The organism is Nocardioides hankookensis (assembly GCF_042658885.1).
Lineage (GTDB): Bacteria > Actinomycetota > Actinomycetes > Propionibacteriales > Nocardioidaceae > Nocardioides > Nocardioides hankookensis.
This window is the reverse complement of the sequence record NZ_JBHSRJ010000001.1, coordinates 114,825-169,754: the sequence shown is the minus strand read 5'-3', so window position 1 is coordinate 169,754 and position 54,930 is coordinate 114,825. Positions and strand designations below refer to the sequence as shown.

Annotated in this window: 58 protein-coding genes (2 of these 58 running past the window's edge); 33 read left to right on the top strand and 25 right to left on the bottom strand. The window is 72.5% G+C overall.

Translation table 11 applies throughout. The features are described 5' to 3' along the window. Positions 1-217: the 5' portion of a GNAT family N-acetyltransferase gene (locus ACFPYL_RS00765; RefSeq protein WP_379149370.1), read on the bottom strand. Its footprint begins 368 nt before the window's first position; only the first 217 of its 585 coding nucleotides appear in the window; the start codon lies at positions 215-217; its stop codon lies off the left edge, out of view. A 54-nt stretch (positions 218-271) separates the two neighbouring features. On the opposite strand from ACFPYL_RS00765, the gene ACFPYL_RS00760 reads away from it, so the two are divergent. Further along, on the top strand, positions 272-1,615 hold the full coding sequence (locus ACFPYL_RS00760) for a hypothetical protein (protein ID WP_379149368.1): 1,344 nt from the start codon (positions 272-274) through the stop codon (positions 1,613-1,615). Here ACFPYL_RS00760 and ACFPYL_RS00755 read toward each other — a convergent pair. From ACFPYL_RS00755 to ACFPYL_RS00720, 8 genes are all read right to left on the bottom strand, one after another. After that, the gene (locus ACFPYL_RS00755) at positions 1,578-1,871 is read right to left on the bottom strand and encodes a cupin domain-containing protein (protein ID WP_379149366.1); all 294 of its coding nucleotides are present in this window, start codon (positions 1,869-1,871) and stop codon (positions 1,578-1,580) included. The two genes, ACFPYL_RS00760 and ACFPYL_RS00755, sit on opposite strands and share 38 nt — an antisense overlap. After that, complete coding sequence (locus ACFPYL_RS00750; RefSeq protein ID WP_379149364.1) at positions 1,868-3,271, bottom strand: NAD(P)/FAD-dependent oxidoreductase; 1,404 nt, start codon at positions 3,269-3,271, stop codon at positions 1,868-1,870. Before ACFPYL_RS00750 ends, ACFPYL_RS00755 begins: the two co-directional genes overlap by 4 nt. Then, complete coding sequence (locus ACFPYL_RS00745; protein WP_379149363.1) at positions 3,261-4,565, bottom strand: aspartate aminotransferase family protein; 1,305 nt, start codon at positions 4,563-4,565, stop codon at positions 3,261-3,263. The genes ACFPYL_RS00750 and ACFPYL_RS00745 overlap by 11 nt, the downstream gene beginning before the upstream one ends. 11 nt (positions 4,566-4,576) lie before the next feature. After that, positions 4,577-6,070, bottom strand: a complete 1,494-nt coding sequence (locus tag ACFPYL_RS00740) for a CoA-acylating methylmalonate-semialdehyde dehydrogenase (RefSeq protein ID WP_379149361.1) — start codon at positions 6,068-6,070, stop codon at positions 4,577-4,579. 85 nt (positions 6,071-6,155) lie between these two features. Then, on the bottom strand, positions 6,156-7,676 hold the full coding sequence (locus tag ACFPYL_RS00735) for a class I adenylate-forming enzyme family protein (RefSeq protein ID WP_379149359.1): 1,521 nt from the start codon (positions 7,674-7,676) through the stop codon (positions 6,156-6,158). Further along, positions 7,673-8,656 carry an acyl-CoA dehydrogenase family protein gene (locus ACFPYL_RS00730; RefSeq protein WP_379149357.1) on the bottom strand — a complete coding sequence of 328 codons (984 nt, stop codon included), beginning with the start codon at positions 8,654-8,656 and terminating at the stop codon, positions 7,673-7,675. Before ACFPYL_RS00730 ends, ACFPYL_RS00735 begins: the two co-directional genes overlap by 4 nt. Beyond that, complete coding sequence (locus tag ACFPYL_RS00725) at positions 8,653-9,861, bottom strand: acyl-CoA dehydrogenase family protein (protein ID WP_379149355.1); 1,209 nt, start codon at positions 9,859-9,861, stop codon at positions 8,653-8,655. Before ACFPYL_RS00725 ends, ACFPYL_RS00730 begins: the two co-directional genes overlap by 4 nt. Positions 9,862-9,875: 14 nt before the next feature. After that, the gene (locus ACFPYL_RS00720; protein WP_379149353.1) at positions 9,876-11,210 is read right to left on the bottom strand and encodes a cytochrome P450; all 1,335 of its coding nucleotides are present in this window, start codon (positions 11,208-11,210) and stop codon (positions 9,876-9,878) included. A 57-nt stretch (positions 11,211-11,267) separates the two neighbouring features. Here ACFPYL_RS00720 and ACFPYL_RS00715 point away from each other — a divergent pair, with 57 nt between their 5' ends. Both ACFPYL_RS00715 and ACFPYL_RS00710 read left to right on the top strand, forming a co-directional pair. Continuing rightward, a complete protein-coding gene (locus ACFPYL_RS00715) occupies positions 11,268-11,876 on the top strand; it encodes a TetR/AcrR family transcriptional regulator (RefSeq protein ID WP_379149351.1) in 609 nt (202 codons plus the stop codon). A 58-nt stretch (positions 11,877-11,934) separates the two neighbouring features. Beyond that, positions 11,935-13,467: a PucR family transcriptional regulator gene (locus ACFPYL_RS00710; RefSeq protein WP_379149349.1), complete on the top strand. Its 1,533-nt coding sequence runs from the start codon at positions 11,935-11,937 to the stop codon at positions 13,465-13,467. A 2-nt stretch (positions 13,468-13,469) separates the two neighbouring features. On the opposite strand, the gene ACFPYL_RS00705 is transcribed toward ACFPYL_RS00710, so the two are convergent. Both ACFPYL_RS00705 and ACFPYL_RS00700 read right to left on the bottom strand, forming a co-directional pair. Then, positions 13,470-13,847 (bottom strand): response regulator transcription factor, encoded by a 378-nt coding sequence (locus ACFPYL_RS00705; RefSeq protein ID WP_379149347.1) that lies wholly within the window; start codon positions 13,845-13,847, stop codon positions 13,470-13,472. After that, positions 13,844-14,740, bottom strand: a complete 897-nt coding sequence (locus ACFPYL_RS00700; RefSeq protein ID WP_379149345.1) for a response regulator — start codon at positions 14,738-14,740, stop codon at positions 13,844-13,846. The genes ACFPYL_RS00705 and ACFPYL_RS00700 overlap by 4 nt, the downstream gene beginning before the upstream one ends. A 133-nt stretch (positions 14,741-14,873) precedes the next feature. On the opposite strand from ACFPYL_RS00700, the gene ACFPYL_RS00695 reads away from it, so the two are divergent. Beyond that, complete coding sequence (locus tag ACFPYL_RS00695; protein ID WP_379149343.1) at positions 14,874-15,344, top strand: hypothetical protein; 471 nt, start codon at positions 14,874-14,876, stop codon at positions 15,342-15,344. A 1-nt stretch (position 15,345) separates the two neighbouring features. On the opposite strand, the gene ACFPYL_RS00690 is transcribed toward ACFPYL_RS00695, so the two are convergent. Further along, positions 15,346-15,990, bottom strand: a complete 645-nt coding sequence (locus ACFPYL_RS00690; RefSeq protein WP_379149341.1) for a LysE family translocator — start codon at positions 15,988-15,990, stop codon at positions 15,346-15,348. 46 nt (positions 15,991-16,036) lie between these two features. Here ACFPYL_RS00690 and ACFPYL_RS00685 point away from each other — a divergent pair, with 46 nt between their 5' ends. From ACFPYL_RS00685 to ACFPYL_RS00660, 6 genes are all read left to right on the top strand, one after another. Beyond that, positions 16,037-16,861, top strand: coding sequence for a GNAT family N-acetyltransferase (locus ACFPYL_RS00685; protein ID WP_379149339.1), 825 nt, complete (start codon positions 16,037-16,039; stop codon positions 16,859-16,861). Positions 16,862-16,914: 53 nt separating this feature from the next. After that, positions 16,915-18,135 (top strand): YibE/F family protein, encoded by a 1,221-nt coding sequence (locus ACFPYL_RS00680; RefSeq protein WP_379149338.1) that lies wholly within the window; start codon positions 16,915-16,917, stop codon positions 18,133-18,135. Between the two features lie 58 nt (positions 18,136-18,193). After that, complete coding sequence (locus tag ACFPYL_RS00675) at positions 18,194-19,291, top strand: carbohydrate kinase (RefSeq protein ID WP_379149336.1); 1,098 nt, start codon at positions 18,194-18,196, stop codon at positions 19,289-19,291. Next, positions 19,288-20,208: a pseudouridine-5'-phosphate glycosidase gene (locus tag ACFPYL_RS00670; RefSeq protein WP_379149334.1), complete on the top strand. Its 921-nt coding sequence runs from the start codon at positions 19,288-19,290 to the stop codon at positions 20,206-20,208. The genes ACFPYL_RS00675 and ACFPYL_RS00670 overlap by 4 nt, the downstream gene beginning before the upstream one ends. A 75-nt stretch (positions 20,209-20,283) precedes the next feature. After that, positions 20,284-21,396 (top strand): glycosyltransferase family 4 protein, encoded by a 1,113-nt coding sequence (locus tag ACFPYL_RS00665; RefSeq protein ID WP_379149332.1) that lies wholly within the window; start codon positions 20,284-20,286, stop codon positions 21,394-21,396. 7 nt (positions 21,397-21,403) lie between these two features. After that, on the top strand, positions 21,404-22,525 hold the full coding sequence (locus ACFPYL_RS00660; protein WP_379149330.1) for a glycosyltransferase: 1,122 nt from the start codon (positions 21,404-21,406) through the stop codon (positions 22,523-22,525). Here the strand turns inward: ACFPYL_RS00660 and mptB are convergent. Beyond that, positions 22,480-23,928 carry a polyprenol phosphomannose-dependent alpha 1,6 mannosyltransferase MptB gene (gene mptB / locus ACFPYL_RS00655; protein WP_379149328.1) on the bottom strand — a complete coding sequence of 483 codons (1,449 nt, stop codon included), beginning with the start codon at positions 23,926-23,928 and terminating at the stop codon, positions 22,480-22,482. The two genes, ACFPYL_RS00660 and mptB, sit on opposite strands and share 46 nt — an antisense overlap. A gap of 158 nt (positions 23,929-24,086) precedes the next feature. Between mptB and ACFPYL_RS00650 the strand changes: the two genes are divergently transcribed. The 6 genes from ACFPYL_RS00650 (at position 24,087) to ACFPYL_RS00625 (ending at position 29,215) form a co-directional block, all read left to right on the top strand. Further along, positions 24,087-24,968, top strand: coding sequence for an SGNH/GDSL hydrolase family protein (locus ACFPYL_RS00650; protein ID WP_379149326.1), 882 nt, complete (start codon positions 24,087-24,089; stop codon positions 24,966-24,968). Positions 24,969-25,129: 161 nt separating this feature from the next. Then, positions 25,130-25,288, top strand: coding sequence for a hypothetical protein (locus tag ACFPYL_RS00645; protein WP_379149324.1), 159 nt, complete (start codon positions 25,130-25,132; stop codon positions 25,286-25,288). Between the two features lie 40 nt (positions 25,289-25,328). After that, on the top strand, positions 25,329-26,522 hold the full coding sequence (locus ACFPYL_RS00640) for a cytochrome P450 (protein WP_379149322.1): 1,194 nt from the start codon (positions 25,329-25,331) through the stop codon (positions 26,520-26,522). Positions 26,523-26,529: 7 nt separating this feature from the next. Then, positions 26,530-27,045 carry a TetR/AcrR family transcriptional regulator gene (locus tag ACFPYL_RS00635; protein ID WP_379149320.1) on the top strand — a complete coding sequence of 172 codons (516 nt, stop codon included), beginning with the start codon at positions 26,530-26,532 and terminating at the stop codon, positions 27,043-27,045. A gap of 17 nt (positions 27,046-27,062) precedes the next feature. Further along, a complete protein-coding gene (locus ACFPYL_RS00630) occupies positions 27,063-28,712 on the top strand; it encodes a DUF429 domain-containing protein (RefSeq protein WP_379149319.1) in 1,650 nt (549 codons plus the stop codon). After that, positions 28,709-29,215 carry a hypothetical protein gene (locus ACFPYL_RS00625; RefSeq protein WP_379149317.1) on the top strand — a complete coding sequence of 169 codons (507 nt, stop codon included), beginning with the start codon at positions 28,709-28,711 and terminating at the stop codon, positions 29,213-29,215. Before ACFPYL_RS00630 ends, ACFPYL_RS00625 begins: the two co-directional genes overlap by 4 nt. Positions 29,216-29,224: 9 nt before the next feature. On the opposite strand, the gene ACFPYL_RS00620 is transcribed toward ACFPYL_RS00625, so the two are convergent. Next, positions 29,225-29,689: a group II truncated hemoglobin gene (locus ACFPYL_RS00620; RefSeq protein WP_379149315.1), complete on the bottom strand. Its 465-nt coding sequence runs from the start codon at positions 29,687-29,689 to the stop codon at positions 29,225-29,227. 24 nt (positions 29,690-29,713) lie between these two features. Here ACFPYL_RS00620 and ACFPYL_RS00615 point away from each other — a divergent pair, with 24 nt between their 5' ends. Both ACFPYL_RS00615 and ACFPYL_RS00610 read left to right on the top strand, forming a co-directional pair. Then, complete coding sequence (locus ACFPYL_RS00615) at positions 29,714-30,217, top strand: mycothiol transferase (RefSeq protein ID WP_379149313.1); 504 nt, start codon at positions 29,714-29,716, stop codon at positions 30,215-30,217. A gap of 231 nt (positions 30,218-30,448) precedes the next feature. Beyond that, a complete protein-coding gene (locus tag ACFPYL_RS00610; protein WP_379149311.1) occupies positions 30,449-31,693 on the top strand; it encodes an HNH endonuclease signature motif containing protein in 1,245 nt (414 codons plus the stop codon). Between the two features lie 216 nt (positions 31,694-31,909). Here ACFPYL_RS00610 and ACFPYL_RS00605 read toward each other — a convergent pair whose 3' ends face one another. From ACFPYL_RS00605 to ACFPYL_RS00585, 5 genes are all read right to left on the bottom strand, one after another. After that, positions 31,910-32,143: a hypothetical protein gene (locus ACFPYL_RS00605; RefSeq protein ID WP_379149309.1), complete on the bottom strand. Its 234-nt coding sequence runs from the start codon at positions 32,141-32,143 to the stop codon at positions 31,910-31,912. Between the two features lie 73 nt (positions 32,144-32,216). Beyond that, complete coding sequence (locus tag ACFPYL_RS00600) at positions 32,217-32,372, bottom strand: hypothetical protein (RefSeq protein WP_379149307.1); 156 nt, start codon at positions 32,370-32,372, stop codon at positions 32,217-32,219. A 25-nt stretch (positions 32,373-32,397) separates the two neighbouring features. Further along, positions 32,398-33,048 (bottom strand): NADPH-dependent F420 reductase, encoded by a 651-nt coding sequence (locus tag ACFPYL_RS00595; RefSeq protein WP_379149305.1) that lies wholly within the window; start codon positions 33,046-33,048, stop codon positions 32,398-32,400. 37 nt (positions 33,049-33,085) lie between these two features. Beyond that, positions 33,086-34,549: an SDR family NAD(P)-dependent oxidoreductase gene (locus ACFPYL_RS00590; RefSeq protein WP_379149303.1), complete on the bottom strand. Its 1,464-nt coding sequence runs from the start codon at positions 34,547-34,549 to the stop codon at positions 33,086-33,088. Then, the gene (locus ACFPYL_RS00585; protein ID WP_379149301.1) at positions 34,546-35,832 is read right to left on the bottom strand and encodes an MFS transporter; all 1,287 of its coding nucleotides are present in this window, start codon (positions 35,830-35,832) and stop codon (positions 34,546-34,548) included. The genes ACFPYL_RS00590 and ACFPYL_RS00585 overlap by 4 nt, the downstream gene beginning before the upstream one ends. A gap of 34 nt (positions 35,833-35,866) precedes the next feature. On the opposite strand from ACFPYL_RS00585, the gene ACFPYL_RS00580 reads away from it, so the two are divergent. From ACFPYL_RS00580 to ACFPYL_RS00570, 3 genes are read left to right on the top strand one after another with little or no spacing between them, the layout of a single operon-like run. Further along, positions 35,867-36,331: a DUF427 domain-containing protein gene (locus ACFPYL_RS00580; protein WP_379149299.1), complete on the top strand. Its 465-nt coding sequence runs from the start codon at positions 35,867-35,869 to the stop codon at positions 36,329-36,331. 37 nt (positions 36,332-36,368) lie between these two features. Further along, positions 36,369-36,593, top strand: a complete 225-nt coding sequence (locus ACFPYL_RS00575) for a DUF4287 domain-containing protein (RefSeq protein ID WP_379149298.1) — start codon at positions 36,369-36,371, stop codon at positions 36,591-36,593. Continuing rightward, positions 36,590-37,003 (top strand): YdeI/OmpD-associated family protein, encoded by a 414-nt coding sequence (locus ACFPYL_RS00570; RefSeq protein WP_379149296.1) that lies wholly within the window; start codon positions 36,590-36,592, stop codon positions 37,001-37,003. Before ACFPYL_RS00575 ends, ACFPYL_RS00570 begins: the two co-directional genes overlap by 4 nt. Here the strand turns inward: ACFPYL_RS00570 and ACFPYL_RS00565 are convergent. The 3 genes from ACFPYL_RS00565 to ACFPYL_RS00555 are packed head-to-tail and all read right to left on the bottom strand — an operon-like array spanning position 36,996 to position 38,951. Continuing rightward, positions 36,996-37,352 carry a hypothetical protein gene (locus tag ACFPYL_RS00565; RefSeq protein ID WP_379149294.1) on the bottom strand — a complete coding sequence of 119 codons (357 nt, stop codon included), beginning with the start codon at positions 37,350-37,352 and terminating at the stop codon, positions 36,996-36,998. The two genes, ACFPYL_RS00570 and ACFPYL_RS00565, sit on opposite strands and share 8 nt — an antisense overlap. A gap of 10 nt (positions 37,353-37,362) precedes the next feature. Further along, a complete protein-coding gene (locus tag ACFPYL_RS00560) occupies positions 37,363-38,328 on the bottom strand; it encodes a glycoside hydrolase family 6 protein (protein ID WP_379149292.1) in 966 nt (321 codons plus the stop codon). Between the two features lie 17 nt (positions 38,329-38,345). After that, entirely contained in the window at positions 38,346-38,951 is a 606-nt protein-coding gene (locus ACFPYL_RS00555) for a maleylpyruvate isomerase family mycothiol-dependent enzyme (protein WP_379149290.1), read from the bottom strand. A 114-nt stretch (positions 38,952-39,065) separates the two neighbouring features. On the opposite strand from ACFPYL_RS00555, the gene ACFPYL_RS00550 reads away from it, so the two are divergent. The 8 genes from ACFPYL_RS00550 (at position 39,066) to mctP (ending at position 47,061) form a co-directional block, all read left to right on the top strand. Then, positions 39,066-39,434, top strand: coding sequence for a YciI family protein (locus tag ACFPYL_RS00550; RefSeq protein ID WP_379149288.1), 369 nt, complete (start codon positions 39,066-39,068; stop codon positions 39,432-39,434). Next, positions 39,431-40,678, top strand: coding sequence for an RNA polymerase sigma factor (locus ACFPYL_RS00545; protein WP_379149286.1), 1,248 nt, complete (start codon positions 39,431-39,433; stop codon positions 40,676-40,678). The genes ACFPYL_RS00550 and ACFPYL_RS00545 overlap by 4 nt, the downstream gene beginning before the upstream one ends. Next, a complete protein-coding gene (locus ACFPYL_RS00540) occupies positions 40,675-42,588 on the top strand; it encodes a M3 family metallopeptidase (RefSeq protein ID WP_379149284.1) in 1,914 nt (637 codons plus the stop codon). The genes ACFPYL_RS00545 and ACFPYL_RS00540 overlap by 4 nt, the downstream gene beginning before the upstream one ends. Before the next feature lie 97 nt (positions 42,589-42,685). Further along, on the top strand, positions 42,686-43,384 hold the full coding sequence (locus tag ACFPYL_RS00535) for a helix-turn-helix transcriptional regulator (protein WP_379149282.1): 699 nt from the start codon (positions 42,686-42,688) through the stop codon (positions 43,382-43,384). Further along, the gene (locus tag ACFPYL_RS00530) at positions 43,377-43,763 is read left to right on the top strand and encodes a DUF1707 SHOCT-like domain-containing protein (protein ID WP_379149280.1); all 387 of its coding nucleotides are present in this window, start codon (positions 43,377-43,379) and stop codon (positions 43,761-43,763) included. Before ACFPYL_RS00535 ends, ACFPYL_RS00530 begins: the two co-directional genes overlap by 8 nt. A gap of 160 nt (positions 43,764-43,923) precedes the next feature. Further along, positions 43,924-45,015, top strand: a complete 1,092-nt coding sequence (locus ACFPYL_RS00525; RefSeq protein ID WP_379149278.1) for a hypothetical protein — start codon at positions 43,924-43,926, stop codon at positions 45,013-45,015. Between the two features lie 103 nt (positions 45,016-45,118). After that, positions 45,119-45,424, top strand: coding sequence for a DUF3311 domain-containing protein (locus ACFPYL_RS00520; protein WP_379149277.1), 306 nt, complete (start codon positions 45,119-45,121; stop codon positions 45,422-45,424). Continuing rightward, complete coding sequence (gene mctP / locus ACFPYL_RS00515; protein ID WP_379149276.1) at positions 45,421-47,061, top strand: monocarboxylate uptake permease MctP; 1,641 nt, start codon at positions 45,421-45,423, stop codon at positions 47,059-47,061. The genes ACFPYL_RS00520 and mctP overlap by 4 nt, the downstream gene beginning before the upstream one ends. Positions 47,062-47,064: 3 nt before the next feature. On the opposite strand, the gene ACFPYL_RS00510 is transcribed toward mctP, so the two are convergent. After that, the gene (locus ACFPYL_RS00510; RefSeq protein ID WP_379149274.1) at positions 47,065-48,762 is read right to left on the bottom strand and encodes a cholesterol oxidase substrate-binding domain-containing protein; all 1,698 of its coding nucleotides are present in this window, start codon (positions 48,760-48,762) and stop codon (positions 47,065-47,067) included. Positions 48,763-48,892: 130 nt separating this feature from the next. Between ACFPYL_RS00510 and ACFPYL_RS00505 the strand changes: the two genes are divergently transcribed. Then, positions 48,893-50,107, top strand: a complete 1,215-nt coding sequence (locus ACFPYL_RS00505) for an acyl-CoA dehydrogenase family protein (protein ID WP_379149272.1) — start codon at positions 48,893-48,895, stop codon at positions 50,105-50,107. Further along, positions 50,104-50,685, top strand: coding sequence for a hypothetical protein (locus ACFPYL_RS00500; RefSeq protein ID WP_379149271.1), 582 nt, complete (start codon positions 50,104-50,106; stop codon positions 50,683-50,685). The genes ACFPYL_RS00505 and ACFPYL_RS00500 overlap by 4 nt, the downstream gene beginning before the upstream one ends. 5 nt (positions 50,686-50,690) lie before the next feature. On the opposite strand, the gene ACFPYL_RS00495 is transcribed toward ACFPYL_RS00500, so the two are convergent. Both ACFPYL_RS00495 and ACFPYL_RS00490 read right to left on the bottom strand, forming a co-directional pair. Then, positions 50,691-50,981, bottom strand: a complete 291-nt coding sequence (locus ACFPYL_RS00495) for a DUF1330 domain-containing protein (RefSeq protein ID WP_379149269.1) — start codon at positions 50,979-50,981, stop codon at positions 50,691-50,693. A gap of 20 nt (positions 50,982-51,001) precedes the next feature. After that, on the bottom strand, positions 51,002-51,967 hold the full coding sequence (locus ACFPYL_RS00490) for an LLM class flavin-dependent oxidoreductase (protein ID WP_379149267.1): 966 nt from the start codon (positions 51,965-51,967) through the stop codon (positions 51,002-51,004). A 134-nt stretch (positions 51,968-52,101) separates the two neighbouring features. Here ACFPYL_RS00490 and ACFPYL_RS00485 point away from each other — a divergent pair, with 134 nt between their 5' ends. Together ACFPYL_RS00485 and ACFPYL_RS00480 are read left to right on the top strand one after the other, a co-directional pair. Next, the gene (locus ACFPYL_RS00485) at positions 52,102-53,814 is read left to right on the top strand and encodes a DUF1800 domain-containing protein (RefSeq protein WP_379149265.1); all 1,713 of its coding nucleotides are present in this window, start codon (positions 52,102-52,104) and stop codon (positions 53,812-53,814) included. Positions 53,815-53,831: 17 nt separating this feature from the next. Beyond that, positions 53,832-54,930, top strand: partial view of a DUF1501 domain-containing protein gene (locus ACFPYL_RS00480; protein ID WP_379149263.1) — the 5' portion only. It continues 173 nt past the right edge of the window; the window shows 1,099 of its 1,272 coding nt (coding positions 1-1,099); it begins with the start codon at positions 53,832-53,834; the stop codon falls past the right edge of the window.

Sequence of the window (54,930 nt, the reverse complement as noted above, 5' to 3'; positions counted from 1 at the left end):
CCATGACGAGCGTCGTCGACAGGCGCAGCGGCTCGGCCATCAGCTCGGCGAAGCGGTCCCGGTCGCTGAAGTCGTGCCCGAGCCACTCGAAGACCGACGGGATCCGCCGGACCCGCCACAGCGGGTCGACGTCGTCGAGCGTCGCCGGCCTGATCGAGAGCCGCTCGGTGCGCACCGGCCAGCTGACCGCGCTGAGGTCCTGGGGATCCTGCGTCATGGGCCCAGTCTCGCGCCTCGCGGGTCGCGGGCGGGACTCGTTTACGGTGGACGGGTGCCGATCCCACGTCCTCGCCCGGCCGTCCTCGCCGGCTGCGTGCTGGTCGTGGCGCTCGCGCTCGCGGCCGGTGTCGCGTGGTGGGCGGCGAGCGGTGGCAGTGATGGCTACGACCACGCCCTCCAGCGGTACGGCGAGGAGCGCGGCGAGGCCAACCGCTACGTCAACCTCCCCGACGGGGACGCCCAGCTGGCCTACGGCTCGCCGGACGGTCACCGGCTCGTGGTCCAGTGGCGCGACCCCGACGGCCACGGCTGGACCGCGCCGGAGACTCTCTACGAGAGCCGTCGCCTGACTGCGATCGACAGCGTCATCCGCTACGCGGGTGGCACGGTCGCGATCGTCGAGACGTACACGCCCGACACCTCGAACGACCAGGACGACGGTGACATCGACGTCGTCATGGTCTGCCGCGACCGCACCTGCACCCCCGGTCGGACCGAGCCCGGCTACGCGTCCGACGAACCGCAGCTGAGCGCCGACGGCGGGGTCGTCTACCTCGGCCAGACCCGCCGGGCCGCCCTGGTGTGGACCGACGACGACGGGTTCGACGCGTGGCCCTGGTCGGGCCTGCCGGACGAGGACCGCTCCGCGACGTCCGAGACGCTGCTCGCGCCGGACGGCTCGATCCGGATGGTGACGGGGACGCCGTCGCCCGGCGCCTGCACGTACGCCCTGCGCGCGAGCACCCCGGGCGACGCGGCTCTGGTGGAGGTCGCACGGACGACCGAGCGAGCGCCGGTCGACGACTGCGGCACCTACCTGGACACCTTCAGCCCCGACTGGGTGAGCACCCACCCGGACGACCCGCGCGGCACGGCCTTCTGGTTCGTGCGCGACGGCGACGACTGGTCCACGACGCGCGAGGATCCCAGCGGCCTGGTGGCGCTGCACGTGCCGCGCGGTGGCTGCTGCGAGCTGGGGATCGCGGGCTTCATCCACTGGAACGACGTCGCCTTCGGCTCGCCCGACGGTCACCGGATCAGTGTGCAGACGCACTTCCAGGGCGAGGAGTCGTGGGAGTCGCAACAGCTCCTCGACGGGGCGCCCGCGGGCTACCGGTGCACCTGGATCGACGGCCACGAGGTCGACGAGGGCTTCGCGCTGCTGCTCACCTGTCACTCCGGCCCGGTCACCAGCAAGAACCAGTTCCGCGGTGACGCCTACGCGCTCGCGGTCACGACCGACCTGCGGCACTGGGAGACGAGGTTCGTGTCCGACGTACGCCGCGACCCGGTGCTCGACGACGAGGGTGTGACGATCGTCGGTACGCCGCGCACGCACTGGTCGCCCGGGACCGGGTTCAGCGAGAGACGTACACCTTCCGCAGCGTCTCGGTGACCGTCCAGGTCGTGCGCTCGCCGGCCCGGAGCCGGACCGCGACGCCCGGGGCGAGGTCGATCTCCTCACCGTCCTCGAACCGGACGGTGCCGCGGCCCGACAGCATCACGCACACCTCGTCGACCTCGGTGTCCTCGGCGACCCCGGGCACCATCTCCCACAGCCCCACCTCGAGACCGCCGAGGTCCGCGATCGGCAGCGTGCGCTGGGGTCCCAGGTCGGCGGTCAACGCGTCGGACGTCAGCACACGACTCATGAGTCGAACCCTAGGCCCGCGGCGTCGAGGGTGCGCAGGAACAGGTTGCGACGTCCCTCACGGTGGTCGGCGCGGTCCAGCGACCAGCGCGTGGCGTTGATCCCGACCGCCGCGAACGGCTCGGGCGGGAAGGGCAGCGGCTTGCGGCGCACCATCTCCAGCCGGGTGCGCTCGGTCGACAGCCCGGACAGCCGGTCCAGCATCACCTCGGCGGCGAACCGCGTCGCGCCGACGCCCAACCCGGTGAACCCGGCGGCGTACGCCACCCGCCCGCGCGACGCCAGCCCGTGGAAGGCGACGAACTGCGTGGACGTGTCGATCGCGCCGGCCCAGCGGTGCGTGAAGGTCAGCCCCTCCAGCTGCGGGAAGGCCGCGAGGAAGTGCGAGGCGAGCGCGCTGAACGTCGCCGGGCGCTCCTCGTACGACGCACGCACCCGGCGCCCGGCGTGGTAGACCGCGTCGTACCCGCCCCACAGGATCCGGTTGTCGGCGGTGAGCCGCGAGTAGTGGAACTGGTTGGCCAGGTCCCCGAGCCCCTGGCGGTGGCCCCAGCCGACCGACGCGAGCTGTGCGGCCGACAGCGGCTCGGTCATCAGGACGTAGTCGTAGACCGGCACGGTGAGCATCCGGGTGCGCCGCAGCAGCGACGGGAAGACGTTGGTGGCGAGCGCCACCCGGTCGGCGGTGACCGAGCCGCTGGTCGTGCGCACGACGACCGGCCCGCGGGTCGGGGCGTCGAACCCGGTGACCCGGGTCTGCTCGTGCACCTCGACGCCGAGGTCGGTGGCGACCCGGGCGAGCTCGCGGGCCAGGCGGGCGGGGTGGACCAGTGCGCAGGTGTCGCGCTCCCACTCCCCGGCGAGGAAGAGCGGGCTGTCGATCTCGGCGCGCACCGCGGCGCGGTCGAGCGCGTGCGGCCCGAGCCACGCGACCTGGTGCTCCTCGACGGCGACCGCGAGCTGGCCGGTGCGCTCGTACTGGCAGTCGATGCCGAGCTCGCGCACGTCCGCCTCGAAGGCGTCCAGGTTGGCGAGGCCGAGCCGCTCGAGCTCGTCGTACTCGTCGGGCCAGCGGGACCGGCCGTTCTCCTCACCGTGGGTGAGGCTGGCCTCGCAGAAGCCGCCGTTGCGCCCGGACGCCGCCCAGCCGATCGTGCTCGCCTCGAGCAGCACCACCCGGGCGCCGGGGTTGCGGCGCTTCGCGAGCACCGCCGTCCACAGCCCGCAGTAGCCGCCGCCGACGACCACGAGGTCGGCCTCGGTCGCGCCGGAGAGGGCGTCGTACGTCGTGCCCGGCGCGTCCTCGAGCCAGAAGACGGAGTGCCGCGACGGCGCCAGCGCGGCCTCGACCGCGGCCGGCGCCGGCGCGTTGCGCTCGTACGCCGTCTGCCTAGCCGGCATGCACGTCGCCGGCCTTGAGCGCCTCGTCGAGGATCGCCAGACCTTCCCGCGCCTCGTCGTCGCTCATCGTGCACGGCGGCACGACGTGGATCCGGTTGGTGTTGGAGAAGGGCAGCAGGCCCGCGGACTTGCAGGCCGCGACCACGTCGTTGACGCCGGCCGGCGACAGCATCGCCCGCGAGTCCGGGTCGGTCACCAGGTCGAGCGCCCAGAAGGCACCCACGCCACGCACCTCGCCGACGCACGCGTGCCGCTCGGCGATCTCGGCCAGGCCCGGCCCGAAGATCTCGCGGCCGAGCCGGTCGGCGTTCTCGACGATGCCCTCGTCGCGCATCGTGTGGATCGTGGCAACCGCGGCCGCGCAGGCCAGCGGGTGGCCCGAGTAGGTCAGCCCGCCGGGGTACGGCGTGTGGTCGAAGGTCGCCGCGATCTCGTCGCTGATGATCACGCCTCCGAGCGGCACGTAGCCCGAGTTCACGCCCTTGGCGAAGGTGATCAGGTCGGGGCGGACGTCGTACCGGTCCAGCGCGAGCCAGGTGCCGGCGCGGCCGAAGCCGGCCATCACCTCGTCGAGGATGAGCTTGATGCCGTGCTCGTCGCAGAGCGCGCGGACGCCGGCGAGGTAGCCCGGCGGCGGAGCGAAGATGCCGGCCGTGCCCGGGATCGTCTCGAGCAGGATCGCCGCGATCGTCGACGGTCCCTCGGCCTCGATGGTGCGGCGCAGGTGGGCGAGCGCGCGCTCGCACTCCTCCTCCTCGGTCGTCGCGTGGAACTCCGAGCGGTAGAGGAACGGCCCGAAGAAGTGCACGGCTCCGGCGGTCGCGGTGTCGTTGGCGAAGCGGCGCGGGTCGCCGGTCAGGTTGATCGCGGTCTGGGTGCCGCCGTGGTAGCTGCGGTAGGCCGTCAGCACCTTGAAGCGGCCGGTCTGCAGCCGCGCCATCCGGACGGCGTGCTCGTTGGCGTCGGCGCCGCCGTTGGTGAAGAAGACCTTCGTGAAGCCGTCGGGCGCGATCTCGCTGATCAGCTCCGCGGCCTGGGCACGCTGCTCGTTGGCGAACGCCGGCGCGATCGTGCAGAGCCGGTCGGCCTGCTCCTTGATCGCGGCGACCACGCGCGGGTGCTGGTGGCCGATGTTGGTGAAGACCAGCTGGCTGGAGAAGTCGAGGTAGCGGCGGTCCTCGTCGTCCCAGACGTAGGACCCGCGGGCCGCCGTGATGACCATCGGGGTGATCTCGGCCTGCGCGGACCAGGAGTGGAAGACGTGCTTGCGGTCCAGCTCGTACGTGGCGCTCATCGTCGTGCTCCTCAGCTGTTCTTCGGGAAGGCGAGCTCGAGGCCGCCGGCGGTCGCGGGGTCGGGCCACCGCGTCGTGACCACCTTGCCCCGGGTGAAGAAGTGCACACCCTCGGTGCCGTGGGCGTGGGTGTCGCCGAAGAGCGAGGCCTTCCAGCCGCCGAAGGAGTAGTAGGCCATCGGCACCGGGATCGGCACGTTGACGCCGATCATGCCGACCTGCACGTCCTGCTCGAAGGCGCGCGCGGCGCCGCCGTTGCTGGTGAAGATCGCGGTGCCGTTGCCGTACTTGTTGGCGTTCACCAGGTCGAGCGCCTCCTGGTAGGTGTCCGCGCGGACGACGCTGAGCACCGGGCCGAAGATCTCGTCGGTGTAGACGCTCATCGTCGGCGTGACGTGGTCGAAGAGCGTCGGCCCGAGCCAGAAGCCGTCGGCCGCGCCCGCGGCGTCGACCTCACGGCCGTCGACGACGAGGGTCGCGCCCTCGGCCTCGCCGGCGTCGACGTACGACGCCACCTTGTCGCGGTGCACCTTGGTGACCAGGGGCCCCATGTCGGTGTCGTGCGCACCGTCGCCGATCTGGAGCGTGTCGGTGCGCTCGACGATCTTCTGCACGAGGGTGTCGCCGGTGTCGCCGACGGCGACCACGACGCTGATCGCCATGCAGCGCTCGCCGGCCGAGCCGTAGCCGGCGCTCACGGCCGCGTCGGCGGCCAGGTCGAGGTCGGCGTCGGGCAGCACGACCATGTGGTTCTTGGCGCCGCCGAGGGCCTGCACCCGCTTGCCGGCGCGGCTCGCGCGCTCGTAGACGTACTCGGCGATCGGGGTGGAGCCGACGAAGCTGATCGACGCGACGTCCGGGTGGTCGAGCAGCCCGTCGACGGCGACCTTGTCGCCCTGGAGGACGGTGAAGACGCCGTCGGGCAGGCCGGCTTCGCGCCACAGCTCGGCCATCCAGATCGCGGCGGACGGGTCCTTCTCGCTGGGCTTGAGGACGACTGCGTTGCCGGCGGCGATCGCGATGGGGAAGAACCACATCGGGACCATGGCGGGGAAGTTGAAGGGGCTGATGATGCCGACGACGCCGAGTGGCTGGCGGATGCTCTTCACGTCGACGCCGGTCGAGACCTGCGGCGAGTTGCCGCCCTTGAGCAGGTGCGGGATGCCGCACGCGAACTCGACGACCTCCTGGCCTCGGGCCACCTCACCCAGGGCGTCCGAGTGCACCTTGCCGTGCTCGGCGGTGATGATCGCGGCCAGCTCCTCCTTGCGGGAGTTGAGCAGCTCGCGGAAGCGGAAGACCACCTGGGTGCGGGCGCTCACCGAGGTCTGGGCCCAGTCGGTCGACGCCTTCTTGGCGCCGGCGACCGCGGCCTCGATCTCCTCGGGGCCGGCGAACGCGACCTGCGCGGTCACCTTCCCGGTGGCCGGGTTGGTCACGTCGCCGACCCGGCCGCTCGTGCCGGGGTGGGCCTTGCCGTCGATCCAGTGCGCGATGGTGGTCATGGTGTCATCGTCGCGTCCGCACCCCGGGAGAGCGAGGGACAGAGCGTCGCCCCTCCGGAAGGTGGAGCGACAGACCGTCAGTCGATCATTCGCGGACGAGCGTGCGCACCGCCTTGCGGTCGGTCTTGCCGACGCTCGTCAGGGGCACCGCGTCGACCACCAGGACCTCCCGCGGGTACTTGTACTTCGCGAGGTGCGACCGGGCGAACTCGATCAGCTCCTCGGGCGTCGCCTCTGCGCCGGGCGCCAGCGACACGACCGCGATCACCTCCTCGCCGCTCTTGGCGTCGGGCCGGCCGACGACAGCCGCCGCGGAGACCGCGGGGTGGCCGACCAGCACGTCCTCGACGTCGCGCGGGAAGACGTTGAAGCCACCGCGGATGATCAGGTCCTTGACCCGGTCGACGACGTAGAGGAAGCCGTCCTCGTCGAGGTGGCCGACGTCGCCGGTGTGCAGCCAGTCGTCGACGATCGCCGCCGCGGTCTGCTCGGGCTCCTGCCAGTAGCCCATCATCACGCCGGGCCCGGCGATGCAGATCTCGCCGTCCTCGCCGGTGGCGACCGGGGCTCCGAGCGGGTCGAGGATCGCCAGCCGGACGTGCGGCGCCGGCTTGCCGACGCTGCCGGGACGGTTGTCGTCGACCGTCGAGGCCGTGGCGATCGCCGTGCTCTCCGTGAGGCCGTAGCCCTCGAGGATGGTGACCCCGAAGGCGGTCTCCACCTTCTCGCGCAGGTGCGGCAGCAGTGGCGCGCCACCGGAGCCGAAGGAGACCAGCGAGCCCAGGTCGTAGTCGGCGTACGGCTGGTCGAGCAACATCTGCATCATCGACGGCACGACCGGGCTGGTCTCCAGCCGGTGCTCCTGCACCAGCTCCAGCCAGCCCTGCGGGTCGAACCAGCGTTGCATCACCGACACGTGCTGCCGGTCTGAGTGCAGCCCCGCGACCAGGACGTTGAGGCCGAAGGCGTGCGACAGCGGCAGGGGGAGCAGCGACCGGGTGGTCCCCGTGGTCCGGGCGACGTCGTTCATGCCGCGGCCCGCGTGCCACAGCCCGTGGTGGCTGAGCATGACGCCCTTGGCGCGACCCGTGGTGCCGCCGGTGTAGAGCAGGGCCGCGAGGTCGTCGTCGGCCCGGGGCACGATCTCGCCCGGCTCGTGCTCCTCGAGCGAGGAGAACGTCACCGCGTCCACGCCCTCGGGTACGTCGCCCGCGACGATCAGCTGCAGGTCGAGCCCCTCCGCCGAGCCGACGACCATCGGCACCAGCTCCGGGCTGACGATGGCGGCCTTCGCCCCGGAGTTCTCGAGGATGTGGCGCAGCTCGGTCGGCGTCTGCAGGAAGATCACCGGTGTCACGACCGCACCCGCGCGCCAGATCGCGTGGTAGCCGACGAACACCTCGGGGGTGTTCATGGTCAGCACGATGACCCGGTCGCCCGGTCCGATGCCCAGCGACGCGAGCCCCGACGCCGTCCGCCGGGCGCGGGTGAGGATCTCGCCGGAGGTGTGCCAGGTGCCCTCGAAGAGCAGCTGGTCGTAGTTGCCGAGACGCTCGAGGGACTGCTCCGCGAGCAGTGCCAGGTGGTGCTCGCCGAGCCCGCTCATGCCGACACCTGCGCCATCGCGAGCCGGGCGACCTCGTCGTACGCGTCGACGTCGTCACCGAGCAGGAACCGGTCCACCTTCGCCCGTCGCCAGAAGAGGTGGGCGTCGTGCTCCCAGGTGAAGCCGATCCCGCCGTGCACCTGGACCACCGTCTCAGCGGCCTGCTCCAGCGTGGTCGCCGACGCCGCCTTCGCCGCGGCCGCGGCGAGCGGCAGCTCGTCCGGCGCCTGGTCGGCCGCCCAGGCGGCCCACCACACCAGCGACCTGAGCTGCTCGACCTGCACGTAGACGTCGACCAGCGAGTGCTTCACGGCCTGGTAGGAGCCGATCGCGCGACCGAAGGCCATGCGCTGCTGGGCGTACTCGACCCCGATCTCGAGCGCGCGGCTCGCGGCGCCGAGGCCCTCTGCGGCCAGCACCACGCGGCCCACGCGCTCGGCGTGCTCCCAACGCAGCCGGGCATCGGTGGCCACGACCGCGAGGTCGTCGCCGAGCTCCACGTCGCCCAGCCCGCGCGTCGGGTCGATCGCGTCCCGGACCGTGGCCCGGCCACCGGCGAGCACCACCTCGTCGCCCCTCAGCGCCAGGAACTGCTCGGCACCAGCCGCGTCGAGGGTCGGGGCGGACCCGTCCACGACGGCGACCGCCAGCGAGCCGTCGGCGAGGGCCGCGAGACGCTCCTGGTCACCGGCGAGCAGCACGGCGGCGCGGGCGTAGGTGACCAAGGACGGCCCGGCGAGCACCCGGCCGGCCTGCTCCGCCACGACCGCGAGGTCGAGCACCGACCCGCCACCGCCGCCGGCGTCCTCGGGCACCGTGATGGTCGCGAAGCCGCTCTCCACGAGCGCGGCCCGCCCCGGCGCGACGTCGGCGCCGTCGTCGAGCGCGGCCCGCGAGTCGCTCGGCGACGCGGCCTTCACCAGGAAGTCTCGGGCCGCCGCAGCGAGGTCGCGCTGCTCGTCGTCCAGGTCGAAGTTCATGCGAGGCTCTCCTTGAACGTGATGCCCTTGTCGGCGCGCGGCTCGGCGGGCAGGCCCAGCACCCGCTCGCCGATGATGTTGCGGAGCACCTCGTTGGTGCCGCCCGCGATGGCCATGCCCGGCAGCACGGCCTGGAGGTCCTGCCACCCGCGCGAGCCGTCGGCGGTGGCGGCGTACGCCGCGTCGTGGCCGAGCACGCGGACCGCGAGGTCGGCGAGGTCGCGGGCGACCTGGGTGCCGGAGAGCTTGCCGGCCGACGCCTCCGGACCCGGCAGCTCGCCCTTGCTGATCTTGGACAGCAGCCGGTAGCCCGTGTAGCGGTTGGCGAGCGCGGCGACGTACGACCGCCCGAGCTGCTGGCGGGCCAGGGCCTGCCGTCCCTCGGGCAGGGCGTCGAGGTGCGCGGCGACGTGCTCGACGACGGTCACGGCGCTGGCGCCGATCTCGGTGCCGCCGCCGCCGAGGGAGAGGCGCTCGCTCATCAGGGTGGTCAGGGCGACCCGCCAGCCGTCCCCGACGTCGCCGAGGCGCTCGCTGTCCGGCACGACCACGTCGTCGAAGAAGACCTCGTTGAAGTCCGCGCCACCACTCATCTGGCGCAGCGGTCGCACGGTCACGCCGGGCGCCTTCATGTCCACGACGAACATGGTCAGGCCGCGGTGCTTGGCGACGTCGGGGTCCGTGCGGGTGAGCAGGATGCCGTAGTCGGCGACGTGCGCCAGGGTCGTCCACACCTTCTGCCCGCTGATCCGCCAGCTGCCGTCCTCGGTGCGCACCGCCTTGGTCCGCAGCGCTGCGAGGTCGCTGCCGGAGGCCGGCTCGCTGAAGAGCTGGCACCAGACGTCGTCGGCACGCAGCAGCCGCCGGAGGTAGCGCGACCGCTGGTCGTCGCTGCCGTGGTGGATGACGGTGGGCCCACACATCCCGATGCCGATCAGGTTGATCAGACCGGGTACGTCGGCGCGCGCCATCTCCTGGTCGATGATGGCCTGCTGCATCGGCGTGCCGCCCTGGCCGCCGGCCTCGGTCGGCCAGGTGACGCCGACCAGCCCGCCGTCGTACAGCAGGGCCTGGCGCTGGCGCGCGGTCACGTCGTCGAGCTCGCGCCGCCCGGTCCGTTCGCCGAGCTCGCTGCGGTGCTCCTCGAGGAACGCGCGCACCTGGCTGCGCCAGGCGGCCTCGTCCGGGGTGTCGTCGAAGTCCATGGTGGCCTCTCGGGCTAGTCGCGGACGAGGTCGATCGGCTGCCCGTCCTTGGGGAAGGGGAGCGAGTGGTTGTCGAGCGGGGCGACGTACGACGGGTCGACGCTCCAGTGGTAGCCGCGCAGGAGCCGGTGCATGATCGCCTTGACCTCGGCGCCGGCGAAGTAGAGGCCGATGCACTTGTGCACGCCGCCACCGAAGGGCGACCACGCGAACCGGTGCGACTTGTCCTCGCGGCGCTCGGGGGAGAAGCGGTCCGGGTCCCACTCGGTGGGGTTCGTCCAGTAGTCCTCGAGCAGGTGCGAGAGCTGGATGCCGACCACGACGTCCTTGTCGGCCGGGATCCGCACGCCCTGGACGACGGTCTCCTTCACCGTCTTGCGCACGACGACCGGCACGGGCGCACGCAGCCGCAGCGCCTCCTTCATCACCAGGTCGATCGACGGGAGCGCCTCGAGCTCGGCCAGCGTCGGCTCGGGACCGAGCGCCAGCGACTCCTGACGGCAGCGCTCCTGCCACTCCGGGTGCTGGCCGAGGTACTGCAGGATCGTCGACGTCGTGATGGTCGAGGTGTCGTGCGCGGCCATCATCAGGAAGATCATGTGGTTGACGACGTCGTCGTCGGTGAACCGCTCGCCGTCCTCGGTCTCGATGTGGCAGAGCACCGAGAAGATGTCGTCGGTGCGGGTCGCCCGGCGCGCCGGCAGGTAGCCGCGCAGGAACTCCTCGAGCACCCGGCGGCCGCGGTAGGCGCGGCCCCAGCGCGTGTACGGCACGTCGGCGCGGATGATGCCGGCCGCGGCCTGGACGCAGGCGATGAAGGCGCGGTTGACCTCCTCCATCTCCTCGCGGCTCGTGGACTCCGCGCCGCCCATGAAGATGTCGGCGGCGATGTCGAGCGTCAGCTGCTTCAGCTTCCAGTACGCCTGGAAGCCCGCGTCGGTGTCCCACTCCGCCATGCCCGCCTCGATCGCGGGGTGCATGCGGGCGGCGTACGCCTCGAGCCGGTCGCGCGTGAACGCCTCCTGCATGATCCGCCGGTGCACGTGGTGCTCGTCGAAGTCGATGAGCATCAGGCCGCCGCCGAAGAAGGGCCCGACCAGGCGGGTCCAGGCCGGCTGGTTGGCGAACGCCTTGTCCTTGTTGACCAGCGCGGCCTCGACGGCGTCGGGTCCGAGCAGCATGACGGCCTCGTTGTTGAGCGCCTTGAACGGCGCGACCGGGCCGTAGGTGTCGTACTGGTGGCGCATCATCGCGACCGGGTCGCGTGCGTACTCGAAGATCCGGCCGAGGAGGGGCAGACCCCGGTCCTCGCGGTGCTGTCGAGGGATCTCCAGCAGCGGAGTGGTCATGGTCACACCCTGAATCAGGAAGGATGCCCTGTCAACCTTCTGTGAGACGCTGCTGCCATGGCCGTCCAGTCAGGCGTCTACCGCGGCGTGAGCGCGGAGGAGCGCGCCGCCGAGCGCCGGGCCCGGCTGCTGAAGGCGACGCTCGCCGTGTGGGCCGACCCCGCGGTGAGCACGACGATGACCAACGTCTGCGGACGGGCCGGCCTGTCCGAGCGCTACTTCTACGAGAGCTTCGCCAACCTGGACGCCGCGCTGACCGCCGTGCTCGACGAGGTCGCCACCGAGATCGAGACGACCACCCACCAGGCCGCCGAGGACGCCGGGACCGAGCCGGCCGCCCGTGCCGTCGCCTCGGTCAGCGCCTTCGTGCAGCTGCTGGTCGACGACCCGCGCAAGGGCCGGGTCGCGATCGTCGAGGCGGCCGCGATGCCGGCGCTGCGACCGCGTCGGACCGAGCTGATGCGGCACTTCGCCCACCGGACGGCCGAGGCGGCGGGCGAGCTGGACCTCGCGCCGCGCAGCGGCGCCGAGGACGAGCTGGCCGGGCTGCTCTTCATCGGCGGGGTCGCCGAGCTGGTGACCGCGTGGCTCGACGGCGCGGTCGACGCGACGCCCGACGAGCTGGTCGCGATCGCCGCCCGGAGCTTCCTCGGTCTCTACCGCTGACGCGACGCTTCGTCGGCGTACGGCGTCAGCGGGCGACGCACCGTCGTAGGCTCGGCGCATGGCCGTCACCGTCCGCGAGGCGCTCGCGCTGCCCGTGCTCGCCGCGGGCGACCCGGCGGTGCTGGGCGGCGAGGCCGGGCTCGACACCGTGCTGCGGTGGGTGCACGTCTCGGAGGTCCGCGACGTCGGCGCGGTGCTCTCCGGGCACGAGCTGGTGCTGACCACCGGGCTGGGCATGGCCGCCTCCGCCGACGCGGCGGCCGACTTCGTCGGGCAGCTCGTCGAGGTCGGGGCCGCCGGGCTGGTGGTCGAGCTCAGCGCGGCGTACCCCTCGGTGCCGGAGTCGGCGCTGCGGCGGGCCCGAGCGGCCGGGCTGCCGGTGGTGGTGCTCAACCGCAAGGTCCGCTTCGTCGAGGTCACCGAGCAGGTGCACCGGGCGATCGTGGCCGAGCAGTTCGAGGAGGTCCGGTTCGCCGGCCAGGTGCACGAGACGTTCACCGGGCTCGGGCTGGCGCGGGCGCCGATGGAGCGCCTGGTCGAGGCCGCCGCCGACCTCGCCGGTGGCTCGGTCGTGCTCGAGGACCTCTCCCGCCGGGTGCTCGTCGCGGCGCCGCGGGACGAGCCGGTCGACCGCCTGCTCGTCGACTGGGAGCGGCGCTCGCGGCTCACCCCCTTCCCGCACGGCACCGAGGTCGGTGGCCCCGAGGGCTGGCTGACCACCCCGGTCGGGATCCAGGGCGGTGCCTGGGGGCGGCTGGTCCTGACGGTCCCGCACGACCGGGCGCGTGCCCGGCTGGTGACCGAGCGCGCCGCGCAGGCGCTCGAGCTCGGCCGGATGATCGAGCGCGACGAGACCTCGATCCAGCTGCGCGTGCACGGCGGCTTCCTGCTCGACCTCCTCGACGGCCGGCTCGGCACCGAGGCCGCCGCGGCCGCGCGGCTGCGCGCGCTCGGCGTGCCCGAGTCGCCGGCGTACGTCGGCGTGGTCGCCCGGCTGCGCTCCGAGGCACCGGTCGAGCGGCTGGTCGCCGCCCTGACCGAGGTGCCCGGCCTCGTCGGCGTGCTCGACGCGGTCCACGTGGGGCTGCTGGTCCCGGCCGACGTGGACCTGGACGCCGCGGCCCGCGCGCTGGCCGCCGTCGAGCCGGACGCCGTGCTCGCCGCCGGTCCGCCGGTCGACGGCGTGCTCGTGTCCGCGACGTCGCTGCGCTCGGCCCGGGTCGTCTCCGACGTCGCGAGCACGCTGCCGGCGTACGACGGATGCGTGCGGCAGAGCGACATCCGGCTGCCGGGGCTGCTGATGTCGCTGCGCGAGGACGCGCGGGTCCAGGAGTTCGCCGAGGCCGAGCTCGGCCGGCTGCTCGAGCACGAGGCGCGGCACGGGTCGGGGCTGGTCGACCTGCTCCGGCAGTTCCTCGCGGTCGGCGGCAACAAGGCCGAGCTGGCCCGGGCGGCGCACCGCAACCGCACCTCGCTCTACCCCGCCCTGCGCCGGCTCGAGGACCTGGTCGGGCACCCCCTCGACGACCCGGCGTCCCGGCTCTCCCTCGGGGTCGCGCTGCTGGCCTACGACCAGGGCCGCGAGCTGTAGCCCTAGGACCCGGTGGCCTCCAGCAGCGCCGTCACCCGGTCGGACACCTCGCGAGCCGTGAACGGCTTAACCAGGTAGTCGCTGGCCCCCGCCTCGAACCCCACGGCGACGTCCGCCTCGGTGCGCCGCGCGGTGAGCAGCAGCACCGGCACCCGCGTGGTCGCCGGGTCGGCCCGCAGCCGCCGGGTGACCTCGAGGCCGTCGAGCTCGCCCGGCATGCCGACGTCGAGCATCACGAGGTCCGGCACCCGCTCGGCGCAGGCAGCCAGTGCCGCGGCGCCGGACCGCACGACGACGACGTCGTGGCCGAGCCGGTGCAGCACCAGCTCGAGCAGGTCGCCCAGGCCGGGCTCGTCGTCAGCGACCACGACGTGGCTCATGGCGCCTCCCGAGCGCGCTCGAGGTCGCCGACCAGGCGGACCGCCTGGTCGACGAAGGTCGACATCTGGTCGAGGTACGGCGGCGGGTCGGCCTCCATCTGGGCGAGGTCGACGGCGAGCCGCAGCCCCGTCAACGCGTTGCTGAGGTCGTGGACCGTGTCGGCGGCGGCGGCCGCGCCCGGCGCGCCCGTCCCGGGTGCGCCGGATCCCTCCGTCGCCACCCAGCGGTAGCCGACGCCGCTCTCGGTGCGGATGTAGAGCGGGTCCGCGGCCGGGTCGCCGATCTTGGCGCGCAGCGAGCGGATGTGGGTGCGCAGCGCCTGGCGGGTCTCGTCGCCGTAGCTCGTGGACCAGCCCTCGGCCAGCAGCCGGTGGTGGGTGAGCAGGGCTCCCGGGTTGGCGAGGAAGGCGACGAGCAGCCGCCACTCGGTCGGCGTCAGGAGCACCTCCTGCCCGGCGACGCGCACCGTCCGACCGGCGAGATCGACCACCAGGTCGCCGTACCGGCGCTGCGTCGTGTCGTCCGCGCCGCCCGCCGAGCGACGCTGGAGCGCACGGAGCCGGGCCCGCAGCTCGGCGAGCCCGAACGGCTTGCCCAGGAAGTCGTCGGCGCCGGCGTCCAGGGCGGCGACCCTGCTGTCCTCGTCGCTGGCACCGGAGAGCACCAGGATCGGGTGCGCGAACCACGGCCGCACCCGGCGCACCACCTCGGTGCCGTCGATGTCGGGGAGGTGCAGGTCGAGGATCAACAGGTCGGGCCGGCTGGTCGCGACGAGGTCGACGCCGGCGACCCCGCTGCCGGCGAGGAGCACCTCGTCGCCGTCGCGCTCCAGCGCGGTGCGGATGGCGTGACCGATCTGCGGTTCGTCGTCGACCACCAGGACCCGGGTCACGCGGCCCACCCTAGGCCGCCGACCGGCCGATCTTCACAACTTCTGCACGACTCTCACCACCGCCTTCACGCGCGCCTCATCAGCGACTCCGCAGACTCCTCGGTAACACTTCGGCGGCTACCCAAGGAGCACGGTGGATCTCGGAACGACGCAACGCCCGCGAGGACTCGCTGACGACGACCTGACCGTGCGCGGGCTCGTCGACCAGCTGATGCACCGGGTGCCGTCGTCCATCGACCGGGCCCACCTGGAGCGGGTCGGCCGGCGTGCCGCGCTCGACTACCGGAGTGCGACCGACGCGGACGGCGCGTACGCCGAGGCGGTGCTGACCGTCGTCGTACGGAGCGCGCTCGCCGACGAGCTCACGCGTCTCCACGGCACCGACGTGGACGTGCCCGCCCCCGCCCTGCCACCCCGGTTCGCGAGGGTGACGGCGCTGGTCGTGGGGCTGCCCGACCTGGAGCGCAGCGTGGTCGAGGGCTTCTTCATCGAGAACCGCTCGGTCGTCGACCTCGCCGACGACCTGCACCTCACGCCCGCGGAGCTCGCCGAGGTCCGCGACACGGCCCTCCAGCTGCTGCTCCGCGCCTCCGCGGCCGCCTGACCTACTCGGACGCGACCGCCATGGTGGCGCCGAGGCCGATCATCATCACGCCGCCGGCGACCCCGAGCTTGTCGAGGCGCTGCGGGCGGCGGGCGAACCAGTCGCGCGCCCGGCTCGCCGCCAGGGCCCAGACCGAGTCGGACGCCACGCACATCGAGCCGAAGACCAGGCCGAGCAGGGCGAGCTGGGCGCCGGTGTGGCCGGCGGGCTCGTTGACGAACTGCGGCAGGAAGGCCACGAAGAAGACGATCGTCTTCGGGTTGGTGAGGCCGACGGTGAAGCCGATCCGCAGCGACCGCAGCGAGGAGACCCGCGCGACCGTGAGGTGGTCGACGGCGCCGAGCGCGGCGCGGGCGTCGGCGCGGTGCCGGATCGCCTGGATGCCCAGCCACACGACGTACGCCGCGCCGGCGATCTTCAGCACCGTGTAGGCCTCGGTGCTGGCCGCCACGACGGCGCCGAGCCCGATGGCAACCAGGAAGACCTGGGTGGTGACGCCGAGCGCGTTGCCCAGCACCGAGAGCAGCGCGTCGCGGCGGCCGACGGTGAGGGCGCGGCCGATCGTGAAGAGCAGGCTCGGGCCAGGCACCTGGATGAAGAGGGCGCTGGCCACCACGAAGGCGAGCCACTGGTTGGTCGTCGGCACGGCGCCATTGTGCGGCCCGCGGCGACCCGCATGCACACTGTTTCGCGTGACGAGCGACCTCGACGAGCTGCGGGTCCTGGCGCGGGCCTGCCTCGACGCCGACGGCGGCCTGCCGCTGCTGACCGACGACGGCATGCTCCGGGCGCGGCTGGCGTCCGGGAAGACCCTCGACATCCGCGACGGCGACGGAGTCCTGGTGGCGAGCGCGAACGTGGTCGTCGGCACCGACGCCGCGGCGACCAGCGGCCTCGTGCACCCCGGCCACCGGGGCCGCGGACACGGGCGCAACCTGGTCGCGTGGGCACGGGCCGAGGCCGGCGACCGCCCGCTCGTCGTCACCTGCGAGAACGTCTCGCCGGCCGCCGAGCGGCTCTACGCCCGGGCCGGCCTCGAGCGGGTCTTCGCCGAGGACGTGCTGCGCCACGACCTCGCGACGGTGCCCCACGTCCCGCTCCCCGACGGTGTCACCGTCGTTCCCGTCACGGACGCGTCGCGCGACGACCTCTTCGCGGCGTACGTCGGCTCCTTCGCCGACCGCCCCGGCTTCCCCGACCCGAGCCGCGACGAGTGGCTCGAGGAGCTCGAGGAGGACGACGAGTGGCGCCGCGACGTGTCCGCCGTGGTGCTGGACGCCGACGGCGGGCCGGTCGCGTTCCTCAACGTGCTCGGCAGCTGGGTCGACCAGGTCGGGGTCGTGCCCGCCTGGCGCGGCCGGCGGCTCGGGGCGCACCTGGTCACCCGCGCCCTCGGTGCGCTGGCCGCCGAGGACGCCGGTCCCGCGTGGCTGACCGTCAACCTCGACAACCCGGCCGGTGCGCTCTACCGGAGCCTCGGGTTCGTGCGCCACGGGACCCGCGGACGGTGGGCCTGAGCAGACCCTGGGGTCGGTGACTGAACCGACGCGACCCGGGGGAGGATGGCGCCATGGGCGCCGGACACTCGCACGGGTCGCACCGTGCGGGCCGGGACGCCGAGCTCGAGGTGCCGCGCGGGCCGCGCCTGCTGCTCCTCGGCGCGCTGGCGCTGGCCGGCATCGCGGCGGTCGTCGGGCTCCTCGTGCTCTGGCCCGACTCGGCACGGGTCGACGAGCTCGCCGAGGACGCCTCGTTCGCGGCGCCCGGGGTCACGTTCCCGACCGCCACCGTGGACACCGTCGGCGCCCCGTGCACGGCCGAGCAGATCGGCTCCGACAGCGACTGCGGCCGCATCGAGGTCACCATCGACGACGGAGCCGGGCGGGGAGACCGGGCGACCGTCCAGGTCTCGCCGCAGGTCGTCGACTCGGGCCTCACGCCGGGCGACCAGGTGCGGCTCCAGCGCATCCCGGGCGGCCAGGGCGCGGACGCGACGTACTCCTACTTCGGCACCGAGCGCACCCGCCCGCTGCTCATCCTGCTGGCGGTCTTCGTCGGGCTGGTGCTGCTGGTCGCCCGCTGGCGGGGGTTCTTCGCGCTCGTCGGGCTGGCGTTCACCGGTGTCGTCATCTGGCGCTTCGTGCTGCCGGCGCTGCTCACCGGCGCCTCCGGCGTCGCCGTCGGGCTGACGGCCGCGGCACTGATCATGTTCGTCGTCCTCTACACGACCCACGGCTTCTCGCTGCGCACCAGCGCGGCCCTGGCCGGCACGCTCGCCGGCGTCCTGGTCATCGCCGGCATCGGTGTGGTGGCGACGGGCGCCACCCGCCTGACCGGCATCGCCGACGAGCAGGCCGGCATCCTGTCCGCGCTCGTCGGCGACCTCAGCTTCCACGAGCTCTTCGCGTGCGCTGCGCTCATCGCCGGGCTCGGCGTCCTCAACGACGTCACGATCACCCAGTCGTCGGCGGTGTGGGAGCTCCGCGCCGCGTCGCCCGCCATGAGCCGCGCGCGGCTCTTCGCCAGCGGCATGCGGATCGGTCGCGACCACATCGCCTCGACGATCTACACGATCGTCTTCGCGTACGCCGGCACAGCGCTCGCCGTGCTGCTCATCCTCCGGCTCTACGGCCTGCCGTGGGACGTCCTGCTCACCACCGAGGACATCACGGAGGAGGTCGTGCGGACCCTCGCCGGCAGCATCGGCCTGGTGCTCGCGGTCCCGCTGACGACGGCGATCGCGACGCTCGTGGTCGCCACGGCCCGACCCGCGCCTTCGGTGGTCGAGTAGCGAGCGCAGCGAGCGTATCGAGACCTTGTCGGAGTAAGCATAGCTTATGCTGACAAGCATGAGTCTGACCGAGCGCGAGCAGGAGATCGTCGCGCTGCTGCGCCGTGACCCGCTGATCGGCTCGGCCGCGCTGGCTCGCGAGCTCGGGACGACCCGGGCGGCCGTCAACGTGCACCTCTCCAACCTCGGCAAGAAGGGCGTCATCCTCGGTCGGGGCTACGTGCTCAGCGAGCAGCGGTACGTGGTCGTCGTCGGTGGCGCCAACATGGACGTGAAGGCGCGCAGCCGCCGGAGCGTCGTGGCGGCGACCAGCAACCCCGGGACGGCCGCGATGTCGGCCGGCGGCGTCGGGCGCAACATCGCCGAGAACCTCGCGCGCCTCGGCACCCGCACCCACCTGGTCGCCGCGATCGGCGCCGACGGCCTGGGCGACCAGGTGCTGGCCGCCACCTCCGGGGCGGGCGTCCACGTCGAGCAGGTACGCCGCTCCGCCCGCGCGACCGGCACCTACACGGCCGTGCTCGACGCCGACGGCGAGCTCGTCGTCGCCGTCGCCGACATGGCCGCGACCGACGAGCTGTCGACCGAGCACGTCCATGCCGCCCGCGACCTGATCGCCGCGGCCGCCCTGGTCGTGCTCGACGGCAACCTCGCCACCGAGACCCTGGCCTTCGCGCTCGACCTGGCCGGTGCCGCCGGCGTGCGCGTCGTGCTGGAGCCGGTCAGCGTCCCGAAGGCCGCGGCCCTCGCGCACCTGGTCGCCGCCGACCGGCCGATCCACGCGATCACCCCCAACCGCGACGAGCTCGCCGCCCTCACCGACCTCCCGACCCGCACGGCGCGACAGGTCGAGAAGGCCGCCCGCGCGCTGCACGACCGCGGTGTCGAGCTGGTCTGGGTGCGGCTCGGCGCGGGCGGCTCGCTGCTCAGCTCGGCGTCCGGCACCCAGGTCCTGGACGCCGTACCGGCCGACGTCGTCGACGTCACCGGCGCCGGCGACGCGATGCTCGCCGCCTTCTGCCACGCCCTGCTCGACGGGGCCGAGCCGCCCGACGCCGCGGCGTACGGCCACGCCGCGGCCGCGCTCACCATCGCCAGCCCCCATACCGTCCGTCCCGACCTCACCGACCGACTCGTCAGGAGCACCACCGCATGAGCACCCCCCACCCGGCACTCCAGATCGCTCCCGAGGTCGCCGATGCGCTCGCCGCCGGCCGCCCGGTCGTGGCGCTGGAGAGCACGATCATCAGCCACGGCATGCCCTACCCGCAGAACGTCGCGATGGCGACCGAGGTCGAGGGCATCGTGCGCGAGCACGGCGCCGTGCCGGCCACCATCGCGATCCTCGACGGCCGCCTGTGCATCGGCCTCTCGCCCGACCAGCTCGAGCTGCTGGCTAGCGACGGCAACGTCACCAAGGTCAGCGTCCGCGACCTGCCGTACGTCGTCGCGCGCGGCCGGCACGGCGCGACGACCGTCGCCGCGACCATGCGCCTCGCGGCGATGGCCGGCATCCGGGTCTTCGTGACCGGCGGCCTCGGCGGCGTGCACCGCGGCGCCCAGCAGACCTTCGACGTCAGCGCCGACCTCACCGAGCTCGGCCAGACCTCGGTCGCCGTCGTCTCCGCCGGCGTGAAGTCGATCCTCGACATCGGCCTCACCCTCGAGACCCTCGAGACGCTGGGCGTGCCGGTGCTCGGCTTCGGCAGCGACGAGTTCCCGTCCTTCTACTCGCGCTCGAGCGGTCACGCGGCCCCGATGCGCGTCGACACCGCCGCCGAGGTCGCCGCGGTGATGCGCGCCAAGTGGGACCTCGGGCTCGACGGCGGCATCGTGATCGCCAACCCGATCCCGGTCGAGGACGAGATCCCGGCCGAGGAGATCGGCGCGATCATCGAGCAGGCGCTCGCCGACATGGACGCCCTCGGCATCCACGGCAAGGACGCGACGCCGTACCTCCTGGGCCGCATCGTCGAGATCACCGGCGGCACCTCGCTGACCGCCAACATCGCGCTGGTGCGGCACAACGCCCGCCTCGGCGCGGCGATCGCGGGAGCGTATGCCGGCCAGTAGCCCGCCGTCGGGACTTCGCACGACCCTTCCGGGGAGGTCACCGACCGTTCACCCGCCGCGGCCAGCGTGAAGGACATGCGAGTCGCGATCGTGACCGAGTCCTTCCTGCCTCAGGTGAACGGCGTCTCCAACACGGTGCGGCACGTCGTCGACGAGCTCGTCGACTCCCACCACGAGGTGCTGGTCGTCGCGCCCGGACCCGGGCCGGCCCAGTACGAGGGGGTGCCGGTCGTGCGGGTCCGCTCGGTCGGCATGCCCGGCTACCGGTCCTTCCCGATCGGGCTGCCCGACGCCGCCGTGGGGCACAGCCTCGACCGTTTCGGTCCCGACCTGGTGCACCTCGCGTCCCCGATCGCGCTCGGCGTGGTCGGGCTGCGCGCCGCGCGCCGGCTCGGGATCCCGACGGTCGCGGTCTACCAGACCGACATCGCCGGCTTCGCCCGGCAGTACGGCCTGCGCGCCGACCTGGTGGTCGACCGCTGGGTCGGTCGGTTGCACCGCCGCGTGGACCGCACCCTGGTGCCGTCGACCGCCTCGAAGGACCAGCTCGCGGCCATGGGTGTCCGCGACCTGCACCTGTGGCGCCGTGGCATCAACCTGGACCTCTTCGACCCGAGCCGGCGCAGCCGGTTCCTTCACCAGCGCTGGACCGACGGCTCGCGCCTCGCGGTCGGGTACGTCGGCCGCCTGGCCCACGAGAAGCAGATCCACCGGCTGGCGGTGGTCGCCAACCTGCCCGGCGTCCAGCTCGTGGTGATCGGCGACGGTCCCGCCCGTGAGGAGCTCCAGCGCCAGCTGCCGGGTGCCGTCTTCACCGGCATGCTGCGCGGCGACGACCTCGCGGCGGCGTACGCCTCGCTCGACGTCTTCGTGCACACCGGCGACCACGAGACCTTCTGCCAGACGGTCCAGGAGGCCCAGGCCAGCGGCGTCCCGGTGGTCGCCCCTGCCGCCGGGGGCCCGCTCGACCTCGTCGACCACGGGCGCACCGGCCTGCTCTTCGACCCGACCGACCTCGGCTCGCTGCGCGGCAGCATCGCGACGCTGCTCGCCTCGCCGGGGCTGCGGCACGACCTGGCGGCCGAGGCGCGCGCGGCGGTGTCGGGCCGGACCTGGTCCGGCGTCGTCGGCGAGCTCGTCGACGAGCACTACCGCGCGGTGCTGGCCGGCACCGCGGCCGCGGCCTGAGCGACCGATGCGGATCGCGCAGCTCGCGAACTTCGTCGGACCCACCTCCGGAGGCATGAAGCACGCCGTCGACGCTCTGGGCGCCGGGTACGTCGCCTCCGGTGCCGAGCGGCTCCTCGTCATCCCGGGCTCCCGCGACGCGCGGGTCAGCACCGCGCACGGTGACGTGGTCCAGCTCCGGGCCCCGCGCGTGGGCGGGGGCTACCGCCTGCTCGTCGAGCCGTGGCGGGTGATCGAGGCGCTCGAGGAGTTCGGGCCCACCTCGGTCGAGGTCTCCGACAAGACGACCCTACTGCCGGTGGCCGGCTGGGCCCGGCGCAACGGCGTGCGCTCGGTCCTCTTCTCCCACGAGCGCCTCGACGCGATGCTCGCGCTGCGCACCCGGCGCACGACGACCTCGGTCGTCTCGATCGGTGCGCTCAACCGGATCCTGGTCCGGCGCTTCGACGCCATCGTCGTGACGTCGCGCTACGCCCTGGGTGAGTTCGCCACCCCGGCGACCCGGGTCGGCACGCCGATCCACCGGGTGCCGCTCGGGGTGGACACCGACACGTTCCACCCGGCCGGCCCGGCGCACGACGCCGACGTGCTGCGTCTCGTGCACCTCGGCCGGCTCTCCCGCGAGAAGAGCCCGCACCTGGCGGTCGCGACCGCGGTCGAGCTGCACCGCCGCGGCGTACCCCTGCGCATGGACGTGTACGGCGACGGGCCGCACCGCGGCGAGCTCGAGCAGCTCGCCGGGACCGCGCCCGTCTTCTTCCACGGCCACGTCGCGAGCCGTGAGCACCTGGCGGCGCGCGTCGCCCGGGCCGACGTCGCCCTCTCGGTCTGCCCGGCCGAGACGTTCGGCCTCGCCGTGCTCGAGGCGCTGGCCTCGGGCACCCCTGTCGTCACGGCCGACGTCGGCGGCGCCCGTGAGCTCGTCGACGGCTCCAGCGGCGACTGGGCCGCACCGAACGCGTCCGCCCTGGCCGACGCCGTGCTGCGGGTCGCGGACCGGCCGCGAGCGCTCACCCGCGCCGGCGCGCGACGCCGGGCCGAGCTGTTCCCGTGGTCACGGACGGTCGACGCGATGCTCGCCGTTCACGCGGCCAGCGACGACCTCGACCGCCGGGCGTGCCCCGCCTGAGCGATCCGCAGCCGGATCGCGGTCATCACGACCAGGATCGCGACCACCAGGATCTCGGTGGGTGCACCGCGCAGGCTGGAGTCGAGCGGCGCGACGATTCCGAGCAGCAGCGCGGCGTCCCGCAGCGCCTCGTCGCCGGGCCTGCCCCAGCGGTAGGACGCGAGGAACGGCAGCGACCACAGCAGGTACCACCCGTGCACGGCCGGGCTGAGCAGCACCACCGCGAGGGTCAGCAGGCCCATCGAGCGCACGACGTCGGACTGGTCGCCGGTGCGGCCGCGCAGCGCCATCCAGACGGCGATCCCGATGGCGACCAGGAGACCCAGCGTCCGGACGACGCTCAGTGCATGGTCCTCCACGGGGCCGATGCCGGCGATCCGCCCGAACCTGCCGAGCTGGGCGCCGACCTGGGTGCTGATCGACAGCGGCGTGCGCACGATCCCGGGGGTGTCGAGGGCGTGGATCCAACCGATCCCGACGCCGATGACGACGCCGGTCCCGACGAGCACGCCGACCGCGACGGCGCCGACCGAGGTCAGCCGGCGCAGCCGCGGCGCGAGCGCAGCCATCGTCGGCAGCGACACCAGGGCAACGCCGATGGCGACCACGCCGCCGGGCAGCTTCACCGCGGCCGCGGCGCCGGCGAGGGCGGCACCGAGGACCCAGGGCCGGTCGAACGCGATGGCGACCGCCGCCGCCATCAGGCCGGCCATCACCAGGTCGTTGTGGACGCCGCCGATCCCGTGCACGACCGTGAGCGGGCAGGCCAGCACCAGCGCTGACGCGCGGGCCACGTCCTGCCCGGTCCGGGCGGCGAGCCTGGGCACCGCCCACGCGAGCAGCAGCAGCCCGACGACCCCGAGCAGCCGGTAGCCGATCACCATCAGCCACGGGTTGTCGGAGATGCCGGCGACCATCGAGCCCCAGGCCAGCGGCACCGGCCCGTACGGCGTCGGCGTGTTCATCCAGAGCGGGTCGACGCCCTCGCGGATCTGGCCGTCGAAGATGCTCGGCGTCCAGATGTACGGCGAGAGGCCGATGTGGGTCAGGGCGCCCTGGGCGGCATAGCTCCAGCCGTCCCGGCTGAACATCGGCGGCGCGAGGAGGAGCGGCAGGCTCCACGCCGCGGTGGCCTTGTGCACGAGACGCAGGCGCAGCGCCGTCGCGCCTCCCTGGAGGGATCCGTGGTCGGGGTTGATCTCCGCCAGCAGTCGCAGCCACGCCGAGCCGAGCATCGCCAGTCCGCCGACCACGACCACGAGCCCGGTCATCCGGCCGGCCTGCGACTCGCGCAGGGTCTCGAGCACCGGGGCGGTGGCGACCGGGCTCGTCCACGGGAGCACCTGGGTGACCAGCCCGCCGACCAGGACCAGTGTCGAGCCGATGGCTCCCCGAAGGATCACGGAGCACACCGTAGGAAGGGCGTCGGCCCGGGACCCGACGTCCGGTTGAACGACGCGCCAAGACTGCGTGTCGACCTGCCCCGGGCGTACACCCGCTGCTCACCCGACGTCCCACCGCGCGTGACCGTCCGGTCCGATCGCGCTGTTGCCGTAGGGGCATGGACCTCCGCTGGCGCCGTGTCCTCGGCTCGTTCGCGGCCGGAGCCGTCCTCACGTTGGTCGCGCTGGTCGCGGCCGTGACGACGCTCAAGGCCCAGGCCCGGATCGCCCGCCGGGTGATCGGCAAGCCGCTCGGCGAGGAGGCGCTCGCCGCCGACCGCGTCTACAAGAAGAAGTACGGCGACCCGATCGACCTCGTGCTGCTCGGCGACTCGATCGCCGCAGGCCTCGGGGCGGACGACCCGAAGAACACCCTGGGCGGCGAGCTCGCCCGCCGGCTCACCAAGGCGACCCGGCGGGCCGTGCGGCTGCACACCGCGGCCGTCGTCGGCGCCGAGAGCTCGGACCTCGCCGCCCAGCTCGCCTCCCTGCCCCCGGCGTACGTGCCGCACGTGGCGGTGATCGTGGTCGGCGGCAACGACATCACCCACCGGGTCCGGCTCGCGGAGTCGCGCCGCCACCTCGCCGACGCGGTCCGGGCCCTGCGGGACGGGGGCACCGGCGTGGTCGTCGGCACCTGCCCCGACCTGGGCGCGCTCCAGCCGCTGCCGCAGCCGCTCCGCTCCCTGGGCGCTCGGGCCTCGCGCCAGCTGGCCGCCGTGCAGCGCGACGCGACGACCGAGCTCGGCGGCCACGCGGTCTCGCTCGCGGACGTGGTCGGGCCGTTCTTCATCACCCAGCCCGACGAGATGTTCGCGCTGGACCGCTTCCACCCCTCCGGCGCGGGCTACCGCCGCACCGCCAAGGCGATGCTGCCGAGCGTGCTCGCGGCGCTGGGCTACTCGCGGGGGTACGCCGACAGCGTGCCGTTCGGGCACCACCCGCCGATCCCCGAAAAAAGTTCGCAACCTGATGCAACCGGCCACCCGGCCCGGGCGTAGACCCCTCGCAACCGGATCCGTCGTACGACGACTGAGGCACCTCAGAATTCGTTGAGCGCGGCGTATCTGACCGCGATATCGGGACTCCTCCCGATGTCTGGGCGGCGCCTCATCGGGGAGCGTGAGCTGCCCAGGCCCCCCGCACCGACCAGAAGGCAGTCATGAACCCCCTCAGCGTGAACCCCGCGATCGCCCTCGACCACGCCCTGCGCACCGGTCCCGACGCGACAGCGCCGCGCCGTCGTCGCGCCCGTCGCGCCGGTCGGGCCGTGCACGCCGCGCGCACCGCCCGGGTGGCGCTGGAGCGCGCCGGCCTCTGATCTGCTGGACAAATTCTCGAATCTGTCTCACGATGCGCGGGTGTACCGCCCCAGCTCCGCCGCGACCTGGGCCAGCCCGTGGCAGATGTACGCCGACCTGCGCGACCACGACCCGGTCCACCACGTCGAGCGGTCCGGCGGTCGCGACTACTACGTGCTGAGCCGGCACGCCGACGTGCTCGCGGCGGCGGTCGACACGACGACGTACTCCTCGGCGCAGGGCCTGACGGTCGAGTACGACGAGCTCGAGACCGCCGGCCTCGCCGACAACCGGCCGCTGGTGATGATGGACCCGCCGGACCACACGGCGTTCCGCAAGCTGGTCGCCCGCGGCTTCACGCCGCGGCAGGTCACCACCCTCGAGCCGCAGGTGCGGGCCTTCGTCGTCGAGCGCCTCGAGCGGCTCCGCGCGGACGGCGGCGGGGACGTCGTCGAGACGCTCTTCAAGCCGCTGCCGAGCATGGTGGTCGCGCACTACCTCGGGGTCCCGGAGGGCGAGCGCGACCGCTTCGACGCCTGGACGAACGCGATCGTCTCGGCCAGCTCCGCCGGCACCATCGGCGCTGCTGCCAGCGCGGTCGCCGAGATGATGGGCTACTTCGCCGAGCTCGTGGAGCGGCGCCGTACCGAGCCCGGCGACGACACCGTCTCCCACCTCGTGGCCGCCGGCGTCGCCGGGGAGGGCACCCGTGACGACGCGGGCATCCTCTCGATCCTGAGCTACGTCTTCACGGTTGTCACCGGCGGCAACGACACGACCACCGGCCTGCTCGGTGGCGCGGTCCAGCTCCTCGAGACGGACCGCGACCAGCGCCGGCTGCTGCTCGACGACCCGGCCCTGGTGCCCGACGCCGTGGAGGAGCTGCTCCGGCTGACCTCGCCGGTCCAGGGCCTGGCGCGCACCACGACCCGCGACGTCGAGGTCGGCGGCAGGGTCATCCCGGTGGGGCGCCGGGTGCTGCTCCTGTACGGCGCCGCCAACCGCGACCCGCGCCGCTACGGCCCCGACGCCGACGACCTCGACGTACGCCGCCGGCCCGGTCAGCTGCTCACCTTCAGCCAGGGCAGCCACCACTGCCTGGGCGCCGCCGCGGCGCGGCTGCAGGCCCGGGTCGCGCTCGGCGAGCTCCTCGCGCGGTGCCCGGACTTCGCCGTCGACCTCGAGGCCGTGACCTGGGCGCCAGGCCCCTACGTACGCCGCCCGACGAAGGTCCCCGTGCGCGTCGTAGGGTGACCGGATCATGAAGATCGACCAGGCGGAACGCATCCTCGACGCGGCCGCCGAGCTCTTCGCCGACCACGGCGTCAACGCGGTCGGGATGGGCGAGATCGCCCGCGCGGCAGGGTGCTCGCGGGCCACGGTCTACCGCTACTTCGAGGACCGGCACGCCCTCCACCTCGCGTTCGTGCGCCGCGAGGCCCGGCGCATCGGCGTACGGGTCTCGGTGGAGACCGCGCCGCTGCGCGACCCGACCGACCGGCTCACCGGCGCGATCCTGACGGCCGTGCGCCTGGTCCGCGAGGCGCCCGCGCTGCTCGCGTGGTTCGGCTCGGCCGACGTCGCCACCACCGCCGCGCTCGCCCAGTCCGACGAGGTGATCGAGAGCCTCGGCTTCCGAGCCGTCGGCGACCACGAGACCGCCCAGTGGCTCGTGCGCGTCATCGTCTCGCTGCTGATCGTGCCGGGCCGCGACGACGCGGACGAGTGGGCGATGGTGCAGCGCTACGTCGCGCCGGTCATCCTCGACACCCGCTGATGCGGCAGCATGCACCCATGCAGTTCGTCGGCATCGACCTCGCGTGGGGCGACCGCCAGCCCACCGGGCTCGCGGTCCTCGACGAGGACGCCCAGCTGCTGCACGTCTCCGCGGTGCGCACCGACGAGGAGATCAAGGCCGCGCTCACGCCGTACGTCGAAGGGCCCTGCCTGGTCGCCGTCGACGCGCCGCTGGTCGTCGTCAACGCGACCGGCTCCCGCCCGGCCGAGCAGCAGCTGACCCGCGACTTCCGGCGGTTCGAGGCCGGCACGCACCCGTCCAACACCGGCAAGCCGGAGTTCGCCAACGGCACCCGCGGCGCCCGTGTCTGCAAGATGTTCGGCCTCGACATGGACCCGCGCTCGGGTCGCAAGCGCCGCGCGATCGAGGTCTACCCGCACCCCGCGACCGTGGTGCTCTTCGGGCTCGGCAAGACGCTGAAGTACAAGGCGAAGCCTGGCCGCAGCCTCGACCTGCTCCGCTCCGAGCTGCTCCTGCTGATGGACCACGTCGAGCGGATCGTCGTCACCAACCGCACCTGGGCCGAGCTGCGCACCCAGGTCCAGGGCGCGACCCGCAAGGTCGACCTCCGCCACGTCGAGGACCAGGTCGACGCCGTCGTCTGCGCGTACGTCGCGCTCTTCGCCGATCGGTGGCCCGAGCGGACCACGACGTACGGCGACCTCGAGCGCGGCTACATCGTCACGCCCACCCTGCCGGACGCGCACACCACGATCCGCGCCGCCGTCGAGGAGTACACCCGGCTGCACCCGTCGCGCATCGAGGCCGCCCACGAGTACGTCGCGCTGGTGACCGAGATCCTCGACGAGGCGGGCATCAACTACCTGACCGTGACCGGCCGGGCGAAGTCGATCGAGTCGTTCGCGGCGAAGGCCGGGCGCACCGTCGACGGCGTGCCCGTCTACGCCGACCCGCTGCGCGAGATCACCGACCAGGTCGGCGTCCGCGTGATCACCTACGTGCGCAGCGACGTCGCCGCCGTCGCTGAGGTGCTCGGCTCGCAGCTGACCGTCATCGACGACCGCGACCTCGGCCAGGAGACGGCGAGCGAGGGGCGGTTCGGCTACGCCAGCCGGCACCTCCAGGTGACCCGCAACGGTGGCCCGACCGCGCAGGTGCAGGTGCGCACCGTGCTCCAGCACGCGTGGGCGGAGTTCGAGCACGACATCCGCTACAAGGGCACCGTGCCCGAGGAGCACGCCCGCGACTTCGACCGCCGGTTCACGCTCGCCGCCGGGCTCCTCGAGCTCGCCGACCAGGAGTTCACGACCATCCGCGACCGGCTGCGCGGCGGCGCGGTCAACGAGCCCGAGATCGACGCCGAGGGCATCACGCCGCGCGAGCTGGCGGCGTACCTCGCCGGGCAGTACCCCGACGCCGAGTGGTCGCGCACCGACCACTACGCCTGGATCGCCGGCCTGCTGCCCGAGCTCGAGATCTCCACCCTCGCCGCGCTCGGCGACGTGCTCGCCGACGTCGACGCCGACCAGGTCACCGCGCGGATGGACTACCGCTACCCGCCCGGCGCCGTACGCCGCCTCGACGACGCCCTCCTCGCCGCCTTCGGCGACACCTACGTCGACCTGCCCGGCAACGCTCACCGCCAGCCGCTGCTCCGGACCCGGTTGGAGAGGATGCGCGGATGAGCGCGATCGAGGCGCCGGTGTCGAGCCGGATGCCGCCCTCGGCGTACGTGCTTGCCTGGCTCTGCCTCCTCGGCCAGCTGCCCAGCCTCGCGACCCGCGGGCTCAGTGACGGCGACGGCGTCTGGGTGCTGCTGTCAATGGTCCTGGGAGCGCTGGTGATCGCGTGGTTCTCGGCCGGGGTGCTGCGCGCTCGGATCGTCCGGCTGGTGGTGGTGTGGATCGTGCTCGTCCTCGGCGCCCTGCTGGTGGCGGTCGACGTCGTCCAGAATCCCCACACGAGCTGGTGGGACCTGCTCCTGCTTCTCGCCTCGATCGGCCAGGTCGCCGCACTCGGCACGTTCTGCTCCACGGACTACTTCCGGTGGCAGCGCGCCCAGCCGACCGCCGCCGGCCCCGACATCAGCACGCTGGTGGCGATCGCCGTGGTCGTCGGTCTGGTGGGTGGGATCACCGCGCCGGCCGAGCACAGCGACTCGCCGATCCAGCTCCGCATCGCGCTCTGACGATCACCCTCAGGGCCGGTACGGCGGCGCCACGCCCCAGCCCCACCGAGGCACGGGAGCGTGCTCGACGACCTCGGCGCCGGGCTGCGAGTTCTCCTGCGCGAGCCGGGTGCCCCACTCCAGGTAGCCCACGAGCGCGGCCCGGAACTCCGGGTCGGCGGGCAGCTCGGCGTCGTCCGCCGCGAGGCTCATCGTCGAGGCGAACCGGTGCCGCTGCTCGGCCGTGATCCCGAGGCCGCGGTGGTGGGCGAGCATCCGCTCGTAGCCGCCCAGCTCGTCGGTGTAGGTCGTCGGGCCGCCGAAGACCTCCGACCACCAGGCGGCCACGTGGGCCCGGTGCTCCTCGGTGACCCCGCCCGGGAAGAACCCGCTGAGCAGGTCGTCCCGCTCGACCCGGTCGTAGAAGCAGTCGATCAGGCGGCGCAGCGCACCCCCGCCGCCGGCCCACTCGTAGAGGGTCGGTTCGTCGCTCACCCGCTCGACGCTACCGTCGGAGCCATGACTCCAGCAGACGTCTTCATCGACTTCTTCGAGCGGATCCTCGAGAACGGCGTGGCCGCGGTCGACGGACTCACCGACGAGCAGCTCGCCCACCGTGTCAGCCCGGACGCCAACTCGATCGCGTGGCTGGTCTGGCACACCGCCCGGGTGCAGGACGCGCAGATCGCGCACGCGGCCGGCACGGAGGAGGTGTGGTTCACCCAGGGCTGGGTGGACCGCTTCGGGCTGGACATCGACCCCACCGACCACGGCTACGGCCACACCAGCGAGCAGGTCGGCAAGGTGCAGGCCCCCGCCGGGCTGCTCGCCGACTACCTGCGCGCCACGCACGACGCGACGGTCGGCTACCTGCGCACCGTCACCGAGGCCGACCTCGACGAGATCATCGACCGCCACTGGGACCCGCCGGTCACCCGCGGCGTCCGGCTGGTCAGCATCGCCGACGACGACGCCCAGCACGTCGGCCAGGCGGCGTACCTGCGCGGGCTCCTCGGCGCCTGACCGTCGGCCCTGCGCGGGTACGGCACACGGTGGTTGGGGTGCGAGCGGACCGAGCCTCGAAACCACCACAGCCCGCGGGTCGGTCTGTGCTTGCGCGCCGACAGGCTTCCTACACGGGTAAGGCCGGCGGTGGGCTCCGGCCGCTTCCCGGGCAGCGGGCCCGCCGAAAACTTTTGGAATCGACCGCGCGGAATTGCTCGCACATGCGTTCGAATCGTGGTAGGATCGAGCATGGCTCGACGCACCCGGACCCAGGACTCGCACCTCGCGGGCCTGCTGGATGCCGCGTCCGAGCAGACGATGATCGCGCGAATGGCAGAGGCCGCCCGATTCGAGCTCGCCGCTGCGTGGGCCGAAGCCCACCCGGCCCCTGTCGAGGACGCAGTGGTCGACGAGCTCGGTGACCTGGTGATGTTCGGTGACCAGCCGATCACCCTGGCCGGCGAAGGCGCGCCCGGGATGTCGGAGTTCGCGGTCGCGGAGTTCGCCGCCGCAGTCGGCATGTCCGCCTACCAGGGCCGCAACTTCCTCGGCGCCGCGCTGGAGACCAAGTACCGGCTCCCGCAGATCTGGGCCCGGACCATGTCAGGTGAGATCCCGGTGTGGAAGGTCCGCCGGGTCACCGACCGCACCCACCGACTCGACCCCACCGCCGCAGCCCATGTCGACCGGCAGTTGGCGCCCGTCCTCGCGACCTGCTCGTGGGCCAAAGTCGAGTCGGAGGTCGAGACCGCCGCCGCTGTGGCTGACCCCGAGCACGCCGAAGGCGAACGTCTCGACTGCTCCGCCCAGGCACACCTCGACATCGCGTTGACAGACGCCCACCTCAACCGGGGCCTCGTCCCCATCAGCGGGCTCCTCGAGTACACCGACGCCCTCGCCCTCGAGACACAGATCAAAGCAGGCGCCCACGCACTCCTGACCGAGCACCCCGAGCTCGACCTCGACATCCGCCGTGCGATGGCCGCCGGACAGCTCGGTGGCGATGCTGCTGTGCCGCGGGAGGTGGTGGTCTACGCCCACCACCAGTCCAACGACGCCCACGGCATCGTCGGTGTCGAGAGCGGTCACCTGCCGTACGCCACCATCGAGCAGCTCCACGAATGGTGCGCCACCAACGGCACGAAGGTGTCGATCCGGCCGGTGCTGGACCTGTCCGAGGAGATCAGCACCGACGCCTACGCGCCGACCGCCCGACAGCGAGAACAAGCGATCCTCACCACCCCGACCTGCGTGTTCCCGCACTGCAGCAAGACCGCCCGGGGTTGCGACCTCGACCACATCACCGCCTACAGCCAGGGCGGCAGAACCACGTCATGGAACCTCGCCCCGCTGTGCCGCTTCCACCACCGCGTGAAGACCTTCAGCGCGTGGACCTACCGGCGCACCTCCCGCACCGGCTTCGAGTGGACCTCCCCGAAGGGCCGGGTCCACCCCGTCGACTTCACCACCGAACACCGACGACGAACCCGCTGACCCCCACCCCACCGGCACCGTCGGTGGGGCCACAGTCATGTCCGGGACCCGATCACGCCGGTTCTGCTACGACCCGGGCCACGACGGTCGACCCGAGACCACCCGCAACCCGACCAGCCACTGGAAATCGCCCCCGCAACCACAGCGAATGGTGACCACGTTTCCCGTCTGTCGCGTGACCCACGGTGACTACGGCGGACCGCGGCGCTGGGTAGATCAGCACCGCTCGGTCGAGCCCACGAGCTCGCAGGAGGAGTCGTCGTGGTCGAGCAGGGCGCCCTTCGTGATGACGAGCCACGGGACAGCGAGGATCGGCGCGAGCACGAGCAGCGCGAGCAGCACGGCGCCGACGGTCCAGAGAGCTGTCCGTCGCCGCTCCCGGGCCACCCGCTCCTCGAGACCGGGGTCCGGTGCGGCCGGGAAGGGAGGCAGTCCAGGCCACGGCGTCATGCACCTGAGCATGGAGTGCGTCGGCGGCGCGCGCCATCAGCCGATCGGACCCGTCGGTGCGGGTCGACGAGTGTCAGGCGTCGGCGCCCTGCGCGGCCGGCACCACGCAGGCCGCGGTCACCGGGGCGCCCTCGCAGCAGGGGCGGATGTAGCCGCACCGATCACAGCGCGAGTGGGAGGTCTCCCACCGCATCGTCGCCCCGCAGCCGTCGCACTCCATCGCGTCCATGGGACGCGATCCTGCCACCGGCCGACTACGCGGAGGTGGAGGCGCGCGTTGCCTTCTCGAGCAGCTCGCGCAGGGCAGCGGCGTCGACCTCGGGGCCGTACGCCGGCTGGTCGCGGTCGAAGCGCCAGCCCTCGGCGAGCGGGCCGACGTCGACGACGTCGTACCCGATCCCGTCGGTCAGCGCGGCGACCGTGGCCTTCGCGGCGGCGTCGTCGCCGGCGAGGGGCAGCGCACGGCGACCGTCGGTGCCGGCCGGGACGCCCTGGGTCAGCAGGTGGTCGGCGCGGATCGCGTTGAACAGCTTCACGACGTACGACGTGGGCAGGTGCGCCTGGAGCGCTTCGCTCGGCGTCGAGCGGCCCTCGTCGATGTCGACGTCGTGGCCGTCGCGCTCCCAGTAGTAGTTGTTGGTGTCGATGACGACCTTGCCCGCGAGCGGCTCGACCGGGATCTTGTCGACGGCCAGGAACGGCACCGACACCACGACGACCTCGCCGGCCGCGGCGGCCTCGGCGGCGGTCGCGGCTCGGGCCGTCCCACCGATCTCCTGCACCAGGTCGGCGAGCGTCTCCGGCCCGCGCGAGTTGCTGATGACGACGTCGTGCCCCTGCGCCGCGAAGAGCTTCGCGAGGGTGCCGCCGATGTTGCCGCTGCCGATGATGCCGATGGTGGTCATGCAGGGTTCAACCACCACGCGGGTCGTGCTGTTCCGGTCACCAGGGGACGGGTTCGAAGTCCTTCAGGAAGTGCCCGTAGAGGTCCTCGCCGGCCTCGCCGCGCACGATCGGGTCGTAGACCCGGGCCGCGCCGTCGACCAGGTCGAGCGGCGCGTGCCACCCCTCGGCGGCGATCCGGAGCTTCTCCTGGTGCGGTCGCTCGTCGGTGATCCAGCCGGTGTCGACGGCGTTCATCAGGATCTGGTCGGTCTCGAACATCTCCGTCGCGCTGGTGCGGGTCAGCATGTTCAGCGACGCCTTGGCCATGTTGGTGTGCGGGTGCCCCGCGCCCTTGTAGCGACGGCCCCCGAACTGACCCTCCATCGCCGACACGTTGACGACGTACGTACGCCGCGCGGACGAGGCGCGCAGCGACGCGCGCAGGCGGGAGATCAGCAGGAACGGCGCGGTCGCGTTGCAGAGCTGTACCTCGAGCAGCTCCAGCGGGTCGACCTCGTCGACGGTCTGGGTCCACGAGTTCGTCGTCTGGAGGTCCGGCAGCAGCCCGCCGGCGTCGACGGCCGTGCCGGCGAGGTGGGCCTCGAGCGATGCGTTGCCGGCCTGCAGCGCGAGCGCCGTGATCGAGGCCGGCGTGTGCGCGGGCGTCTCGTGGTGGGCGACGGCGTGCTGCTTCAGCGTCCCGGCGATCGCGGCGGGGTGGGCGTCGCTGATCCGGTCGAAGCTGACGATCTCGGGCAGCGGCACGCCGGTCGGCAGCGGCGCCCGCTCGGCCTCGACGAGGGGCGCGTAGGAGCCCGGCGTACGACGCACCGTCTGGCAGGCGTTGTTGATGATGATGTCGAGCGGACCGTCGGCCGCCACCTCGTCGGCGAGCGAGATCACCTGGGTGGGGTCGCGCAGGTCGATGCCGACGATCTTGAGCCGGTCGATCCAGTCGGCGCTGTCCTCGAGCGCCGAGAAGCGGCGTACGGCGTCGTGCGGGAAGCGCGTGGTGATCGTGGTGTGTGCGCCGTCGCGGAGCAGCCGCAGCGCGATGTACATGCCGATCTTGGCGCGACCGCCGGTGAGCAGCGCGCGGCGCCCGGTGAGGTCGGTGCCCTGCCCGCGCTTGGCGTGCGACAGGGCCGCGCAGCTGGGGCAGAGGTAGTGGTAGAACGCGTCGACCAGCGTGTAGTCCTGCTTGCAGATGTAGCAGCCGCGCGGGTTGATCAGCTCGCCGGCGAAGGCGCCGGGGGCCGTCGAGACCAGCGGGATGCCGAGCGTCTCGTCGTCGATGCGCATCGGCGAACCGGTCGCCGTCGCCTCCGTGATCGCGCGGTCGTGGGCGAGCTCGGCCTGGCGCTTGCGGGTCCGCCGCTCGGCCTTGAGCGCCTTGTACATGTGCGAGGCCGCGCGCTTGACCGTCACCAGGTCCGGGTCGTCCTCGTCGAGGTCGTGCAGCTGGCCGAGCACGCGCACCGTCGTGGCCAGGTCGTCGGGGTCGATCACCGGTCGATTCACCCGGAGATGGTAGGTGTCCGGGTGATCCGGTAACGAATGAACGACGGCACCGCGATCGCGGCGATCGTCGTGCCGATCACCACCAGGACGCCGCCGCCGGCCGCGGCCGCCGCCGTACCCACCATCGCGGCGCTGGCTCCGTGCACGACGTCGGCGATCCGCGGACCTCCGGCGACGACCACGATGAAGATGCCCTGGAGCCGGCCGCGCACCGAGTCGTCGGCCGCGCTCTGCAGCATGCTGGTGCGGAACGCCGCCGACGCCATGTCGGCCGCACCGCCGATCACCAGCATCAGCAGGGCGACGACGAGGGCGGCGGTCTGCCAGTGCGACGCCAGTCCGACGGCCAGGCCGAAGCCGACCATCGCGAAGCCCCAGACCAGGATGCAGATGATCACGGCCCGGCCCTGGGCGTCGACGCGCGAGACCCAGCCCGAGAAGACGCCACCGATCACCGCGCCGGCCGGGATCGCGGCGAAGAGCAGCGCGAAGACGAGGCCGCCCTCGTCCGGGCCGCCGAAGGAGAGGTGCGCGATCTCCGGGAAGAGCGCCCGGGGCATGCCGAAGACCATCGCGATCAGGTCGACGACGAAGGACATCATCAGGACCGGGTGGCCGCGCAGATAGGTGAACCCCTCGATCACCGAGCGCAGGCCGGGCGTGCCCTTCGCGGCGTCCTCGACCGGCAGCCGCGGCAGCCGTACGACGGCGCTGAGCGTCGCGAAGAGCGTGATCGTGTCGATCAGGTAGAGCCACTCGAAGCCGAGCACCGGGATCAGCACGCCGGCCACGAGCGGGCCGCCGATCGCGCCGGCCTGGAAGATCGTCATGTTGAGCGAGTTCGCCGCAGGCAGCAGCTCGGGCGTCAGCAGCTTGGGCAGGATCGCGCTGCGGGTCGGCTGGTTGACCGCGAAGAACGCCTGCTGCACCGAGAAGAGCCCGAGCAGCAGCCAGACGTTCGAGTTCCCGGCGGCCGCCTGCAGCCAGAAGAGCGCGCTGGTGCCGATCAGGCCGCTGGTCGTGATGATCAGCATCGTGCGCCGGTCGAAGACGTCGGCGAGCGCGCCGCCCCAGAGCCCGAAGACCACCAGTGGCACCAGGCCGAAGAGACCCGTCAGCCCGACGTACGCCGAGGAGCCGGTGTCGGCGTAGATCTGGGCCGGCACCGCGACGACCGTCAGCTGGGCGCCGACGACGGTGATGATGTTGGCGAGCCAGAGCCGCCGGAAGTGCTCGTTGCTCAGAGGACGGGTGTCGGCCACCAGGCCCCTCAGTCTGCGCACGATCCCCCAACCTAGTCCGCGCTAGCGTCGGACCGTGACCGAGTCCGTGTGGGACTACCCACGCCCGCCCCGGGTCGAGCCCAGCGACGAGCTGGTCGAGGTCGAGCTCGGCGGTCGGGTCGTCGCCAGCACGCGTACGTCGTGGCGGGTCCTCGAGACGAGCCATCCCCCGACGTACTACCTGCCGCGCGCGGCGTTCGGCGCGGGCGTGCTGCGGCCGACCACCGGCCACAGCTGGTGCGAGTGGAAGGGTCAGGCGTCGTACGTCGACCTCGTCGCCGGCGATGCCGTCGCCGCCCGGGCCGGGTGGTTCTACGAGCTGCCGTCCCCGGGCTTCGAGGTGATCGCGGGCGCGGTCGCGGTGATGCCGGGGCTGGTCGACCGGTGCACGGTCGACGGCGAGGTCGTCGTGCCGCAGGCCGGGAGCTTCTACGGCGGCTGGATCACCAGCCGCCTGGTCGGGCCGTTCAAGGGCGGCCCCGGCACGACAGGATGGTGAGCGATGACTTCGCCCCACCCAGGAGGTCGGTACGAGCATGACTGAGCAGAAGGTGCAGGGACCGGCGTCGTACTTCCCGTCGATCGAGAAGAAGTACGGCAAGCCGATCGAGGAGTGGCAGGGCGTCGTGCGGTCGGCGCCGGGGTACGGCGCCGGCGCCAAGCACATGGAGCTCGTGGCGGTGCTCAAGGACGAGCACGGCATGGGTCACGGCCACGCCAACGCTGTGGTCGCCTACACGCTGGCCGAGGACAAGGCATGAGGCTGACGCTCGAGCTCGAGTCGACGGGCGGCAACACGGCGGGCTTCCGGATCCCCGACGAGGTCGTCGACGAGCTCGGGGCAGGTCGCCGGCCCAAGGTCGCGGCCACGGTGGGCGAGCACACCTGGCGCTCGTCGATCGCCCGGATGGGCGACGCCTTCTGGCTGGGCATGAGCAACGAGAACCGCGACCTCGCCGGCGTCGAGGCCGGTCAGGTCCTCGACCTCGACGTGGTCGTCGACGACGCCCCGCGGACCGTCGACCTCCCGGAGGAGCTGGCCCCGGTCGCGGACGCCTGGGCCCGGCTGTCCTACTCCAACCAGCGCCGGATCGCCGAGGGCATCGAGAGCGCCAAGAAGCCCGAGACGCGCGCCGCCCGCGTCGAGAAGGCGCTCGCCGAGCTCAGCTGATCCCGGCCGTCTTGTCGAGGCGCTGGAGCAGGTCGTGGGCGGCCAGCTCTACTTCCTTGTGTCGCCACTCCGCGGCGCGGTAGACGCACGCGATCAGCCCGGAGCGGTGCACCCGCCGCAGGTCGCCGCAGACGAACGCGTAGCGCGCCTTGGTCTCGTCGTTCGCGCCCTCGGTGAGGCCGAGGTGCCAGGCGGCGTACTCCCCCCAGGAGTGCCGCTCGAGGTAGGCGTTCTGGGCCTCGGCGTCGGGCTGGACGTCGCCCCAGTCGCTGTCGAGGACGTACTGCTTCTTGTCGATCAGCTCGCGCACGTGGGCGACGGCGTCGGGGTTGACCGCGTACGTCGCCATCGGCCGTGCCTCAGCAGGACCCGGACTCGGCGCGGCCGAGCAGGCGGTCGGCGAGCAGGTCGCACCACTGCCCCGACGCCGGGCCGCCGTTGGCGTAGCCGTCGGACTCCCCGGGGTGCTTGACCCACAGCGTGCCGTCGAACGGACCTTGGAAGACCAGGCGGGGCTTGGCCCCGAGCCGCGCCCAGGTGGGGTTGATGACGTCGCCGTTGACCGGGTTCGGGTTGCCGTTGCGCGACGTGTCGATGACGAAGTGCCGGCCCTTGACGCCGAGCTTGCGCAGCCCGCGGAGCAGCTCGCCGGCGTACGCCTTCTCGTCGGCGGTGCTGCGGAAGTTGGAGACGTTGGTGCTGAAGCCGCGGTCGTAGGCGATGCCGGCCTTCTTGAGCAGCGCGGCGCGGTTGTCGTAGGGCCGCCAGTCGGAGTGGCCGGCATCGAGGTAGACCCAGGCGCCGACCTTGCTCAGCAGGCGGGAGGCGTAGCGCAGCAGCCCGAGCCGACCACCGGCGTTCTGGCAGCGGGAGTCGCCGTAGAAGGGGATCGCGTCCGGTTCCAGCACGACCAGCGCGCGCTGGGCCTTGAGCCCGCGGCCGATCTGCTTGATCCACTGCTTGTACTGCTTCGCGCCGGGCAGGCCGCCGGACGAGTACATGCCGCAGTCGCGGTCCGGGATGCCGTAGATCGTGAGCATCGGCGTCTTCTTCGCCTTCACCGCCCGTGACGTGTACGCACGGACGACGCGGGCGACCTGGCCGGTCGGGTAGGCCTCCGGGATGATCCAGAGCGCCTGCGGGGTGCGGCCGATCGACCTGGCGTAGACCGCGTCCTGGTTGGCCGCCGGCATCAACGGGTCGACGAAGAGACCCTGGGTGGTGCGCGGGTCCTTCGGCTTCGCCGCGGCCGTCCCCGTCAGTCCCGCCGTCGTCAGGACGACGACGAGCAGGAGCACGAGGGCGCGCGATAGCCGAGGGAGCACCACCTCAGGGTACGTGCTCAGGGGACGGGCTGGTCGTCTTCGCGAGGACCGAAGATGCACAGGTCGTCCAGCTGGTCGGGCGACAGCGGCAGTCCCCATGCCTGCATCTGGGTGCGCGAGCGGCGCGAGAAGAGGGCCCGGAACAGCTCGTAGTCGTCCAGGTCCTCGGGCACCCCCGCCGTACCGAACTTCATCGGGGCCACGGCGGCGAGCACCGGCGCCCACATCTTCTCCGGGAGCACGCCGAGGCCGAGCGCCTCGTGCAGGTCGGCGTGGTGCACCGCCACGTCCCACACGATGGCCGGCCGTGGGTTGTCGACCGTCGACTCCGCGACCGCGTCGGCACGTGCGCGCATCTCCGCGGTCAGCTCGGCGGGGCTGAGCCCGCGCCGCTCCGCGACGTGGCGTGCGGTCCACTCCGGACCGGGCGCGCCGTCCATCCGGCCGGCCAGCGCATCGGCCGACCCGCCGGCGAGGTGGGCGATCACGTCGTGGACGGTCCAGTCCGGTGAGGCCGGCACGGTCGTCGCCAGCGCCGCGTCGTCGAGGTCGCCGACCAGGTGGGAGACGGCGTCGACGTTCGCGCGGTAGAGGTCGCCCCAGGCAGTGCTCTGTTCCGACATGCCCTTCACCGTAGGCAGTACGGCGATTTTCGGGAAGGGTGTCGTATCCGGGCGCGGTCGTTCGTGGAGTAGTCGACGGACCCCGACGGGGCCCCACCACCAGGAGGATTTCTGATGAGCCAGTACCTGCTCGCCGTGCACCACACCCCCGAGGACCTGGCCGCGCTGGAGGCCCTTCCCGAGGAGGAGCTCCAGGCGATGTTCGCGGCCACCGGGAAGTTCAACGAGAAGCTCCAGGCCGAGAGCGTGTGGGTCTTCGCCGGTGGTCTGGAGAACCACGTCTCCACCACCACCGTCGACGGCACCGGCGCCGAGACCGTCATCACCGACGGGCCGTTCGTCGAGTCGAAGGAATACCTCGGCGGCTTCTGGATCATCGAGGCACCCGACCTCGACGTCGCGCTCCGATGGGCGGCCGAGGGCTCGAAGGCGTGCGGGAACCGGGTCGAGGTGCGCCCGTTCCAGGAGGACCCCGGCGCGTGAGCGACGCCGAGGCGGCCATCGAGCGGATCTACCGCGGCGAGTACGGCCGCGTCGTCGCCTCCCTGGCGCGACGCTTCGGTGACCTCGACATCGCCGAGGACGCCGCGGCCGAGGCGCTGCTGGTGGCGCTGGAGCGGTGGCCCGTCGACGGCGTGCCCCCCAACCCCGGGGGCTGGCTGACGACGACCGCCGGCAACCGCGCCATCGACAAGATCCGACGGGAGTCGCACCGCGACGCCAAGCACCAGGCGGCACTGATGACGTACGACGACACCCCGCACGAGCCGACCGGGCTCGTCGAGGACGACCGGTTGCGGCTGATCTTCACCTGCTGCCACCCGGCCCTCGCGCCGGACGCCCGGGTCGCGCTGACCCTGCGGCTGCTCGGCGGGCTGACCGTGCCGGAGATCGCGCAGGCCTACCTGGTGCCCGAGACCACGATGGCGCAGCGGATCACCCGCGCGAAGCGGAAGATCAAGGACGCGCACATCCCCTTCCGGGTGCCGGCCGCGGCCGACCTGCCCGACCGGCTCGGCGCCGTGCTCGCCGTCGTCTACCTGGTCTTCAACGAGGGCTACCTGTCGTCGTCCCCGGACGCTGACCCGGTGCGCGAGGACCTGACCGGCGAGGCGATCCGGCTCGGCCGGATCCTGCGCACCCTCCTGCCCGACGAGCCGGAGGTCGCGGGCCTGCTGGCACTGATGCTGCTCATCGAGTCGCGCCGCCCGGTCCGGGTCGCCGGCGGCGAGCTGGTGCCGCTGCACGAGCAGGACCGCGGCGGCTGGGACCGGGCGCTGATCGCCGAGGGTCACGACCTGGTGCGCGAGTGCCTGGCCCGCGCCCTCGAGACGGGACGGCGACCGGGGCAGTACCAGATCCTCGCCGCAATCAACGCCGTGCACACCGACGCCCCGACCGCGTCCGCCACCGACTGGTCGCAGATCGCCACCCTCTACGGCCAGCTGTACGCCGTCGCGCCGAGCCCGATCGTCGCCCTGAACCGGGCGGTCGCCACCGCCGAGCTCGACGGCCCCGAGCTCGCGCTCGCCGAGGTCGACCGGCTCCCCGAGATCCAGCCGAGTCTGACGGGGTACCACGCCTGGCACGCGACGCGCGCCGACCTGTTGCGCCGCCTGGGTCGCAGCGCCGAGGCGCGGGCGGCGTACGACGCGGCGATCGCGGCGACCGACAACGTGGCCGAGCGCGCCTACCTCTCCCGCAGGCGTGGCAGTCTGGCGCCATGACGCTGCAGCCCCTGGTCCTCCCCTCCACCGATGACGCCCAGGAGTGGGCGGAGGCCCACGCCCGCGACGGGCTGGCGGCCGCCCGGCAGCTGGTCGACGACCTGCGCACGTCGCCCCCCGCGACGACGCTGGAGCTGCTGCGGCAGTGGGACGAGATCTCCCGCCACCTCGGCGACGTCGCGGCGGTCGCGTCGCTGCTGGCCAACGTGCACACGGTCGAGGGCGTGCGCACGACCTGCGAGCAGTCCGAGGTCGAGGTCGACCGCCTCGGCACGGAGCTGCGGCAGGACCGGGCGCTCTACGAGATCTTCGCGGCCGCCGACCCGGCCGGCCTCGACGCCACCGCCGCCCGGCTCCTCGAGAAGACGCTCGACGACTTCCGGCGCGCCGGCGTCGACCTCGACGACGCGACCCGGGCCCGGCTGGCCGAGATCAACGAGCGCCTCACCGAGGTCGGCCAGGAGTTCGGCCGCACGATCCGCGACGACGTCCGGACGGTGCGGGTCTCGCCCGACCGGTTGGCCGGGCTGCCGCAGGACTGGCTCGACGAGCATCCCGTCGGCGACGACGGCCTGGTGACGGTCACGACCGACTACCCGGACTCGCTGCCGGCGCGGATGTTCGTGCACGACGCCGACGTCCGGCGCCAGGTCACGGTCGCGTTCCTCGAGCGGGGCTGGCCGGCCAACGGTCCGCTGCTCGACGAGATGTTCGCGCTGCGCCAGGAGCTGGCGACGCTGGTCGGCTACGCCGACTGGGCGTCGTACGACGCCGACGTGAAGATGATCAAGAAGGGCCCGGCGATCCCGGAGTTCATCGACCGGATCGCGGAGGCGGCCGAGGCCCCGATGCGGCGCGACCTCGAGCTGCTGCTGGAGCGCTACCGCCGCGACGTCCCGGGCGCGGAGACCATCGACACCGCCGACTCGGTCTACTACGAGGAGCTCGTGCGGCAGGAGCGGCACGACGTCGACTCGCAGCGGGTGCGCACGTTCTTCGACTTCACCAAGGTCCAGCAGGGCCTGCTCGACGTGACGTCGCGGCTCTTCGGCGTGACCTACGAGCCGGTGACGGACGCCGTCGTCTGGCACGACGAGGTGACGGCGTACGACGTCCTCGTCGACGGCGCGCGGATCGGGCGGATCTACCTCGACCTGCACCCGCGCGACGGGAAGTACAAGCACGCCGCGCAGTTCACCCTCGTCGACGGCCTCGCCGACCGGCAGCTCGCCGAGGGCGTGCTGGTCTGCAACTTCTCCCGGGGGTTGATGGAGCACGACCACGTCGTGACGCTCTTCCACGAGTTCGGGCACCTCCTCCACCACGTGCTCGCGGGCGCCGGGGAGTGGACCCGCTTCGCCGGCGTCGCGACCGAGTGGGACTTCGTCGAGGCGCCGAGCCAGATGCTCGAGGAGTGGGCCTGGGACGCCGACGTGCTCCGGACCTTCGCCACCGACGCGTCCGGCGAGCCGATCCCGGCCGACCTGGTCGAGCGGATGCGCGCGGCCGACGACTTCGGCAAGGGCTACCAGGCGCGCACCCAGATGTTCTACGCCGCGATGTCCTACTGGTTCCACACCGACCGGCCCGCCGACCTCACCGCCGCCATGCGCGAGCTCCAGGCCCGCTACTCACCCTTCGCCTACATCGACGGCACCCACATGTTCGCCAGCTTCGGCCACCTCGGCGGCTACTCGTCGGCCTACTACACCTACATGTGGTCGCTGGTCATCGCGAAGGACCTGTTCTCCGCCTTCGACCCCGACGACCTCTTCGCCCCCGAGGTCGCCGGCCGCTACCGCGACCGCGTCCTCGCACCCGGTGGCAGCGCCGACGCAGCCGACCTGGTCGCCGACTTCCTCGGCCGGCCGTACACCTTCGACGCGTACGCCGCCTGGCTCGCGCGCTAGCGCGACTCTCTGCCTTGTGTCCGCCGCTCTATCGGCGTACAGTCACGATATATCGCGTAACAGTTGCGATACTCAGACATTTGAAGGGAGTCCTGTCATGGGACACAAGGGATTCAACCGACAGTGGGCGCAGTACGCCGAGGGTGAGCGCCGCCAGCACGGGGGCCGCCGTGGGCCGTGGGGCCCGATGGGCCCGGGCGGCTTCGGCCGGCCCGGACACCCCGGTCCGCCCCCGTGGGTCGCCGGCCTCTTCGGCCTCGCCCAGGGCGAGCGCCAGCGCGGACCGCGGGTCCGTCGCGGCGACGTCCGCTCCGCCATCCTCGACGTCGTGCGCACCGCGCAGTGGAACGAGGAGGAGGTCAACGGCTACCAGGTGATCCAGCAGATCACCGAGAAGAGCAAGGGCGCCTGGCGCCCGAGCCCCGGGTCGGTCTACCCGACCATCTCGCAGCTCGAGGACGAGGGCCTCGTCGAGACCGACGACTCGCGCGGCCGGCGCAGCCTGCGGCTGACCGCCACCGGGCAGGAGTACGTCGCCGAGCACTCCGACGAGCTCGCCGCCGTGTGGGCGCCGTTCGAGCAGGAGCCGACGAACGACGGCGACGCGTTCGCCGGCCTCAAGCCCGAGATCGGCCAGGTCATGGGAGCGGTCTGGCAGATCGTCACGACCGGCAGCGACCAGCAGCGGGCGGCCGCCGCCGACATCCTGGCCGACACCCGGCGCCGCCTCTACGGCCTGCTGGCCGACGGCGACGTCGCGGAGGACGACATCGAGGACGAGCAGTCCGATGAGTGACGAGCACCTGCGGATCGGGGACGCCGAGCGCGAGCTGGCGGCCACGGCCCTGGGCGAGCACTACGCCCAGGGCCGGATCACCGCGGACGAGCACACCGAGCGGCTCGAGCAGGTCTGGGCCGCGCGCACCCGCGCCGAGCTCCAGCCCGTCTTCCGGGACCTCCCCGGGCCCGCGCGTACGCCGGAGCGCTCGCCGCGAGCGTTCCGACCCCGGGGCTTCCCGGGGCCGCTCCTCGTGGTCCTGGCGGTGCTCCTGGTGCTCACCGTCCTCACGCACGTGCCGTTCCTGCTGATCGGCATCCTGGCGGTGGTCTTCGTGCTGTCGCGGCGCCGGCACCGCTTCGTCGCGCACGGCCGGGGCGGCTACTGGTCCAGATGACGGGACCAGTCCAGGGCGGTAGACCACGGGCGTAGACCAGTTTCGCGGGCGGAGCGGGCAGACCTAACCTCGAAGACCGGGCCGGGGGGCGGCCTGAGAACGATCTCGGGACCAGACGTTGCTCAACGCCCGCCTACTGCGCCCAAGGGAGATCGTCGTGATGACGGCTCGTGCTCGGACCCGACCCATCCTCGCCGCCGTTGCGGCCGCTGCCCTCGCCGCACCGCTGGCCGTCGCCGCGATCGCCGCACCGGCCGACGCCGCCAACGTCGGGCCACGCAAGCACGAGGTGACCATCTACAAGGTGGAGCAGCACGTCGACCTGTCGGGGGAGTACCCCGACGACACCCTCGACACCGTCCTCAGCTGCAACAGCGGCGACATCGCGCTCGACGGGATGTGGCGCGTCGACCACGTCGACCAGTACAACCCCGACCCGGACGAGGACGAGAACGACTCCGACCTCGGCACCTACAACGACGAGCGTGACGTCTACGCGCTCGCGTCGTACCCCGACTCGTCGAGCGACCGCTCCTGGCACTTCTCGCTGGAGAACGACGCCTACGGCAACGCCCAGGTGAAGCTCTTCCTCACCTGCATCAAGGGCCAGACGGCGGCGAACGAGGGCCACGACCACAACATCGTGGTCGGCAACGTCCTGACCCAGGCCTACCACCCGACCGCGCCGGGCACCACGGACTTCGTCGACAGCCACGTCTTCAACAAGACCTGCCCGTCCGGGCAGTACATGTCGGCGCCGGGCTTCAACTTCACCGGTGACGACATCGGCCGCCTGGTCGGCAGCTGGCCGCAGACCAGCGGCCGCAGCTGGTCGTGGCAGTTCGTGCACTACGTCGGCGACACGACGCCCGAGGTGACGGTCTACGGCCGCTGCCTGTCGAAGCGCGTGCAGGCCGCCAACCCGCCCGGCGTGGTCAAGAACCACCAGCACGTCATCGCGATGAGCTTCGAGCCGAACGGCTGGCCGGGCTACGAGCGCACGCTCAACTGGTGGCAGACCAAGCAGGAGCGGACCTTCACCTGCGACCAGGACAAGCCGGGCTACTACGGCCGCAAGGCGGCGGTCGGGGCGTTCTGGATCGACAACGTGTGGGACACCTGGTTCCTCGGCATGGACCCGCGGCCCAAGACGCGCGCCTTCTCCTTCTGGAACGGCGCCGGCGGCTCGCCCAACGTCCACCTCGGCGCCCTGTGCGTGAACTCCCGGACCGGCAAGCAGGTCAAGCCCTGACCTGACCCGCCGTCCGCGGGGTGTTCGGACGACACCGAGTGGGTAGGGGCTCTCCGGTGGTGACGCGCGTCACCACCGCTCGCCACCTATCTCGGAGGTGTCCATGTCCGACGCGCCCGCACGCAGCGGCCCGTCCTCGTCGAGCCGTTGGGCTCTCGTCTACGTCCTGCTCGTCCCGGCGGTGGTCCTGCCGCTGTGGGTCGGGCTCTACGACCGCGAGGACCCGACCTTCCTCGGCTTCCCGTTCTACTACTGGTTCCAGTTCGCGCTGATCCTGCTGGCCGTCGCGCTCACGCTGCCGGCCTACCTGATCGCCAAGGAGGCGGACCGCCGAGACCGGGTGCGGCACGGGCTCCCACCGGAGCCCGACGGCACCGCTGCCGATCGCAAGGCCGGTGACGCGCGGTGATCGACAACGTCAACGGCGTCGTGTTCGGCGTCTTCATCTTCCTGTTCCTGCTGGTCACCGTGCTCGGCTTCGCCGCCGCACGCTGGCGCCGCGCCGACCTGGACAGCCTCGACGAGTGGGGGCTGGGCGGTCGCGGCTTCGGCACGTTCATCGCCTGGTTCCTCATCGGTGGCGACATCTACACGGCGTACACGTTCATCGCCGTCCCGGCGACGCTGTACGCCGGCTCCGCGGTCGGGTTCTTCGCCGTTCCCTACACGATCGTCGTCTACCCGTTGATCTTCCTCTTCCTGCCCCGGCTCTGGTCGGTCAGCCACCGGCACGGCTACGTGACGCCGGCCGACTTCGTGCAGGGCCGCTACGACAGCCGCGGCCTCGCCCTGGTGATCGCGCTGACCGGCATCCTCGCGACGATGCCCTACATCGCGCTCCAGCTCGTCGGCATGCAGGTGGTGCTGCAGGTGATGGGCATCGGGACCGACACCGGCAACTGGTTCGTCAAGGACCTGCCGCTCTTCATCGCGTTCGTGGTGCTCGCGGCGTACACCTACTCCAGCGGGCTGCGCGCCCCGGCGCTGATCGCCTTCGTCAAGGACACGCTGATCTACATCGTGATCCTGGTGGCGGTCTTCTACATCCCGTCGCAGATCGGCGGCTGGGACCACATCTTCTCCACGGTCACCAACGGGTTCGCCGACTTCAACACCGAGAACGCCGACGCGATCGCGGCCGGCCAGGCCGCACCGAAGGCGACCATGCCGCCGCAGCCGCTCCAGTGGGCCTACGCCTCGCTCGCGCTCGGGTCGGCGCTGGCGCTCTTCATGTACCCGCACTCCGTGACCGGGGTGCTGTCGACCCGCAGCCGCTCGGTCATCCGCCGCAACGCGGCGCTGCTGCCGGCGTACTCCTTCCTGCTCGGGCTGCTCGCCCTCCTCGGCTTCGTCGCGATCGCGGCGGGCGTGAAGGTCGACAACCCGCAGCAGTCCGTCCCGCAGCTCTTCGAGGACCAGTTCAGCCCGTGGTTCGCGGGGGTCGCGTTCGCGGCGATCGTGATCGGCGCGCTGGTGCCGGCGGCGATCATGTCGATCGCGGCGGCGAACCTGTGGACCCGCAACGTCTACCGGGCCTTCATCAACCGGCAGGCCACCCCGAAGCAGGAGGCGACGCAGAGCAAGCTGGTCTCGCTGCTGGTGAAGTTCGGGGCGCTGGTCTTCGTGCTCGCGCTGTCGAAGGACTTCGCGATCAACCTGCAGCTGCTCGGCGGGGTCTGGATCCTCCAGACGCTGCCCGCGATCGTGATCGGGCTCTACACGAGGTGGATGCACCGGTGGGCGCTGTTCGCCGGCTGGGCGGCCGGCATGGCCTACGGCACCTGGCTCGCGTACGGCGTGAAGTCGCCGGTGCAGGACCACTTCGGTGGTCCGCTGGTGAACTTCCCCGGGACGGAGACCAAGGTCTACATCGCGGTCGTCGCGGTCCTCGTCAACCTGCTCGTGGCTGTCGTGCTCACCGTCGTGCTGCGTGCGATGAAGGTCGACGAGGGTGTCGACCAGACCCGCCCGCAGGACTTCCATGCCGATGCCGGCGACCCCGGTGTGGAGGAGGAGCTCCACCCGGAGGCGCCGGCGCACGCATGAGACCTACAGCAGCAGCCGGTCGACGAAGGCGCTGCTGAAGACCCGCGCCGGGTCCAGGATGTCCAGCATCGCCCGCGCCGAGTCCCAGTTGTCGTTGAGCGGGTAGCCGGTCCGGAAGGTGTTCGGCACCGTGGTGTCGACGACCGTCCCGGACGTCCAGGCGCCGGACGACGTGTAGCCCCAGCCCTTCGACCACTCGGGGCGCACGTCGGCGTACGACGCGTAGTTGCTGTAGATCCACTGCTCCATCTCGGCGTAGAACTCGTCGGCGTACGGCGTGCCCGGCAGCGTGAGGATGTCCAGCCAGACGGCGCAGTCCCACTCGGGGTGGTCGGGCCGGGGGCGCAGCGCGGACATCTGAGGCGACCGGGTGGCCCCGACGTCGCCGGGCTTGTCGACGCCGGTGACCCGGATCTCGACCGGGCCGTTCATCGGGTACTTGCCCTGCTGGCGGTAGTCGTTGAGCCGGGTCGAGTAGCGGAACGTGAACTCCTGGATGACCCGCTGGACGTCCGCGCGCCTGCACAGGATCGCGTAGCCGTTGGCGGTGACCCGCAGCGTCGTCGGGCGCACGTAGAGGAGCAGGTTCTTCGACCAGCCCCAGATGTCGTAGGTGAACGTGGTGACCAGGCCCGCGGCCACGATGTTGTAGTTGAGCGTGCCGAAGTCGGTGACCGCCGCCGGGTTGCCGCCGATGATCTGGGCGGACAGGTCGAAGATCGACTGCGGCAGGTTGTCGCTGAACGTGTAGTTGTAGGGGCTGTTGACCTGCTTGGAGAAGATCGGCTTGGAGGGCGCGACGCTCCACACCTTCAGCCACGGCTTCGGCGTGAAGGGGAACCAGATCGCCTCGACCCGGCCCGCGGAGTTGAGGTAGCTCTCGAAGGTCTTGCCGCCCGACCCCGCCGGAGCGAAGAGCTCGGTCGCCGGGATGTCGAACCAGCTCTGGCAGCGCAGCCGCTGGTTGGCGCCGGCCTGGAGCACCACCTCCGTGATGAACGAGCGGCCGACGTGCGCCATCAGCGCGCCGGCCTCGACGTCGTTGCGCTGGTAGGTCTTCAGCACGTACGACGAGGTCGGGGCGTTCCACACGACCGCGGTGATCTGCTGGACCAGGTTGCTGATCGAGCCGTAGGTGTGGCCGGCCGGCTTGACCTCGCCGGTCTTCGGGACCGCCGTGCCGTGGCCGTCGATGGCGAGCACGCCGCCGACGGTCAGGTCGCCCGGTGCGGGCGAGGCGGTGATGCCCAGCCCGGCGTTCTCGAGCGCGGTCATCATCGCGAGCATCGTGGCGCCGGTCTGCACCCGCACCCGGGACGTCGCCGTGTCCACGGAGATCGCGGTCAGCTTGGTCTTGGTGTCGACGAGCACGACGTTGGCCGCGTCGCTGCCGTCGGCGGCCAGCGAGAGCGGCGACCAGTTGTGCGAGCTGCCCTTGGCGCGCAGCCGCCAGCCCTTGCTGCGCGCCCAGTTGGCCAGCGTGACGACGTCGGCCGGCGCGTTCGGCGTACAGGTCCAGACGCCGTCGACGGCGATCGCGCCCGACCAGTTCTTGTAGGACTGCTGGAAGAGCGGGATGCCGGCGGGGAAGGCCGGTGGCGTGGGCAGTGCGGCCTGCGCGGCCGGGATCTGCTCGAACGGGACCCAGGCGGCCACGCCGGCGACGGCGGCTCCCTGCATCAGGCGGCGTCTCGTGATCATGCTGTTGTGCTCCCTCACCCTGGATCCCACATCCCGGTGTGACGGGCGTCACTGTAACGAGTTCTAGTTTTGCTCCGCACTGGTCATTTCGGGCCAGGTGCGCCGTGGCCCGAGCGGTACCCTCGCCTCCGTGACGGAGCCTTCGTTCGACCTCGGCCAGGACCACCTCGACCTGCGCGACTGGGTCCATCAGTTCGCCGCGGACGTCGTCCGCCCGGCAGCAGCGGAGTGGGACGAGAAGGAGGAGTTCCCCTGGCCCGTCCTCGAGGAGGCCGCCAAGGCGGGCCTCTACTCGATCGACTTCATCGTCGCCCAGGCCGTCGACGAGACCGGCCTCGGCTTCCCCATCACCATGGAGGAGCTCTTCTGGGGCGACGCAGGCATCGGGCTCTCGATCGTCGGCACCTCGCTAGCGGCCGCCGGCGTACGCGCCAACGGCACCGACGAGCAGGTGGCCGAGTGGGTGCCGCAGATGTACGGCGAGCCGGGCGACCTCAAGCTCGGCGCGTTCTGCTCCTCGGAGCCCGACGCCGGCTCCGACGTCGGCGCGATGCGCACCCGCGCGACGTACGACGAGGCGAACGACGAGTGGGTGCTCAACGGCACCAAGACCTGGGCGACCAACGGCGGCATCGCCGACGTGCACGTCGTGACCGCCGTCGTCGACCCCGACCTGCGCACCCGCGGCCAGGCGAGCTTCGTGGTGCCGCCCGGCACCAAGGGGCTCAGCCAGGGCCAGAAGTTCCACAAGCACGGCATCCGCGCCTCCCACACCGCCGAGGTCGTCCTCGACAACGTGCGCGTCCCCGGCCGCTGCCTGCTCGGCGGCAAGGAGAAGCTCGACGCCCGCCTCGCCCGCGCCCGCGACGGCAGCGGTGCCCGCGGCAACGCGTCGATGGCGACCTTCGAGCGCACCCGGCCCGCCGTCGGCGCCCAGGCGATCGGCATCGCGCGCGCGGCGTACGAGGTGGCGCTCGACTACGCCAAGACCCGCGAGCAGTTCGGCAAGCCGATCATCGAGAACCAGGCGATCGCCTTCAAGCTCGCCGACATGGCCACCTCCATCGAGGCGTCCCGGCTGCTGGTGTGGCGCGCGGCGTGGATGGCGCGCCAGGGCAAGAAGTTCGAGAAGGCCGAGGGCTCGATGTCCAAGCTCTTCGCCGGCGAGACCGCCGTCAAGGTCACGACCGAGGCGATGCAGATCCTCGGCGGCAACGGCTTCACCCGCGAGTACCCCGTCGAGCGCTTCTCCCGCGACGCCAAGATCTACACGATCTTCGAGGGCACCTCGGAGATCCAGCGGCTGGTCATCGCGCGGTCCGTCTCGGGGGCGCCCATCCGGTGACCCGCTTCCGCGGGCACATCGCCGGGGTCGGCACGACGAGCGGCGTCCGGGTCGTCGTTGGACGGTGGGACGAGTCGCCGTACGGCGCCTTCGCCGACGCCATGGTCGAGACCGCCGAGGGGCACCGGGTGCTGCTCGCGCCCACACCAGAGGTCGGCGACTTCGTCGCGGCGACGTACACCTTCGACGAGGTGCGGGTGGAGTCGATCACTGTCAACGGCTGGGTCCTGAGCTCGCGGTCGTTGTCGATCGAGCTCGAGGTCGGAGGTCGCACCGGGCTCGGACGGCTGCTGCGTCTCGTGCCTGACCGCGTCGCCGAGAGTCCCGCGTGGTGCGCGGTCACGGACCCCGTCGCCCGCGTCGTGCTGCCCGGCGTGCGCACCCGGGGGACGGCGGGCAACGGCCGGCGCGAGTGGTACGGCGCGACCGACGTGCGCGAGGTCGTCGCGGTCCGGGGCGCCTTCGACGGCGTGGACCTCGGCCGCCTGGCGCCGGTCGACCCGACACCACGGTTCGGGTTCTCCTCGACGCCGAGGCGACCGTCGGTCACCGCGGTCGTGACGACCGTCGCGGGCTGAGGCGGCTACGCGACGCCGGGCACGATGCGCAGGTCGCGGACGGCGCCGCCGTCGAGTGCGGCGAGCGCCTCCTGGTACGCCGGGCTGTCGTGGGCCGCGGTGGCCTGCTCGACCGAGTCGAACTCGATCACGACGGTGCGGGTCGTCTCGCCGGCCTCATAGGTCTGCTCCGGCAGCCCGCGCACCACGAACGTGCCCCCGGCGCCCGTGAGGGCGGGGCCGGCCAGCTCGGCGTACGCCGCGAGCTTGGCCTCGTCGTGGATCTCCTTGTAGATGCTGATCCAGTAGGCGGTCATGGGGCCATCGTGCCGGACGGCTACCCACGCACCGCGGGCAGGATCGTCTCGCAGACCGCGCGCAGGCTCGCCCACGACGGCTCGGCGGGCAGCCCGCCGCAGGCCGGGTGGCTGGTGACCAGCCGGACCTCGCCGGCGCGGCAGCGTTCGACGAGGTCGTCGGCGGTGAAGACGGCGTAGACCCCGGCCGCCCGCATCTCCTCGACGGTGCGCGAGTGGTCGACGACGTACGACCCCGCCTCGCCGTGCCACTCCTGGTACGCCGTGGCGTCGGCGAGCAGGTGCTCGCCGTAACGCTCCCAGAACTCGTCGGGCCGCTCCGCGACGAAGACGTTGGCCGGCCCGCCGTCCGGCGCCTGGAGCACGAAGCCCGGCTCGCGACCGGCCGCCCGGGCGGTCTCCTCGTAGATCGCCTTCAGCTCCGCAGACCCGTGCTGGGGCTGGAAGTTGAGCCCCAGCCGGGCGGCTCGCCGCGCCGCCGCCGGCGACCCGCCGCCGTAGAAGAGGAACGGGTGCGGCTGCGAGTACGGCGCCGGCGTGGTGGTGCCGTCGCGCCACGCGTCCAGCACCGCCGCGATCCGTTCCTCGACCTCCGCGCCGCGTGCCGACCAGGACCGCCCGTAGAGTTCGTACTCCACCTGGCGGTAGCCCAGGCCGAACGTGTAGGCCACCCGGCCCTTGCTCAGGTGGTCGAGCACCGCGATGTCCTCGGCCAGCCGGACCGGCTCGTAGAGGTTCACCAGCAGCGCCGACACCGTGATCGGCACCCGCGAGGTCACCGCCGCGAACGCCGACGCCACCAGCAGCGGGCTCGGCAGGTAGCCGTCGTCCGACGCGTGGTGCTCCGAGACCATGAGCGCGTCCATGCCGTGGGCATCGACGTACGCCGCCTGCTCGACCGCGCGGGCGAAGATCTCCTGGCGGGTGGCCGGGTCGGCGCCCGGGGCGCGGAAGTCGTAGCGGGTGGCGAACTGGGTGCGCGGCATGGCGCCAGCCTCCCAGACCCGGTGGAACTTGTTCTCGTTCCGAGCGACTTCTCAGGCGCGGGCGGCCGCCGCCGATCGGGGCTCTGTCCGAGACGGATCTCGGGCCTCGTCGCACCACCTCCTGGGGGACACGGATGTCCACGACCGGCTCTGCCCTGCTCGCTCGGCTGCGGTCGAAGCCGAAGCCGAAGCCGCACTCGAAGCCGAAGTCGAAGCCGAAGTCGAAGAAGCACCGGCCCAAGAAGGACCCGAAGCGTCCTACCAAGCCGAAGGCCAAGCCGAAGCCCAAGCCGAAGCCCAAGCCGAAGCCCAAGCCGAAGCCCAAGCCGAAGCCCAAGCCGAAGCCGAAGCCGAAGCCGAAGCCGATCACCCCGCAGGTCCCGGCCACGACCGACACCTACGCCCCGGGCAGCTACCCCCGCACCCAGGTCCTCGACCCGCAGGCCCGGCACCTGGTCAACCGCTTCAGCTATGGCATCACCGCCGCCCTGGCCGACGACGTGCGGGCGGCCGGTGGCCACCTGGCGTGGTTCGACGCGCAGCTCGCCACGGCGTACGACGGCAGCGCGGACGACCTGTGCGACTGGTTCCCCGATCTCCACCGGGAGCCGGCCGACGTCTACCAGCGCAGCTCGACCGGGGTCCGCGGCGGGTGGGAGGTCGGCAACGACTACGCCCGCCGCGCCACCCTGCGCCGGATCGTGTCGCCGCGGCAGGTGCTCGAGGTGATGACGGAGTTCTGGGAGAACCACTTCCACGTCCCGGCGGCCGCGGACAACAACTTCGTCTTCCGGGCGTCGTACGGCGAGCTCATCCGGGCCGCGGCCCTCGGTCGCTTCGAGGACCTGCTGACCACCGCCGTCCTGCACCCCGCGATGCTCTTCTACCTCGGCGCCCACGCGTCGACGAAGACGAAGCCGAACGAGAACCTGGGCCGCGAGCTCCTCGAGCTGCACACGGTCGGCATCGGCAGCTACGGCGAGGACGACGTCAAGGCCTCGGCGCGGATCCTCACCGGCTACAAGGTCGACGCCTACCGGACCTGGGCCGCGTCCTACGAGACGTCGTGGCACTGGACCGGCGCCGTCCGGGTGATGGGGTTCTCGGACGCCAACGCGAGCGCCGACGGCAGACCCGTGATGCAGCGCTACCTCAGCTACCTCGCCCACCACCCCGGCACCGCCCGGCGGATCGCGACCAAGCTCGCCCTCGCCTTCGTGAGCGACACCCCGCCGGAGTCGCTGGTCACCCGGTTGGCACAGGTCTACCTCGACCACGACACCGCGATCGTGCCGGTGCTGCAGGCGCTGGTGCGCTCGGCCGAGTTCGCGGCCGCCGTCGACGCGAAGCTGCGCGACGGCGACGAGGACGTCGCCGCCGCCTACCGTCTCCTCGGCGTGCAGGTGGCACCGCCGACCACCAGCGAGTCCGGCGCCAACCAGATCCTGTGGCAGGTCGGCTCGCTCGGGCTGGCGCCGTTCGCGTGGCCCCGGCCGGACGGCCAGCCGGTCGACAACGCGTCGTGGGCGTCCCCGACCCGGGTCATCGCCTCGATGTCGGTGCACTGGTCCCTCGCCGGCGGCTGGTGGCCCAAGCAGGACACGAGCTACCGGGCTCCAGCCTCGTGGCGTCCGCAGACCACGCCGCTCCCCTTCCGCGACCTGGTCGACCACCTGTCGCGGCTGCTGCTCCAGCGTCCGTCCACCGCCGGGCTGCTCCAGGCGTGCTGCGAGGCCGCGGAGCAGAAGCCGACGAGCACCGTCTCCGCCTCCAGCGACATCTACGACTGGCGGTGGCCGCGGCTCGTGGCCGTGTTCCTCGACAGCCCCGAGTTCTACGCCCGATGACCAGCAAGGGATCTCCGATGAACCACCCGACCGCCGTACCCGATTGCGGCTGCCCGGACCGGGCGCCGGTCGCCGCCACCCGTCGAGGCGTGCTCCGAGGTGCCGCGCTCGCCGGTGCGACGATGGCCTTCGGCTCCACGATCGTGACGATGGACTCGCGCCGAGAGGCGGACGCGGCGACGCCGGCCCGTTCGGTCGTCGTGCTGCTCTCCCTGCGCGGCGCCGCCGACGGGCTCTCGCTGGTGGTGCCCTACCGCGAGGCGGCGTACTACGCGGCCCGGCCGGGCATCGCGGTCCCGGTGGGGTCGCTGCTCGCGACCGACGCCACCTTCGGGCTGCACCCCGCGCTCGCGCCGATGCTGCCGCTGTGGAACGCCGGCAAGCTCGCGGCCATCCACGCCACCGGCCTGCCGGTCGCGAACCGCTCCCACTTCTCCGCGATGGAGGAGATCGAGGACGCCGATCCCGGTACGGCGGCCCGGGTGGGCTGGCTGAACCGCCTGGTCGGCTCGACGACCTCGGACTCGACCCTGGAGGCGCTGGCCGTCGGCAACGGGCTCCCGGCCTCGCTGCTCGGCCCCGAGCCGGCGATGTCCTTCCGCACTCTCGAGACCGCGACGATCGGTGGCGCCGACAAGTGGGACCCGAACGGCACCCGGATGCGCTCGTTGAGCACCCTGTGGCGTGGCTCGCCCTCGCCGATGGGACGCGCGGCGCGGACCGCCCTGGACGCCGTCGTCGACCTCGGGCCGGCCAAGGCGCAGGCCGACCACGTCGCGTCGTACCCGAACAGCGACCTCGGCAAGGCGCTGTCCGCGGTCGCCCGCACGCTGCGCGCCGACCTGGGCGTGTCCGCGGTGACCGTGGACAGCGGCAACTGGGACATGCACGTCGGTCTCGGCAAGCCGGTCGCCGGGCAGTGGATGCACCGCAACGCGACCGACCTGGCCTCGGGGATCGCGGCGTTCTTCGCCGACCTCGGCGCGATGGCGGACCGGGTCACCCTGGTGACCCTCAGCGAGTTCGGCCGCCGGGTGCAGGAGAACGGCACCGGCGGTCTCGACCACGGCTGGGGCAACGTGATGTTCGCGGCCGGCGCGGGCGTGAAGGGCGGCC

Coding starts and splice junctions, on each gene's coding strand:
- ACFPYL_RS00755 (WP_379149366.1), bottom strand. CDS start 1,871: ATGAGTCGTGTGCTGACGTCCGACGCGTTGACCGCCGACCTGGGACCC.
- ACFPYL_RS00490 (WP_379149267.1), bottom strand. CDS start 51,967: ATGCCGCGCACCCAGTTCGCCACCCGCTACGACTTCCGCGCCCCGGGC.
- ACFPYL_RS00660 (WP_379149330.1), top strand. CDS start 21,404: ATGCGGATCGCGCAGCTCGCGAACTTCGTCGGACCCACCTCCGGAGGC.
- ACFPYL_RS00735 (WP_379149359.1), bottom strand. CDS start 7,676: ATGAGCGGGCTCGGCGAGCACCACCTGGCACTGCTCGCGGAGCAGTCC.
- ACFPYL_RS00615 (WP_379149313.1), top strand. CDS start 29,714: ATGACTCCAGCAGACGTCTTCATCGACTTCTTCGAGCGGATCCTCGAG.
- ACFPYL_RS00725 (WP_379149355.1), bottom strand. CDS start 9,861: ATGGACTTCGACGACACCCCGGACGAGGCCGCCTGGCGCAGCCAGGTG.
- ACFPYL_RS00570 (WP_379149296.1), top strand. CDS start 36,590: ATGAGGCTGACGCTCGAGCTCGAGTCGACGGGCGGCAACACGGCGGGC.
- ACFPYL_RS00550 (WP_379149288.1), top strand. CDS start 39,066: ATGAGCCAGTACCTGCTCGCCGTGCACCACACCCCCGAGGACCTGGCC.
- ACFPYL_RS00540 (WP_379149284.1), top strand. CDS start 40,675: ATGACGCTGCAGCCCCTGGTCCTCCCCTCCACCGATGACGCCCAGGAG.
- ACFPYL_RS00720 (WP_379149353.1), bottom strand. CDS start 11,210: ATGACCACTCCGCTGCTGGAGATCCCTCGACAGCACCGCGAGGACCGG.
- ACFPYL_RS00525 (WP_379149278.1), top strand. CDS start 43,924: ATGACGGCTCGTGCTCGGACCCGACCCATCCTCGCCGCCGTTGCGGCC.
- ACFPYL_RS00495 (WP_379149269.1), bottom strand. CDS start 50,981: ATGACCGCCTACTGGATCAGCATCTACAAGGAGATCCACGACGAGGCC.
- ACFPYL_RS00575 (WP_379149298.1), top strand. CDS start 36,369: ATGACTGAGCAGAAGGTGCAGGGACCGGCGTCGTACTTCCCGTCGATC.
- ACFPYL_RS00650 (WP_379149326.1), top strand. CDS start 24,087: ATGGACCTCCGCTGGCGCCGTGTCCTCGGCTCGTTCGCGGCCGGAGCC.
- ACFPYL_RS00510 (WP_379149274.1), bottom strand. CDS start 48,762: ATGATCACGAGACGCCGCCTGATGCAGGGAGCCGCCGTCGCCGGCGTG.
- ACFPYL_RS00485 (WP_379149265.1), top strand. CDS start 52,102: ATGTCCACGACCGGCTCTGCCCTGCTCGCTCGGCTGCGGTCGAAGCCG.
- ACFPYL_RS00705 (WP_379149347.1), bottom strand. CDS start 13,847: ATGAGCCACGTCGTGGTCGCTGACGACGAGCCCGGCCTGGGCGACCTG.
- ACFPYL_RS00645 (WP_379149324.1), top strand. CDS start 25,130: ATGAACCCCCTCAGCGTGAACCCCGCGATCGCCCTCGACCACGCCCTG.
- ACFPYL_RS00750 (WP_379149364.1), bottom strand. CDS start 3,271: ATGCCGGCTAGGCAGACGGCGTACGAGCGCAACGCGCCGGCGCCGGCC.
- ACFPYL_RS00715 (WP_379149351.1), top strand. CDS start 11,268: ATGGCCGTCCAGTCAGGCGTCTACCGCGGCGTGAGCGCGGAGGAGCGC.
- ACFPYL_RS00600 (WP_379149307.1), bottom strand. CDS start 32,372: ATGGACGCGATGGAGTGCGACGGCTGCGGGGCGACGATGCGGTGGGAG.
- ACFPYL_RS00520 (WP_379149277.1), top strand. CDS start 45,119: ATGTCCGACGCGCCCGCACGCAGCGGCCCGTCCTCGTCGAGCCGTTGG.
- ACFPYL_RS00745 (WP_379149363.1), bottom strand. CDS start 4,565: ATGAGCGCCACGTACGAGCTGGACCGCAAGCACGTCTTCCACTCCTGG.
- ACFPYL_RS00625 (WP_379149317.1), top strand. CDS start 28,709: ATGAGCGCGATCGAGGCGCCGGTGTCGAGCCGGATGCCGCCCTCGGCG.
- ACFPYL_RS00555 (WP_379149290.1), bottom strand. CDS start 38,951: ATGTCGGAACAGAGCACTGCCTGGGGCGACCTCTACCGCGCGAACGTC.
- ACFPYL_RS00610 (WP_379149311.1), top strand. CDS start 30,449: ATGGCTCGACGCACCCGGACCCAGGACTCGCACCTCGCGGGCCTGCTG.
- ACFPYL_RS00740 (WP_379149361.1), bottom strand. CDS start 6,070: ATGACCACCATCGCGCACTGGATCGACGGCAAGGCCCACCCCGGCACG.
- ACFPYL_RS00680 (WP_379149338.1), top strand. CDS start 16,915: ATGGGCGCCGGACACTCGCACGGGTCGCACCGTGCGGGCCGGGACGCC.
- ACFPYL_RS00630 (WP_379149319.1), top strand. CDS start 27,063: ATGCAGTTCGTCGGCATCGACCTCGCGTGGGGCGACCGCCAGCCCACC.
- ACFPYL_RS00665 (WP_379149332.1), top strand. CDS start 20,284: ATGCGAGTCGCGATCGTGACCGAGTCCTTCCTGCCTCAGGTGAACGGC.
- ACFPYL_RS00605 (WP_379149309.1), bottom strand. CDS start 32,143: ATGACGCCGTGGCCTGGACTGCCTCCCTTCCCGGCCGCACCGGACCCC.
- ACFPYL_RS00535 (WP_379149282.1), top strand. CDS start 42,686: ATGGGACACAAGGGATTCAACCGACAGTGGGCGCAGTACGCCGAGGGT.
- ACFPYL_RS00530 (WP_379149280.1), top strand. CDS start 43,377: ATGAGTGACGAGCACCTGCGGATCGGGGACGCCGAGCGCGAGCTGGCG.
- ACFPYL_RS00675 (WP_379149336.1), top strand. CDS start 18,194: ATGAGTCTGACCGAGCGCGAGCAGGAGATCGTCGCGCTGCTGCGCCGT.
- ACFPYL_RS00670 (WP_379149334.1), top strand. CDS start 19,288: ATGAGCACCCCCCACCCGGCACTCCAGATCGCTCCCGAGGTCGCCGAT.
- ACFPYL_RS00595 (WP_379149305.1), bottom strand. CDS start 33,048: ATGACCACCATCGGCATCATCGGCAGCGGCAACATCGGCGGCACCCTC.
- ACFPYL_RS00635 (WP_379149320.1), top strand. CDS start 26,530: ATGAAGATCGACCAGGCGGAACGCATCCTCGACGCGGCCGCCGAGCTC.
- ACFPYL_RS00730 (WP_379149357.1), bottom strand. CDS start 8,656: ATGAACTTCGACCTGGACGACGAGCAGCGCGACCTCGCTGCGGCGGCC.
- ACFPYL_RS00565 (WP_379149294.1), bottom strand. CDS start 37,352: ATGGCGACGTACGCGGTCAACCCCGACGCCGTCGCCCACGTGCGCGAG.
- ACFPYL_RS00710 (WP_379149349.1), top strand. CDS start 11,935: ATGGCCGTCACCGTCCGCGAGGCGCTCGCGCTGCCCGTGCTCGCCGCG.